Source organism: Micromonospora fluostatini (assembly GCF_050410825.1).
GTDB lineage: Bacteria > Actinomycetota > Actinomycetes > Mycobacteriales > Micromonosporaceae > Micromonospora > Micromonospora rosaria.
The window spans coordinates 2,523,563-2,581,233 of sequence record NZ_CP191251.1; the positions used below are offsets into that span (position 1 = coordinate 2,523,563).

37 protein-coding genes (2 of these 37 running past the window's edge) are annotated in these 57,671 nt (G+C 75.6%); 24 read left to right on the top strand and 13 right to left on the bottom strand.

The genetic code is table 11. From position 1 onward, the window contains the following. From ACQUFX_RS10845 to ACQUFX_RS10885, 9 genes are all read left to right on the top strand, one after another. On the top strand, positions 1-432 hold the 3' portion of the coding sequence (locus ACQUFX_RS10845; RefSeq protein ID WP_428965877.1) for a thiamine pyrophosphate-binding protein. Its footprint begins 75 nt before the window's first position; only the last 432 of its 507 coding nucleotides appear in the window; its start codon lies beyond the left edge, outside the window; its stop codon occupies positions 430-432. Next, entirely contained in the window at positions 432-1,016 is a 585-nt protein-coding gene (locus ACQUFX_RS10850; protein ID WP_428965878.1) for a thiamine pyrophosphate-dependent enzyme, read from the top strand. Before ACQUFX_RS10845 ends, ACQUFX_RS10850 begins: the two co-directional genes overlap by 1 nt. After that, positions 1,013-2,047, top strand: coding sequence for a type I phosphoribosyltransferase (locus tag ACQUFX_RS10855; protein ID WP_428965879.1), 1,035 nt, complete (start codon positions 1,013-1,015; stop codon positions 2,045-2,047). Before ACQUFX_RS10850 ends, ACQUFX_RS10855 begins: the two co-directional genes overlap by 4 nt. After that, positions 2,044-2,445, top strand: a complete 402-nt coding sequence (locus ACQUFX_RS10860; RefSeq protein ID WP_428965880.1) for an NUDIX hydrolase — start codon at positions 2,044-2,046, stop codon at positions 2,443-2,445. The genes ACQUFX_RS10855 and ACQUFX_RS10860 overlap by 4 nt, the downstream gene beginning before the upstream one ends. A gap of 58 nt (positions 2,446-2,503) precedes the next feature. After that, positions 2,504-3,055 carry a GTP cyclohydrolase I gene (gene folE, locus ACQUFX_RS10865; RefSeq protein WP_428965881.1) on the top strand — a complete coding sequence of 184 codons (552 nt, stop codon included), beginning with the start codon at positions 2,504-2,506 and terminating at the stop codon, positions 3,053-3,055. 90 nt (positions 3,056-3,145) lie between these two features. Continuing rightward, positions 3,146-5,032, top strand: coding sequence for an adenosylcobalamin-dependent ribonucleoside-diphosphate reductase (locus tag ACQUFX_RS10870; protein ID WP_428965882.1), 1,887 nt, complete (start codon positions 3,146-3,148; stop codon positions 5,030-5,032). 70 nt (positions 5,033-5,102) lie between these two features. Beyond that, on the top strand, positions 5,103-5,798 hold the full coding sequence (locus ACQUFX_RS10875; RefSeq protein ID WP_428965883.1) for a class I SAM-dependent methyltransferase: 696 nt from the start codon (positions 5,103-5,105) through the stop codon (positions 5,796-5,798). Continuing rightward, a complete protein-coding gene (locus ACQUFX_RS10880; RefSeq protein WP_428965884.1) occupies positions 5,795-6,382 on the top strand; it encodes a Maf family protein in 588 nt (195 codons plus the stop codon). The genes ACQUFX_RS10875 and ACQUFX_RS10880 overlap by 4 nt, the downstream gene beginning before the upstream one ends. A gap of 83 nt (positions 6,383-6,465) precedes the next feature. Next, entirely contained in the window at positions 6,466-7,464 is a 999-nt protein-coding gene (locus tag ACQUFX_RS10885; protein ID WP_428966929.1) for a carbohydrate kinase family protein, read from the top strand. 136 nt (positions 7,465-7,600) lie between these two features. Here ACQUFX_RS10885 and ACQUFX_RS10890 read toward each other — a convergent pair whose 3' ends face one another. Further along, positions 7,601-7,816 (bottom strand): hypothetical protein, encoded by a 216-nt coding sequence (locus tag ACQUFX_RS10890; protein WP_428965885.1) that lies wholly within the window; start codon positions 7,814-7,816, stop codon positions 7,601-7,603. A 79-nt stretch (positions 7,817-7,895) separates the two neighbouring features. Continuing rightward, a complete protein-coding gene (locus ACQUFX_RS10895) occupies positions 7,896-8,861 on the bottom strand; it encodes an NAD-dependent epimerase/dehydratase family protein (RefSeq protein WP_428965886.1) in 966 nt (321 codons plus the stop codon). Positions 8,862-8,971: 110 nt separating this feature from the next. On the opposite strand from ACQUFX_RS10895, the gene ACQUFX_RS10900 reads away from it, so the two are divergent. Then, positions 8,972-9,664: a TetR/AcrR family transcriptional regulator gene (locus tag ACQUFX_RS10900; protein ID WP_428965887.1), complete on the top strand. Its 693-nt coding sequence runs from the start codon at positions 8,972-8,974 to the stop codon at positions 9,662-9,664. A 171-nt stretch (positions 9,665-9,835) separates the two neighbouring features. On the opposite strand, the gene ACQUFX_RS10905 is transcribed toward ACQUFX_RS10900, so the two are convergent. The 3 genes from ACQUFX_RS10905 to ACQUFX_RS10915 form a co-directional block, all read right to left on the bottom strand. Beyond that, complete coding sequence (locus tag ACQUFX_RS10905) at positions 9,836-24,901, bottom strand: amino acid adenylation domain-containing protein (RefSeq protein WP_428965888.1); 15,066 nt, start codon at positions 24,899-24,901, stop codon at positions 9,836-9,838. A gap of 3 nt (positions 24,902-24,904) precedes the next feature. Then, entirely contained in the window at positions 24,905-26,227 is a 1,323-nt protein-coding gene (locus tag ACQUFX_RS10910) for an MFS transporter (protein ID WP_428965889.1), read from the bottom strand. A gap of 355 nt (positions 26,228-26,582) precedes the next feature. Then, positions 26,583-27,626 carry a helix-turn-helix transcriptional regulator gene (locus ACQUFX_RS10915; RefSeq protein WP_428965890.1) on the bottom strand — a complete coding sequence of 348 codons (1,044 nt, stop codon included), beginning with the start codon at positions 27,624-27,626 and terminating at the stop codon, positions 26,583-26,585. A gap of 96 nt (positions 27,627-27,722) precedes the next feature. Here ACQUFX_RS10915 and ACQUFX_RS10920 point away from each other — a divergent pair, with 96 nt between their 5' ends. The 9 genes from ACQUFX_RS10920 to ACQUFX_RS10960 all read left to right on the top strand — a co-directional run bounded on the left by ACQUFX_RS10920 (position 27,723) and on the right by ACQUFX_RS10960 (position 46,139). Then, on the top strand, positions 27,723-28,145 hold the full coding sequence (locus ACQUFX_RS10920) for a VOC family protein (RefSeq protein WP_428965891.1): 423 nt from the start codon (positions 27,723-27,725) through the stop codon (positions 28,143-28,145). Further along, a complete protein-coding gene (locus ACQUFX_RS10925; RefSeq protein WP_428965892.1) occupies positions 28,142-28,384 on the top strand; it encodes a hypothetical protein in 243 nt (80 codons plus the stop codon). Before ACQUFX_RS10920 ends, ACQUFX_RS10925 begins: the two co-directional genes overlap by 4 nt. Before the next feature lie 181 nt (positions 28,385-28,565). After that, complete coding sequence (locus ACQUFX_RS10930; RefSeq protein ID WP_428965893.1) at positions 28,566-30,299, top strand: trypsin-like serine protease; 1,734 nt, start codon at positions 28,566-28,568, stop codon at positions 30,297-30,299. A gap of 55 nt (positions 30,300-30,354) precedes the next feature. Continuing rightward, complete coding sequence (locus ACQUFX_RS10935; protein ID WP_428965894.1) at positions 30,355-30,837, top strand: hypothetical protein; 483 nt, start codon at positions 30,355-30,357, stop codon at positions 30,835-30,837. 94 nt (positions 30,838-30,931) lie between these two features. Then, positions 30,932-31,342, top strand: coding sequence for a peptidase inhibitor family I36 protein (locus tag ACQUFX_RS10940; protein WP_428965895.1), 411 nt, complete (start codon positions 30,932-30,934; stop codon positions 31,340-31,342). 79 nt (positions 31,343-31,421) lie between these two features. After that, positions 31,422-31,958 carry a dihydrofolate reductase family protein gene (locus ACQUFX_RS10945; protein ID WP_428965896.1) on the top strand — a complete coding sequence of 179 codons (537 nt, stop codon included), beginning with the start codon at positions 31,422-31,424 and terminating at the stop codon, positions 31,956-31,958. Positions 31,959-32,074: 116 nt separating this feature from the next. Continuing rightward, positions 32,075-44,821, top strand: a complete 12,747-nt coding sequence (locus ACQUFX_RS10950; RefSeq protein WP_428965897.1) for an amino acid adenylation domain-containing protein — start codon at positions 32,075-32,077, stop codon at positions 44,819-44,821. A 76-nt stretch (positions 44,822-44,897) separates the two neighbouring features. Continuing rightward, complete coding sequence (locus tag ACQUFX_RS10955) at positions 44,898-45,674, top strand: SIR2 family NAD-dependent protein deacylase (protein ID WP_428965898.1); 777 nt, start codon at positions 44,898-44,900, stop codon at positions 45,672-45,674. A gap of 75 nt (positions 45,675-45,749) precedes the next feature. Then, the gene (locus tag ACQUFX_RS10960) at positions 45,750-46,139 is read left to right on the top strand and encodes a MerR family transcriptional regulator (RefSeq protein ID WP_428965899.1); all 390 of its coding nucleotides are present in this window, start codon (positions 45,750-45,752) and stop codon (positions 46,137-46,139) included. 88 nt (positions 46,140-46,227) lie between these two features. Here the strand turns inward: ACQUFX_RS10960 and ACQUFX_RS10965 are convergent, their stop codons facing one another. Next, positions 46,228-46,662: an alkaline phosphatase D family protein gene (locus tag ACQUFX_RS10965; RefSeq protein WP_428965900.1), complete on the bottom strand. Its 435-nt coding sequence runs from the start codon at positions 46,660-46,662 to the stop codon at positions 46,228-46,230. Between the two features lie 737 nt (positions 46,663-47,399). Here ACQUFX_RS10965 and ACQUFX_RS10970 point away from each other — a divergent pair. Continuing rightward, entirely contained in the window at positions 47,400-48,068 is a 669-nt protein-coding gene (locus tag ACQUFX_RS10970; RefSeq protein ID WP_428965901.1) for a YceI family protein, read from the top strand. A gap of 126 nt (positions 48,069-48,194) precedes the next feature. On the opposite strand, the gene ACQUFX_RS10975 is transcribed toward ACQUFX_RS10970, so the two are convergent. After that, the gene (locus ACQUFX_RS10975; protein ID WP_428965902.1) at positions 48,195-49,556 is read right to left on the bottom strand and encodes a cellulase family glycosylhydrolase; all 1,362 of its coding nucleotides are present in this window, start codon (positions 49,554-49,556) and stop codon (positions 48,195-48,197) included. Positions 49,557-49,828: 272 nt separating this feature from the next. Here ACQUFX_RS10975 and ACQUFX_RS10980 point away from each other — a divergent pair, with 272 nt between their 5' ends. Both ACQUFX_RS10980 and ACQUFX_RS10985 read left to right on the top strand, forming a co-directional pair. Next, positions 49,829-50,866, top strand: coding sequence for a LacI family DNA-binding transcriptional regulator (locus ACQUFX_RS10980; RefSeq protein WP_428965903.1), 1,038 nt, complete (start codon positions 49,829-49,831; stop codon positions 50,864-50,866). Between the two features lie 70 nt (positions 50,867-50,936). Beyond that, complete coding sequence (locus ACQUFX_RS10985) at positions 50,937-52,427, top strand: family 43 glycosylhydrolase (protein ID WP_428965904.1); 1,491 nt, start codon at positions 50,937-50,939, stop codon at positions 52,425-52,427. A gap of 28 nt (positions 52,428-52,455) precedes the next feature. Here the strand turns inward: ACQUFX_RS10985 and ACQUFX_RS10990 are convergent, their stop codons facing one another. Both ACQUFX_RS10990 and ACQUFX_RS10995 read right to left on the bottom strand, forming a co-directional pair. Next, on the bottom strand, positions 52,456-52,842 hold the full coding sequence (locus ACQUFX_RS10990) for a VOC family protein (RefSeq protein WP_428966930.1): 387 nt from the start codon (positions 52,840-52,842) through the stop codon (positions 52,456-52,458). After that, positions 52,842-53,144: an ArsR/SmtB family transcription factor gene (locus tag ACQUFX_RS10995; protein ID WP_428965905.1), complete on the bottom strand. Its 303-nt coding sequence runs from the start codon at positions 53,142-53,144 to the stop codon at positions 52,842-52,844. Before ACQUFX_RS10995 ends, ACQUFX_RS10990 begins: the two co-directional genes overlap by 1 nt. Before the next feature lie 172 nt (positions 53,145-53,316). Here ACQUFX_RS10995 and ACQUFX_RS11000 point away from each other — a divergent pair, with 172 nt between their 5' ends. Continuing rightward, positions 53,317-54,375, top strand: coding sequence for a sodium:proton exchanger (locus tag ACQUFX_RS11000; RefSeq protein WP_428965906.1), 1,059 nt, complete (start codon positions 53,317-53,319; stop codon positions 54,373-54,375). Between the two features lie 93 nt (positions 54,376-54,468). Here the strand turns inward: ACQUFX_RS11000 and ACQUFX_RS11005 are convergent, their stop codons facing one another. From ACQUFX_RS11005 to ACQUFX_RS11015, 3 genes are all read right to left on the bottom strand, one after another. Further along, positions 54,469-54,906 carry a SitI3 family protein gene (locus ACQUFX_RS11005; protein WP_428965907.1) on the bottom strand — a complete coding sequence of 146 codons (438 nt, stop codon included), beginning with the start codon at positions 54,904-54,906 and terminating at the stop codon, positions 54,469-54,471. A gap of 14 nt (positions 54,907-54,920) precedes the next feature. Next, complete coding sequence (locus ACQUFX_RS11010; protein ID WP_428966931.1) at positions 54,921-55,343, bottom strand: CdiA C-terminal domain-containing protein; 423 nt, start codon at positions 55,341-55,343, stop codon at positions 54,921-54,923. A 149-nt stretch (positions 55,344-55,492) separates the two neighbouring features. Next, positions 55,493-56,020: a DUF6244 family protein gene (locus tag ACQUFX_RS11015; protein ID WP_428965908.1), complete on the bottom strand. Its 528-nt coding sequence runs from the start codon at positions 56,018-56,020 to the stop codon at positions 55,493-55,495. Positions 56,021-56,242: 222 nt separating this feature from the next. Here ACQUFX_RS11015 and ACQUFX_RS11020 point away from each other — a divergent pair, with 222 nt between their 5' ends. Further along, on the top strand, positions 56,243-56,704 hold the full coding sequence (locus tag ACQUFX_RS11020) for a PaaI family thioesterase (RefSeq protein WP_428965909.1): 462 nt from the start codon (positions 56,243-56,245) through the stop codon (positions 56,702-56,704). Here the strand turns inward: ACQUFX_RS11020 and ACQUFX_RS11025 are convergent. Beyond that, on the bottom strand, positions 56,683-57,671 hold the 3' portion of the coding sequence (locus ACQUFX_RS11025; protein ID WP_428965910.1) for a beta-ketoacyl [acyl carrier protein] synthase domain-containing protein. Its footprint extends 640 nt past the window's final position; the window shows 989 of its 1,629 coding nt (coding positions 641-1,629); its start codon lies beyond the right edge, outside the window — the gene reads right to left on this strand; its stop codon occupies positions 56,683-56,685. The two genes, ACQUFX_RS11020 and ACQUFX_RS11025, sit on opposite strands and share 22 nt — an antisense overlap.

Consider the following 57,671-nt stretch of genomic DNA (forward strand, 5'->3'; position numbering starts at 1 on the left):
CTGGCGCCCCTGCACCGGTACGCCGCCGCGCACGACGACGTGGAGTACCTCCAGGTCTGCGACGAGGCGACGGCGGTGGGGATCGCCGCCGGCGCCCGGCTGGCGGGTCGCCGGAGCCTGGTGCTGATGGAGAACTCCGGGCTGCGGCGGGCCTGCGAGACCCTGGCCCGCTTCGCGCTCGGCCACCGGCTGCACACCGTGCTGCTGCTGGCCCGCCGGGGCGCCTTCGGGGAGGCCAACTGGTGGGGCCTGCCGCACGAGGAGACCATGCACCCGCACCTGCGGATGCTGTCGGCGCCCACGGCGGAGGTCGACTCGGTGCGGGACCTCCCCGACCTGCTCCGGCGGGCGTACGCCACGCTCGACACCGGGCAGCGCACGGTCGCGCTGGTGGCGAACCCGCCGTTCGTCGCGGAACTGCGGAGCCGGTAGTGCGGACCGCCGACTTCCTCGCCGCCCTGCTCGACCGGCTGCCGCCGCCCACCCTGCTCGTCTCCGCCCTCGGGCGCACCAGCGAGGAGCTGTACCGGCTCGCGCCGGACCGGACGCTGGTCACCGACACCATGGGTGACGTGGCGGCGCTGTCCGTCGGGTTGGCCGTCGGCGCCCGCCCGCTGCCCGTCGCGGGCATCGACACCGACGGCAGCTTCCTGATGAACCTGTCGGTGCTGACCGCGCTGGGCACGCGACTGCCCACGCTCGACAACCACACGCTGGTGATCGTCGACAACGGGCGCTACGAGTCGGCCGGCGGGATGCCGAGCCGCCTCGTCGGGCTGGACTGGCACCACCTGTTCCGGGCGGTGGGCCTGACCGTGCTCGCCGTCCACACGCCGGCCGACCTGCCCCGGCGGCTGCCGCAGCCCGGTCTGGTCGTGCTCGGGCACGTCACCAACGACGACCCCGCACCGGACGCCACGAAGCCGGTCGACGGGGTGGAGTCGGCGTACCTCATCGAGAAGTACCTCGCCCGCCAGCGCGGGGTGGCGTACCGGCGGCCGGCGGTCAAGACATGAGACTCCTGCACGCCGCCGACGACGGCGCCCTGTACGAGCGTCCCCACCCGGGTCCGGCGCGTGTGCTGCTCTGTTCGACCGCACCGTCCCGACGGCTGCTGACGGATCCCGTGGTCACCGGAGGCGCGTACCGCCGCCTGACCCGGTCGGCGGTGACGGCGGCGCTCAGGCTGTTCCGCGCCGACCCCGCCGGGGAGCGGGTGCTCTCCGCCGACCGGGTGTCGGTGGTCACCATCCTCCGGGGCGGGCTCAGCTTCGCTGTCGAGGAGGCCGTCGAGAGCGTCGGCGCGGCGGCCGCCGACGTCAGCTTCGTGGGCACCGAACGGTCCCCGGACGCGCCCGTCACGCTCGCGTACGAGCGCTGGGAACTCGGCGGCGGCCCGGTGCTCGCCGGCGACATCCTGGCCACCGGCGGCACGGTGACGGCGGTGCTGGACCGCCTCCGCAGGGCCGCTGGGCCGGGTCGGCAGCCCCGTGCCGTCGTGCTGGTGGTGATCGGCTCGGCGGCCGGCGTCGACGCCGTGCAGCGGTACCTCGCCGACCTGGACCCCGCCGAGCGACCGCGGGTCACGATCGTCGCGCTCGAAGCCCTGTTCGCGCTGCCGGCGCCCGACGCCACCGCGCCCTTCCCCCGGTTCTCCTTCGACCTGCTCCGGTCGGTGGCCGGCGCCACGCCGGAGTACGAGGCGGCCCGCCTGGCCTGCCTCGGCAGCCTCTTCGAGCGCTGCGCCGTGTACGACGGCGGGGTGCGGGCGTTCACCCCCGGCGCCCACCTGGACGAACGGTCCGCCTGGTGGGCGACGGTGCTGCGCCGGGACGTCCCGCTGGCGGTGCTCGCCGTGCAGACGGCCGGCCTGTCGGAGTACGCGCATCCGCCGTCGCGGTGGCGTCGGCACCTACCCTGGGCCTCGCAATCCGGCGTGGACCTGGACCTCGTCCACGACCTCGGCGCCCGCGCGTTGCGCTACGCCGAGACGACCCCCACCGCCGACTACGTGCACGACCGGCTCGCCAGAGGACACCCACCATGACGACGCACCTGATCGACAAGATCGCCTGGATCCACCTCGCCGACGGACGGGTGCTCTCCACCCGGTCGCACGGCCGCGAACGCTACTACCTGCCCGGCGGCAAGCGGGAGGCGGGCGAGAGCGACCTCGACACGCTGGTCCGGGAGGCGAAGGAGGAACTGACCGTCGACCTCGACCCGTTCACCGCCACCTTCCTCGGCGAGTTCCGCGCCCAGGCCGACGCGCACCCGGACGGGATCGAGGTGCGGATGCGCTGCTACGAGTCCGCCTACCAGGGCCGCATCCAGGCCTCGGCCGAGATCGCCGAGGTGGTCTGGCTGACCTACGCCGACCGGCACCTGACCTCACCCGTCGACCAGATCATCTTCGACCACCTGCACGACCAGGGACGCCTCTAGACCCGCACCGCCGCGAGCCCGGCCCCCGGGCTCGCGGCCCACCCCGCCGGAGGTAGACGTGACCATCGCCGATTGGCTCGAGCAGAACATCACCACCGACAAGCGCGCCCTCGACTGGTACACCGGGCCCGAGTGCGAGCCCCGGATCGTGCGCGCGTACAAGGAACTGCTCAGCGGCTACGACATCGACACCTCCAAGATCCTCAAAACGACCTGTGTGGTGGAGGAGGAGCACACCGGCACGGTCGAGATCCACGACATCAACTACTTCTCGATCTGCGCGCACCACTTCCTGCCGTTCTTCGGCAAGGTGGACATCACCTACGTCCCCGGCCAGCGGATCCTCGGGCTGGGCAAGTTCCCCCGGTTGGTGCAGGCGTTCAGCAAGCGGTTCCAGATCCAGGAGTACCTGGTCAAGGACGTCGCACTGGAGATCATGAGCAGCGGTGGCGCGCGGGCCGTCCGGGTCAGCTCGACCGGTCGGCACATGTGCATGTGCAGTCGCGGCCCGGCGGACCAGACGGTGCTCACCGACACCACCTTCGTCGCCGGCGACGCCACCCTGCTGGCCGAGTACGGCGCGCCGCGCCCGGTCGTCCGACGCGGCTGAGCGGCCCCGCTCCCCCGCCGCCCCACCCGCGCCCCGCCGTCGCGGGCCGTGACCGCGAACCCCGTGCCGCCGCTTCCGGGAGGCCAGAGCATGCCTGTCCAGACGTCCAGACTCTTCGCATCAGCGCTGCACGAACTCCGTTCCACCCGGACCCCGCAGGCGGCGTTCAGCCCGAACGCCCACCTGCTGCTGCGGGAGCGGTACCTGACCCGGGACGCCGACGGGCAGGTCACCGAGACCCCGGAGGCGATGCTGCGGCGGGTGGCGGGGGCCCTGGCCCGCGCCGAGCAGCCCGACGCCGCCGAACCCTGGGCGTCGGCGTTCTACGAGGTGATGGCCCGCCTGGAGTTCCACCCGGGCAGCCGGACCCTGGCCAACGCCGGCACCGACCAGCCGCAACTGGCCAACTGTTTCGTCCTGCCGGTGGAGGACTCGCAGGCCAGCGTGCTGCGGACCTTCGCCGAGTCGTCGATGGTGAAGAGCTACGGCGGCGGCTGCGGGTTCAACTACTCCAACGTCCGCCCGCGCGGGGACGACGTCCGGGGCACCTCCGGGCTCGCCGTCGGCCCGGTCGCCCTGCTCAAGCTCTTCGACGACGCCACCAAGCTGTTCCGGCAGCGCGGCCGGTACGAGAGCGGCAACATGGCCATCCTCGACGTCGACCACCCGGACGTGCTGGAGTTCGTGGCGGCCAAGCGGGTGGACGGCTGGCTGAGCATGACGAACATCTCGCTGGGGGTGACCGACGCCTTCATGCGGGCCGTCGAGGCCGACGCCGGGTGGACCCTGGTCAATCCCCGGACCGGCGCCGCCGCGCGGACCCTGCCGGCCCGGGAACTCTTCACCGCCGCGTGCGAGCTGGCCTGCGAGACGGGTGACCCCGGGCTGATCTTCCTCGACAACATGAACCGGACCAACCCGCTGCGCGACAGCATGGGCGACATCGTCGCCACCAACCCCTGCGGCGAGATCGGGCTCTACCCCTACGAGGCCTGCAACCTCGGGTACGTGAACCTGCCCCGGCTGCTCCTGCCGGCGGACCGCCGGGACGGCTCGCGCCTGTTCGACCTGGACCGGCTGCGGGTGGTGATGGCCGCCGGGGTACGGATGATCGACAACGCCATCTCCGCGTCGTGGTTCCCGGTCCCGGAGATCCGCGAGGCGGTCCGTGGCAACCGGCGGATCGGTATCGGGGTCACCGGCTGGGCGGAGAGCCTGGCGCTGGCCGGCGTCCCGTACGACTCGGAGGAGGCGCTCGGGCACGCCACGGTGCTGGCCCGGTCGATGCGGGAGTTCGCGTACGACGCCTCGGTCGCGCTGGCCGGGGAGCGGGGTCCGTTCCCCAACGTGCACCGGTCGGTGTGGAAGGACGCCGAGGAGCAGCCCCGCAACGTGGCGCTGCTCGCCATGCCGCCGAGCGGGAACAACGCCGTCATCTTCGACACCAGCTTCAGCATCGAGCCGTTCTTCGCGATGTCCTACACCCAGCGGGTGTTCGGCGGCCGGCAGATCAGCTCCGTCAACCGGCTGCTGCTGCGGGAACTCGCCGCGTACGGGGTCGACGAGGCGGCCCTGCTGTCGGAGATCGCCGACAACGGCGGCGGCGTGCAGGGGCTGTCCCGGGTGCCGGCGCAGATCCAGCGGGTCTACAAGACCGCGCACGACATCGCCCCGACGTGGCACGTCCGGATGCAGGCGGCCTTCCAGGAACACGTGGACAACGCCGTCACCAAGACGGTGAACCTCCCGCACACCGCGACGGCCGAGCAGGTCGCCGCCCTGTACCGGCAGGCGTGGCGGCTGGGCTGCAAGGGGATCACCGTCTACCGGGACACCTCCCGGGCGGACCAGGCGATCGAGGCGACCCGCCCCGCGCCGGCGACCACGGCCCCGGCAACGGTTACAGCCCCGCCGGCGGCCACGACCCACGGGGTGAGCTGTGACCCGGCGGACGGCACCTGCGCCGTCTGCGAGTGACCGCACCGAGGCCGTCACCGGGCGCAGCGCGCCCGGTGCGTCCGACCCCTGCCACGGAAACGGAGTTTCAGTGAGTCGCGATCTCTGGGAACGGGAGTACGTCACCCACTCCATCTCGTCGTCGACGAACACCAGGCCGTCGCACGGCGCGGACTTCCTGCGCCGGCACCTGCCGAGCATCGCGCGGGTCGTCGGGCCGCCGCGCCTGCTCGACCTGGGCTGCGGCGGTGGCCGCAACGCCGCCGTGCTCGCCGAGACCGGGTTGGCCATCGTCGGCATGGACTTCGCCCACCGGCCGCTGCTGGCGGCCCGGACCCGACTCGGCCCCGGGCCGGCCCGGCTGGTCCAGGCGTCGATGAAGGCTCCGCTGCCGTTCCGGACCGGCGCGTTCAGCCTGGTGACGGCCTTCACCAGCCTGGAGAACGTGACCGAGGACGACCGGCTCCGGGCGCTGGGCCGCGAGGTGCGGCGGGTGCTGTGCCCCGGCGGGCTGTTCCTCGCGTACTTCCTCACCCCGGAGGACGGCTACTACCTGCCCCTGATCGACCGCGACCGGGACGGCCGTAACCTCACCTTCGACCCGGTCACCGACCTGCGCCAGCGGGTGTACCAGGTGGCGGAACTCTCCGCGCTCTTCGCGCCCTCCTTCACGCTGGTGGCCTCCGACCGGTTCGACTTCCCCGACGTCCGCTCCGGCGACATGCACCAGCGGCGGCTGGCGACCGCGCTCTGGCAGCGCCGCCCCGGGGCGGACGGACCGGCATGACGACGGTGGTGCTCGGCTCCGGCTCGCCGTCGCGGCTCGGCCTGCTGCGCCGGGCGGGTCTGGACCCGGTGGTGCGTGCCAGCGGCGTGGACGAGACACCCCTGCTGGGCGAGACACCCGTGCGGTTGACCCGGCGGCTGGCCCACGCGAAGGCCAGCACCGTCGCGGCCGGCGTCGAGGACGCCCTCGTCATCGGCTGCGACTCGGTGCTGGAGTTCGAGGGCGTCGCGTACGGCAAGCCGCACCGGCCGGACGTGGCGCTGGACCTGTGGCGGCGGATCTCGGGACGGACGGCGGTCTTCCACACCGGGCACTGCGTCGTCGACACCCGGACCGGGCGTACCGTCGCCGAGGTCTGCTCCACCGAGGTCCGCTTCGCCCGGGTGACCGAGGAGGACGTGGTGGCCTACGTCGCCACCGGCGAGCCGCTGCACATGGCCGGCGCGTTCGCCATCGCGGGCCGGGGCGGCTGGTTCGTGGACCACGTGGCGGGCCACCCGTCGAACCTGGAGGGACTGTCCTTGCCCGTCCTCTGGCGTCTCCTGCACCGGCTGGACGTCCGCGCGGTCCGGCTCTGGCGGTGACCGCGCGGACCGGGGGCGACGGGTCGGCGGCCCGCACGTCCCGTGGATCCGGTGCCGGCGGCGCGGCGGCACCGTCCCGGCTCGTGGTGGTCGGCGACGTGACCACCGACGTCGTCGCCGTCCTGGCAGCTCCGCTGGCCTTCGGCTCGGACACGCCCGGCACCATCCGGACGCTGCCCGGCGGGCAGGGCGCGAACACCGCCGCCTGGCTGGCCTGGCTCGGCCGGCGGGTCACCCTCGTCGGCGCCGTCGGCGACGACGACGCGGGGCGGGACCGGTTGCGGGAACTGACGGCGGCCGGGGTGGACTGCGCCGTGCGCCGCTGCCCCGGCGTGCCCACCGGCGTCGTGCTCGTGCTGTCCCAGGCGCGCGACCGGACGATGGTGTCGCAGCGGGGCGCCAACCTGTGCCTCGACGGTGACGACGTCGTCGACGTCCTCACCACGACCACCGACGCGGGCCACCTGCACCTGTCCGGATACCCGCTGCTGGACGCCCCGTCCCGGGCGGGCGGGTTGCGGGCCCTCGACGAGGCCCGCCGACGGGGCCTGACCACCAGCGTGGACGCCGCCTCCGCCCACCCGCTGCGGGGGGCCGGGCCGGAGCGCTTCCTGACCTGGGTCGCGGGGGTCGACGTCCTGCTGGCCAACGCCGACGAGGCGGCGGTCCTCACCGGTACGGCGGATCCCGGCGAGGCGGTCCGGCACCTGACCCGGATCGCCCGGCACGCCGTGGTGAAGCTCGGCCGCGACGGCGCGCTCTGGTGCGAGGTCGGCGGGCGGCTGCACCACGCCGACGCCCCCACGGTGCCCGTCGTGGACAGCACCGGGGCCGGTGACGCCTTCGCGGCCGGGCTCCTCGCCGCCTGGGTCGACGGTGCCCCGCCGCTGGCGGCGGTACGCCACGGCTGTGCCCTCGGCTCCCGGGCCGTCACCACGGTCGGCGGCCGGCCGACGCCGCCCGTCCCGGGCACGGGGCCGGGGCCGGGTGACGCGGAGCGGGCCGGTACCGGCGGCCCACGGTCGACCGGTCGTGCCGCTGTGCCGGTCGTCGTCGACCACGGGGCCGACCCGTCACCGTGACGGGTCCGGGGCGTTCGTCGCGTCCCCGTCCGCACCGGACGGACCCGGCGGCGGCGCGGCTCGCGCCGGTGGACCCGGCAGCAGGGGACTCGCGCCGGTGCGGGTCACGCCGGTGCCGGTCAGCGGCGCGGACCGGTCAGCGGCTTTCGCCGTCGCCGGCCGGCGGGGCACCGTCCGGCGTGCCGCGCCACCACAGCCACACCCCGGCCAGGGCGCAGAGCGCGCCCCCGACCGTGACCGCCGACTCCGCCAGCTCCGACAGGTCGTCGAGGAACGGAAAGGTGTTCGACAGGGCCAGCGCCCCGAACGCGATCAGCAGCAGCACGACGGCGAGAACGCGTTGTCGGGTCATGGCTGCCATTGGACCACATCGTTCCGACCGTCCTCAGAGGACTCACGGGCCCGACGGCGGGCGGACGCGGCGGGGCGGGTCAGGCGGCGGCCGGGTGCGGGTCCGACGCCCCGGCGGGGCGGCCCGGAACGCCACCGAGCAGCACGGCCGCCTCGCGCAGCGCGTCGTCGAGCGGCTGGGGACGCAGGCCGAAGGTGGTGGTGGCCGCCGTGGAGTCCATCACGAACGGCCGCCTGAGCTGGTACGCCGTGGTCTGCAACTCGCGCAGCATCGGGGAGAACAGGCCGGTGGCGCGGACGACCGGGGCGGGGAGGGTGGCGAGCGTCGGCGCGGGCGCCCCCACCGCCCGGGTGAAGCGGGTGGCGAGTTCCCGGATCGTCAGCGGCGCCTCGCTGGGCACGTGCCAGGCGCGGTTCCACGCCCGCCGGTCGGTGGCGGCGGTGACCAGCATCGCCGCCATGTCGTTGACCGAGGTCCAGGTGTGCGGCACGTCGAGCGGGGCGGGGACGACGGCCCGGCGTCCCGCGAGCAACGGCTTCCCCAGCACGAAGCTGAAGATCGACTGCGCCTGGAGGTAGTCGCTGCCGCGCACCTCGGTGACGGCGTGGACGCGGCCGGCGCGCTGGGCGGCGAGGGCGTCGCGCCACATGTCGGCACGCATCCGCAGCTTGGGGTGGGTGGCGGCGAGCGGGGTCCGCTCGGTCATCGGGCCGGTGACCGCGCCGTACCCGTAGAGGCAGCCGGCGATCACCAGCGGGGCGCCGGAGCGCTCGGCGGCGGCGAGCAGCGCGGCGGCCATCGGCGGCCAGTCGGTGAGCCAGCGGTGGTAGGCCGGGTTGAGGCAGTTGTAGATGGCGGTGGCGTCGGTGGCGAGGTCGCCGAGCCGGGCGGCGTCGGTGGCGTCGGCGACGACGTGCTCGACCCGGGGGTGGTGCGGGCCCCGGCCGGAGCGGCTGACGATGCGGACCCGCTCGCCCCGCTCGGCGAGCTGGCGCGCGGTGGTCGAGCCGACCAGGCCAGCGCCGACGATCAGGTGAACACCCACGGGGACTCCTCTTGACGACGAGAGCGGTGCTCTCTTACGAGAACCATGCTCGCTCACTGGCCGGCGAACGTCAAGAGCAGTGCTCTCGTTTGTGTGCAAGACTCTCGGACATGCCTGCCGCCAACATCCGGGCCCGGGCCCGGGCCGAGATGGTCACCGAGATCAAGACGATCGCCCGCCGCCACCTGGCGGCCGAGGGGGCGAACCTGTCACTGCGCGCCGTCGCAAGGGACATGGGGATGGTCTCCTCGGCGATCTACCGCTACTTCCCCAGCCGCGACGAACTGCTCACCGCGCTGATCGTCGACGGCTACCAGGCCCTCGGCGACGCCGCCGAGGGCGCGGACGCGGCGGTCACCGACCGGGCCGACCTGCGCGGCCGATGGCTCGCCGTCTGCCACGCGGTACGTCGCTGGGCGCTGGCCCACCCGGCCGAGTACGCGCTGCTCTTCGGCAGCCCGGTGCCCGGCTACGCCGCCCCGCAGGAGACCACCGTGCAGGCGGCCCGCACCCCGGTCGCCCTGATCGGGATCCTCCTCGACGGCTTCACCACCGGCGTCCTGCCCGACCCCGGCCCCGGCGACCTCCCCGACCCGGTCCGGGCCGACCTCGCCGTCCTCCGCGACACCCTCTCCACCGGGCTCCCCGAGGCCCTGCTGGCCCGGGGCGCCACCGGCTGGATCCACTGCTTCGGCGTTGTCAGCTTCGAGATCTTCGGCCAGCTCAACGGTGTGATCGAGGCGCGGGAGGAGTACTTCGACCACCAGATGCGCCGGCTGTCCGACCAGATCGGCCTGCCCTGAGCGGACGCCCCCGCCGGGACCGGCCGAGGTCCGGGCCGCCCACCGGAATCCCCGTCGGTTCGGCGACCGGTGTACCGCCGCGCGTGAACACGCGCCGCCGGGCGGTCGACACCCGCGCCGCCCGGCACCCGCACCCGCCGGCCGGTGGCCGCGCCGGCGGGTCCGGCCCGTTCACCCCTGGTCGGGCTCGTCGACGGCGGACGCCGGACCGTCGAGCACCGAACCGGCGGGGTCGGCCACCGCGCGCCGCAGCCGGCGCTGGTAGTCGGCCACCCAGCCGGTGACCGTGTCGGCGTCGAACAGCGCCGTGGCGTACTCCACCACCAGTGACATGCCCCCGTCGGGCGTGGACGTCACCTGCCACGTCTGGTCGGCGCGGGCCCCGGCCAGCAGGACGTCCTCGGCCGGAGCCGGCTCCAGGCCGGGCAGGCGCAGCAGCGGCGTCGCCAGGTCGAGCACGGCGAGGTACACCCGGGACGGGCTGCCGGTGAACTCGCCGCCCAGCGCCTCGCTGAGCACCGGCAGCGGCACCGACTGCATCGCCAGCATCTGCCAGGTCGCGGCGGCCGTCCGGTCGACCAGGTCGTCGAAGGACGCCGCGCCACGGACCGAAACGACCAGCCAGTGCACGTGCGCCACCCCACCGACGAGGTCGGCGAAGCGCGGATCGGCACGGTTGGCCACCGGCACGGTCAGCGTGACGCTCGGCTGACCGGTCAGGTCGTGCAGGAACGCCGCGAACGCGGCGGCGAAGACGACGAACGGCGTCACGCCCCGCCGGAGCGCGTAGTCGTTCGCGGCGGCGAGCAGGTCGGCGGCGATCGACACGGTGACGAACGCCCCGGCGGTGAGGGTGGCCGACGGGCGGGGACGGTCGGTGGGCAGCCGGATCGGCGCGGCCTCGGCCCGGACCTGGTCCGCCCAGCGCCGGATCAGGTCACCGGTGCGCGGATCGGCGAGGAAGGACTGCTCCCACCGGCTGAAGTCGACGAAGTCCGCCGCCAGGACCGGCAGGTCGGCCGGCTGCCCGGTGACCACGGCGGCGTACAGCGCGCCCAGGTCACGCACGAGCACGTCGATGCCCCAGCCGTCGATGACGCCGTGGTGCATCGCCAGCGCCAGGTCGTGGCGCTCCCCCGGCCCCGCCGGGTCGGCCACCCGCACCAGCAGGGCCCGGAACGAGGGTTCGCGCTCCAGGTCGAACGGCTCCGCCGCCCACCCCTCGATCGTCGCGTCGAGCCGCTCCGGGCTCACCTCGCGTACCGGCAGGGCCACCGGGCGGGGGGCGAGCACCTCCTGCAGGACCACGTCGTCACGGACGGCGTACCGGGTGCGCAGCACGGCCTGCCGGTCGACCAGGTCGGTCAGGGCCCGGCGCAACGCCGCCTCGTCCAGGCGCCCGCGCAGCGCGAACCGGATCGCCACGGTGAGGGTCTGCGGCTCGTCGCTGCGCACCGTCATGCGGAACTGCCGTGCCTGGCCGACGCTCGCCGGGGCGGTCCGCACCACCTCGCCGCTCGACTCGCCCCCGGTTCCGTCCCGGTCAGCGGCAGGCCCGGCACCGGCGGGCTCGGCGACCTCGGCCACGGGGGCGTCGGGGTCGGCGGCCTCGGGGTCGGCGAGTCGGCGGGCCAGCGCCCGTACCGTCGGGTCGCGGAGGAAGTCGACGACCTCCACCGTCCGGCCCAGGGCGGTGGTGATCCGGTTCAGCAGCCGCAGCGCCGTCAGCGAGGTGCCGCCGAGCTGGAAGAAGGTCGCCTCGACGCTGAACTCGTCGACGCCCAGCTCGGCCCGCCACAGGTCGTGCAGCCGCCGTTCCAGCTCGGTCGCCGGCGCCACCCGGGTCCCGGACGCCGTACGGGCGCTGCGGTCCGGTTCGGGCAGGCCCTCCCGGTCCAGCTTGCCGCTGTCGCGCAGCGGCAGCTCCGGGAGCAGGACGCAGACCGTGGGCACCAGGTGCTCCGGCAGCCGGCCGGCCAGCTCCCGCAGCAACCGGTCGGCGTCCACCTCCGGGTGGGCGGGCACCACGTACCCGGCGAGGTACGCCTCGTCGTGCTCGTCGCGCCAGGCCCGGACGGCGGCCTCCCGGACGCCGTCGAGCTGCCGCAGGTGGTGTTCCGCCTCGGCCGGCTCCACCCGGAAGCCCCGGATCTGCACCTGGGCGTCGGTGCGGTGCAGGAACTCCAACCGCCCGTCCGACCGCCACCGGACCACGTCGCCGGTGCGGAACGTCGGCCCGTCCTCGGCGTGCCGCCCGAAGCGCCGCGCCGTCTCCGCCGGCTCCCCCAGGTAGCCGAGCCCCACCTGGGCCCCGCCGAGGTGCAGCTCGCCCGGCACGCCCACCGGCACCGGCCGGCCGGCCGCGTCGAGCACCCGGACCCAGGTCCCCGGCACCGGGCGACCGATGGGCGGCACGGCCCCGTCCGCCGGGGTCAGGTGCGCCCAGGTGGAGGCGACGGCCGCCTCGGTCGGGCCGTAGAGGTTCGTCACCTGGAAGGGCAGCTCCGGCCGGGCCTGCCGGCGGAGCCGGTCGCCGCCGACGACCAGGTGCCGCAGCGCGCACCGCCCGTCGGTCGGCCAGTCCAGGTCGATCAGCAGCTCCCCCATCGGGGTCGGCAGCATCGCCACGGTCACCCCGGTCCCGATCAGCCAGTCCCGCAGCCGCGCCGGGTCGTACCGCGCCTCCTCCGGCACCACGCAGAGCGTCGCCCCGGCCGACAGCGCCGGCCAGACCTCGACGCAGGACGCGTCGAAGCCGGGGCTGCAGAACCAGCTCAGCCGGTCGTCGGCGGTGATGCCCAGCTCCCGGACGTACCAGGCGACGGTGTTCGCGATCGCCCGGTGCGGGATCACACACCCCTTCGGCCGGCCGGTCGAGCCGGAGGTGAACAGGACGTACGCCACGTCGTCGAGGGCCGGCCGGGCATCCGGGACGCCGTCCGGGTCCGCCGGCTCCAGCCGGTCCACCAGCACGGTCGGCACGGACCCCGACAGCGCCGCCTGCGCCGAGGTCGACACCACGGCGGCGACCTGCGCCTGGCGGAGGATCGCGGTCAGCCGGGCCGTCGGCTGGTCCGGCGCCAGCGGCACGTACCCGGCACCGGCGAGCAGCACGCCGAGCATCCCCACCACGGCGTCGGCACCGCGCGGCAGGTGGACCGCCACGAGCTGGCCGGGGCCGACCCCGGCCGCGCGCAGCGCCGCGGCCACAGTCCCGGCCCGGCGGCGCAGTTGCGCCCCCGCCAGCCGGCCGTCGTGGTCCAGCACCGCCGCCCGGTCCAGGGACGGGACCGCCGAGAGCGGACGGTCCGCGCCGGCCGCCGCCGGGCCGCCGTCCTGCCAGCCGGCGATCCGCTCCCGCTCGTCGTCGGTGAGCCGGGGCAGCGCGGCCACCGGCAGGTCCGGCTGGTCGGTCCCGGCCCGCAGCAGCAGCGTCAGCCGGTCCAGGACCCGCGCCGCCGAGGCCGGGTCGAACAGGTCCCGGGCGAAGTTGAGCTGGCAGTCGACCGTCTCGGCCCGGCTGGTGAGGAACAGCGTGAGGTCGAACGGCGCCCGCTCCACGGCCGCGTCCAGCAGCTCGACGCGGACCCCGGGAAGGTCCATCTCGAAGACCGCGCCGTTGTCGAACTCGATGACCACGTCGAAGATCGGGTGCCGCCCGGCGTCGGGCTGGCCGCCCAGGGCCTGGACGATCCGGGGCAACGGGACGTCGCGGTGCTCCTGCGCGTCCAGCAGCATCGTCCGGACCCCGCGCACCAGCTCGCCGAAGCCGCGCTCCGGTGCCACGTCGACGCGCAACGGCAGGGTGTTGACGTACATCCCGACCGCCTCCTCGGTGCCGCGCGGCCGGTGCGCGACCGGGGTGCCGAGCACCACCTCGCGCCGGCCGGCCAGGTCGCTGAGCACCACGGCGAACGCGGCCAGCAGCACCATGAACGGCGTGGCCCGGTGCGCGCGGGCGAACTGGCGCACCCGCCGGGTCAGGTCGGCGTCCAGCTCCCCGGCGGCGACCCCGCCGGCCCCGCTGGGCAGGTCCGGCCGGGGCCGGTCGGTCGGCAGGTCCAGCCGGGGCGGGAGCGGGTCGAGCTGCCCGGTCCAGTACGCCAGGTGCGCGCGGACCGCGTCGTCGTCGGCCTCGGTGACCACCGGCGGCCAGGCCGGCGCCGGCGGCAGCCCGGCGGGCCGGCCCTCGACCGCCGCCCGGTAGCCGGCGGCGATCTCGCGGCTGATCAGGTGCGCCGAGACGGTGTCGATGACCAGGTGGTGCATCCGCAGCACGAGCAGGTGCCGGTCGGCGGAGACCCGGACCAGCCGGGGCGCGAACAGCGGCCCGGCGGCCAGGTCGAAGCGGTGCGCGTTCTCCTCCCGCAGCACCGCGGCCACCGCCTCGTCGAGGTCGGCGTCGGTGGCGCTCACCGGCAGGTCCAGTACGGCGGGCGGGCACGCCACCTGGCGTGGTTCGCCGTCGACCTCGCGGACGACCGAGCGCAGCGCCGGATGCCGGTGCACGACCAGTTCGAGGGCGGCCCGCAGCGCCGCCACGTCGAGCGGCCCGGTCAGCCGGACCACCTTCGTCTCGGTGTACGTCGGCCGACCCGGTAGCATCCGCTCGACGAACCAGACCTCCCGCTGCGACGCCGACAGCGGCGCCTCCGTGGGGACTGCCGTCGACGGCGGCGGCGGGACTGCCGCCGACGGGGGTGTCGCCGACGGGGGTGTCGCCGAAGCGGCGGCGGGGGCGACGGCCGGGCGCAGCAACGCGCCCAGCTCTTCGATGCCCGGCAGGCCGGCCAGCATCCGCTGCGGTGGCAGGCCGAAGTCGACGAAGCAGCCGACCTCGTCCACGCCGAGGGCGGTGACCCGCTCCACCACGGACAGGGCGTCCGCCGGGCTGCCGATCAGGGCCCGGTCGGCGGTGTAGCGGGCGTAGGCCCGGCGCAGCAGGAACTCGACGTCCTCCTCGGCGGTGTGCTCCAGGTCGATGGTCACCCCGAGACTGTTGGTCACCTGGCCGAACAGGGCCAGCGACGAGCGCAGGTAGTCGCAGAACGGCCCGAACGCCTCCGCACGGGCCCGCTCGGTGTCGTCGCCGAGGTAGGTGTGCAGGAGCAGGACGACCCGCCCCGCCGCCGGGTCGAGGCCGTGCGCGGCGCGGGTGGCCCGGTACAGGGCGATGTTCTCGCCGAGCTGCTCGACGCTCTGGGACATCAGATTGGTGACGATCCCCAGGTCGGCGGCGGCGGCCCGCCGGTAGCTGTCCGGGTTGCCGACCACCGCGACGAACATCGGCGGTACCGGCTGCACCGGGCGGGGGAAGAGCCGGATCTCGACCGGGTCGCCGTTGCCGGCGGTACGGGTGAGCGCCCCGCCCTGCCACAGCGTCCGGATCTGGTCGACCGCCTCGTACATCGTCTCCCGGTGTCGGCCGTACACCTGCGGGGCGAGCACGAAGTCCCGGGCGTGCCAGCCGGAGGCGCAGCCGATCCCGACCCGCCCGCCGGACAGGTTGTCCACCACCGACCACTCCTCGGCGACCCGGATCGGGTCGTGCAGCGGCAGCACCGCGCAGCCGGCGTGGATGCGTACCCGACTGGTCCGGGCCGCCACGGCGGCGGCGAGCACGGACGGGTTGGGGAAGATCCCGCCGAACGAGTCGAAGTGCCGCTCCGGCAGCCACACCGCGTGCAGCCCCCGGCTGTCGGCGAAGGACGCCGCCGCCAGCACCGCCGCGTACCGGTCCTCGACCCGCTCCTGCGGGTAGTCGCCGAAGAAGTACAGGCTGAGATCCGGGACGGCCACCGAGCGCGCCCCGGCGGGGGGCGACACGACGGCGGGGACGGCCGGGGCGGACGCGGGCGGGGCAGGGGCCGGGGCGGTGGCCGGGGCGGGGGCCGGCGGGGCGGCGCTCCCCGTGCCGGCGGCCTCCGCCCCGGTGGCCGGGGCGCCGACGGGCTCGGGGCGGGGCGCCGGCCGGAGCGGGGACGGCGCCGGTGGCGGCGACTGCCCGCCGGGGAAGAAGCCGCCCCGGCGCAGGTCGTACAGCGACTCGCGGACGGCGTCGACCACCAGGTCCACGTCGGCGTCGGTGTGCGCGTCGGAGAGGAAGAAGTTGCGCCACTCCCAGACGTGCACGCCGGCCAGCAGCAGGTGGTTGAAGAGCAGGTTCAGGTCGGTCGGGGAGGCGAACCGGAACAGCGAGCCGAAGTGGTTCACCCGGACCGGGAAGTCCTCCGCGACGCAGAAGGCGTTGACCGTGTCGGCCAGCCGGGTGGTGGCGCGGTTGAGCCCCTCCTGCATCGCGGGCCCGCGTCGGCGCAGCTCGGTCAGGACCGCCCGGGCCGCGACCATGGAGACCGGGTGCTGGATGTAGGTGCCACCGAAGAAGGTGGTGTCCTGCGGGGGGACGCTGTCGTCGCCGTACCGCCAGAAGCCGCCGTCGACCCAGTCCATGATGTCGGCCCGGCCGGCGACCGCCCCGATCGGGAAGCCACCCCCGATCACCTTGCCGTACGTCGCCAGGTCGGCGCGGACCCCGAAGACGCCCTGCGCGCCCTGCGGGTGCGGGCGGAACCCGGTGAGCATCTCGTCGAAGAGCAGCACCATGCCGTACTGGTCGCAGAGTCGGCGCAGCTCGTGGACGAACTCGACGGGCTGGCGGTCGGGGTGGCGGCTCTGCACGGGTTCCACCACCACGGCGGCGATCCGGTCGGCGTGCTCCCGGATGACGTCCAGGCTCTGCGCGACGCCGTACGGCAGCACCCGGATGTCGGCCACCGCCGAGGCGGGCACCCCGGCGGAGACCGGGGTGGTGCGCCAGGTTCCGCCCTCCCGCACGCCCCGGCCCAGGACCGGGTCGAAGTGCCCGTGGTAGGAGCCGTCGAAGGTGACGACGAGATCCCGCCCGGTGTACGCGCGGGCCAGCCGGAAGGCCGCCGAGTTGGCCTCCGTACCGGTGGTGGAGAAGGCGGCGCGGTCCATCCCGGTCAGCTCGCACAGCAGCCGCGCGGCGTCCCCGGCCTCCTCGCCGCGCGGCCCCAGCCGCAGCCCGTCGGCGAGGTGCGCGGCGATGGCGGAGGTGAGGAACTCCGGCTCGTGGCCGAAGAGCAGCGCGCCGAAGCCCATCGTGATGTCCACGTAGGTGTTGCCGTCGACGTCCTCCAGGTGGGCGCCCCGGGCCCGACGCGCGGTCAGCGGGTAGAGCATCTCCTTGGTCGCCCGGCGGAAGCCGACCACCGCGCGGCTGTCGGCCAGCCAGGGCCGGTGGTGCTGGGTCAGTTCCTTGGACCGTCGCGTCCGCTCGCCGTACCGTCGGACGAGGTCGTCGAAGTGGGCCCGCTGGCGGTCGTCCAGCTTGCCGCCGCCGGCACCGCCGCTGACCCGCAGTGGTCGGGGGCCGAGCTGCGCGGGCCCGCCGTCCGCCGGGCTCGCGCCGTTCGCGGGCACCGCCACCGGGACCGGCACGTCCGCGTGCGCCGCCGCCGGCCCGGTCCCGGCGGGCACCATCCCGGCGGGCACGGCCCCAGCCGGCACGGCCCCGGCCGGTGCGGAGGGGACCGGAGCCGGCGACCCGTTGGGTACCGGGCCGGCGGGGATCGGCCCGGCGGGCGCCGGACGGCCGCCCGGTGCGGGTGCGGCCGGGGCCGACGGCGCGGCGGGCGCGGGTCCGGCGGAGAGCGCGGTGAGCTGGTGGTTCATCAGGTCGGCGAACCGGCCCATCAGGTCGAGCTGGGCGCGGATCACCTCGGCGGCGGGTTGCCCCGCCCCGGTCGTGACGGGCCCCGGCGCGGGGGCGACGGCGGCGACGTCCGACGCGCCGCCCGCCGTCGCCGGCGCCAGCGGCGGCGGGACGGCCCCGGCGGGCGGCCCCGCCAGGGTGGACGGGTACGAGCCGTTGCCGATCGGCGCGCCGCCCGACCCGACCACCGCTGCCGGGTGGGCCACCGCTGCCGGCCAGCCGACGAGGGACCGGTCGACGCCGGAGCCGTCGACGCCGGGCCGGTCGGTGACGGGCCGGTCGGTGACGGGCCGGTCGGTGACCGACCCGTCGACGCCGTGCCCGTCGACGACGGTGCGGTCGGTGGCGGGCCCGGCGGGCCCCGGTGGGGTGACGCCCTGCTCGGCGGCGCCCGGCGGGGACGCGGCGGGCTCCGGAGCCGCGACCGCCGTCAGGGCGGCGAGCCGTTCCGGCTTCATCCGCTCCACCACCGCCACGCTGAGCTGCTGCGGCGTGTCGAACTCCTCGAAGAGTTCGCGCATCGTCACCCGGATCTCGTACGTCGTCTCCAGCTCGCGCAGCAGGTTGATCATCAGCAGCGAGTCGGCCCCGAGGTCGAAGAAGGCGGCGTCGGGCGCGACCCGTTCCGGCTGCTCGTCGAGGTGGCGGGCGGTGAGTTCACGGACCTGGCGCAACACGATGTCGGCGGCGGCGTTCGCCGGGGCGGCCGGGGACATCCTGGGCGTACCTCCGGGGTCAGGGGTGTGGGGTGACCGGCCCGCCGCCGGGGGTGGCGGGGTGGCCCAGTGCCGGGTGGGCTGGAACGGATAGGTGGGCAGCGGGATCCGGCGGCCGGTCGGCGCGAGCGCGGCCCAGTCCACCGGCACGCCCCGGGTGTACAGGGTGGCCAGCGCCGCCAGCACGGCCTCGGCCCGGTCACCACGGGCCCGCTGGGTCGGCACCCAGGTGGTACCCGGCCACTGCCGGCCCAGCGCGGTCAGCGTGGCGTCCGGTCCGATCTCGACGAAGGTCGTGCAGCCGTCGGCGACGAGCCCCTCGACGCCGGCGTGGTAGTCGGCCCGGTGCCGGGTCTGCCGGCGGACGTGGTCGGCGCCGGGCAGCGTCCCCGGGGCCAGGCGTGCGCCGGCCAGGCTGCTGACCAGCGAGGTCCGCAACGGGTGCCACCCCAGCGTCGCGGCCTGCGCGCCGAGTTCGTCCAGCACCGGCTCCATCAGGGCGGAGTGGAACGCCCGCTGCACCGCCAGCGGGCGGTGGTCGATCCCGGCCGCCCGCAACGCCTGCCCGGCCCGCCGGACCGCGTCCGGGGTGCCGGCCAGCACGTACCGGCGCGGCCCGTTGCGGACCACCACCTCGACCTCGGGCACCCGGTCCAGCACCGGTGCCAGGGCCGACTCGTCGGCGAGCACCGCCAGGGCCGCCCCCTCGGGGGTACGGCGCTGCATGAGCTGCCCGCGCACCGCCGCGAGGTGCAGACCGTCGTCGACCGGGAGCGCGCCGGCCAGGCAGAGCGCCGCGTACTCGCCGGCACTGTGGCCGATGACCACGTCCGGCCGGACCCCGACCGACTCGAGGAGCCGGCCGAGCGCCACCTGCACCGCGTAGAGCGCCGGCTGGACGGTGCCGGTCGTCCACTCGTGCGGCTCGCCGCGCAGCGCGGCGAGCAGGTCGACCCCCCACGTCCGCCGGTACTGCCCCGCGCACCGTTCCAGCACCTCGCGCGCGGGTTCGTAGGCCAGCAGGCCGGCGGCGGCGCCGGTCAGGTCGCTGCCCTGTCCGGAGCAGGCGAGGACGACCGGTCCGGGGCCGGCGCTCGGCACGGTCCCGGTCACCGCGCCGGGGCCCGGGGTCACCGCCGCCCGGCGCAGCGCGTCCGCCGCCCCGGCCGGCGAGTCCGCCCAGACCACCAGCCGGTGCCGCAGCGCCCGCCGCCCCGCGCCGAGGGTGACCAGCACGTCGTCGGCCCGGGGCGGGGTGGCCGAGGCCAGCCGGTCGGCGACCCGGTCGGCCAGTTGGCGCAGCGCGGTCGGGTGCTGCGCGGAGAGCGGCACGACGGTCGGCCCGGCCGGTGGCCGGGGGCGGTCGGTCGCCGGTGCCGGTGGCTCCTCCACCAGGACGTGGGCGTTGGTCCCGCCGACGCCGAGCGAGGAGACACCGGCCCGCCGGGGGCCGGGCTGCGTCCAGTCCCGCGCGGCGGTCGGCAGGGTGAACGGCCCCTCGTCGAGGCGCAGGTCGGCGTTGGGGCGGCGCAGCCCGGCCACCGGCGGGATCCGGCCGTCCCGTACCACCAGGAGCGCCTTGATCAGGCCGGCCATCCCGGCGCAGGTGTCGAGGTGGCCGATGTTCGCCTTGACCGCGCCGAGCGGCAGTGGCCGGTCCCGCCCGCCGAAGACGGTCCGCAGCGCCTCGACCTCGATCGGGTCGCCGATCCGGGTGCCGGTGCCGTGCGTCTCGACGTACCCGATCGAGCCGGCGTCGACCCCGGCCTGGGCCAGGGCGGCGCGGATGACGTCGGCGTGCCCGGTGACGCTCGGCGCCGTGTAGCCGGTCTTGGTGGCGCCGTCGTTGTTGACCGCCGAGCCGATGATCACGCCGTACACCGGGTCGCCGTCGGCGATCGCGTCGTCGAGGCGTTTGAGCAGCACCGCCGCGACCCCGTTGCCCCCGACGGTGCCGTCGGCCCCCTCGTCGAAGGCCCGGCAGACCCCGGTGCGGGACAGGATCGAGCCCTCCTCGTACCGGTAGCCGGCCGCCCGGGGCACGTGCACCGCCGCCGCGCCGGCCAGCGCCAGGTCGGTCTCCCCGGCCAGCAGCGCCCGGACCGCCAGGTGCACCGCGACGAGCGAGGTGGAGCAGGCGGTCTGCACGCTGATCGCGGGCCCGGTCAGCCCGAGCCGGTACGCCACCCGGGTGGCCAGGAAGTCGGGCTGGTTGCCGATGGTCACCTGCAGGGCCGTCACCTGGTCGGCGGGGTCGGTGCCGACGAGCCGGTCCAGCAGGTAGCTGCGCAGCGAGTAGAGGTGCATGCCGGCGCCGGCGTACACGCCCACCCGCCGGTCGGTGCCCGCGTACCCGCCGTCCTCCAGCGCCTCCAGGCAGATCTGGAGGAAGAGCCGTTGCTGCGGGTCGATCAGCGCCGCCTCCCGGGCGCTCACGCCGAACAGTTCGGCGTCGAAGCCCTCGATGTCGTCGAGCGCGCCGCTGACCGGTACGAACGCGGGGTCGTCCACGAGTGCTTCGGGCAGCCCGGCGGCGAGCAGTTCGTCCCGGGTGAACCGGCGGACGTCGACCCGGCCGGCGAGCAGGTTCCGCCAGTACCGGTCGATCGTGTCGGCCCCGGGCAGCCGGGCCGCCAGGCCGATCACGGCGATCCGCTGCCCACCCGGTACCCCGGTCACCCCGGTCGCCGGCCCGGCCCCGGCGGACGCGGCGAACCGCTCGCCGAGGTGTCGCGCGAGGGCGGCGGGGGTGCCGTGGGTGAAGAGCGTGGTCTGCGGGAACTCCCGGCCGAGCGCCTGTTGGAGCAGGGTGTGCAGACGCAGCAGGCGCACCGAGTCCAGGCCGGCGTCGTGGAAGGCGGTGTGCTCGTCCACCCCGCCGGGGACGGTCTGTCGCAGCGCCTGCCGGACGGCGTGGGCGACACCGACCGGGTCCAGGCCGGCGCCGGCCGGCGCGGCCGGGGTCGCCCCGGTGGGCCGCCGGGCGCGGGCCGCCGCCCCGCCCGTACCGTCGTCGGCCGCGCCGCCACCGTCCGGGGTGGCCGGTCCGGGGTCGGCGACGACCGGCACCGGCGTGCCGAAGGCGTCGGTGAACGCCGCCCCGCCCGTGGAGGCAGCCCCGCCGGTGGGCGGTCGGACGCCCTCCAACGCCCACACCGGCCGCACCAGGTGCCGCACCCGGACGGCGTTCGGGTCGACGCCGACCAGCAGGTGGCCGGCGGGCTGGCCCAGCGCCAGCCGGGTCAGCGCCCGCCCCTCCGCCGCCGGGAAGCTGCGCATGTGCCGCCGGGTGGCCGCCTCGACGCCGCCCTGCTCGCTGAGGCCCACCCCCCGCCACATCCCGTAGCTCAGGCAGTGCGCGTCGCCCAGGTGCCCGCAGAGGGCTTCGAGGAACCGGTTGCCGGCCGCGTAGACGCCCGTGCCGACCACCGGGGTCAGCGACAGCAGCGAGGAGGCCGCCACCAGCCGGCTGCCCGGTCGCCGCCGCAGCACCCGCGCCACCTCGACGGAGCCCGCCACCTTCGGGTCGGTCTCCGGTCGCCACCGCCCGGTCCCGGGCGCGGTCAGGGACGCCGTCTCGTACCGGCCGGCGAGGTGCAGCGCGCCGTCGAGCGGCGCGCCCCAGTCGTGTTCGGCGGCGGCGACCGCCGCCTCCAGCGCGGCACCGTCGGTGACGTCCACCCGGGCGTACCGCACCCGGCCGTGGCCCGCGTCGGCCGCCCCGGTCAGCTCGTCGACGGCCGGACCGGGCTCGGTGCGGCCCACGACGAGCACCCGGAGATCCCGTTCGGCGACCAGGTCACCGAGGATCACCCGGCCGACCCCGCCGAGCCCACCGGTGACCAGCCACCGGGAGCCCGGCCGCAGCACGGACGCGCCGGTCGCCGGCTCGACCCGCTCGACCGCGCGGACCAGGGGCCCGTCGCGCCAGACGACGAGCGGTTCCCGGTGCGACCACCCGCAGGCCGCGACGACGGTGGCCGCGTCCTCGGCGACGTCGTCGCCGGGCAGGTCGAGGTGCCAGGCGCGGACGTCCGGGTGCTCGACGCCGAGCGTCTCGCCGGCCGCGGCGGTGAACGCCGCGGGGTAGCAGCCCGCCTCGTCGCCCCGGATCCGGAACAGGCCACGGCTGAGGGTGAGCAGCGTGCCGGTCCACTCCTGCGCCGCCAGCGCGCGCAGCAGTCCGAGCACACCGGTGGTGCAGACCCCGACGGCGTGCCGGGTGGCCGCCGCGTCGTCGAGGTCGGGGGTGGGCAGGTAGCTGGCCGCGACCACGACCAGTGCCGGGGTCCGTTCCCGCGCCGCCAGGGACCGCAGCAGCTCGACCCAGCGGGCCGTGTCGTCCGGCTCCCCCGCCTCCGGGCCGGAGCCACCGTCGGCCGGACCGGAACCACCGTCGGCCGGGCCGGAGCCACCGTCGGCACCGTCGGCCGGGCCGGTGGTGTCGTCGGGCGCCCGGGCCGTCAGGTCGACGACGTCGGCGTCGGGCAGGTCCCGGCGCAGGCGCGCGGCCAGCCCCGACCCGTCGTCGACCACGAGCACCGGCCCGCGCGGCGGCGCCTGCGGGAAGCGGCGGGGGGTCCAGGTCGGCCGGTAGACGCAGTCGGTGACCGTGGTCGGGCCGCCGTCGAGCAGGTCGACCCGGCGCAGCGCCGCCTCGTACCCGCCGGCCAGCAGCCGGGTCCGCATGCTCGTCCGCTGGATCTTGCCGCTGGTGGTCTTCTCGAACTGGTCCCGGGCGACGGGGACCAGGTGGGCCGAGCCGATCTGGAGCCGTTCCGCGAGCGTTCGCCGGACCCGGGTCAGCAGGGCCACGTCCACCGCCGCGTCGGCGCAGAAGAGCACCACGATGCGTTCGGTGCCGTCCGGTCCCGGGGCCCCGAACGCGGCCACGAAGCTGGGGGCCACCCCGTCCACCGCCCCGACCACGTCCTCGATCTCGTGGCAGAAGTAGTGGACGCCGTTGACGATGATGACCTCCTTGCCCCGGCCGGTGATGGTGATCCGGCCGTCGTGGAGGTACGCGAGGTCGCCGGTGTCGAACCACTCCCCGTCGGGGAACGCGGCCCGGTTCGCCTCGTCGTGGTTGAGGTAGCCGGGGGTGACCCGGTCCGAGCGGACCTGGAGCCGGCCGATCCACCGCTCCGGCAGGGCCGTGCGGCCGTCCGGGGCGGCGATCCGGAACCGGGTGCCGGGAGCCGGGCCGCCCATGCTGAGGAAGGTGGTCGTGCCGGGGGCGCTCGCCGGGGCCAGTTGCACCTGGCTGCCGTCGGCGTGCAGCCGGGCGTGCTGCACCGCGTCCGGCCCGAACGTCTGGTAGCTGATCGCGGTGCAGGTCTCCGCCATCCCCCAGGCCAGGACCAGCGCGGACGGGTCGAGCCCGCTGTCGGCCAGGGCCGCCCGGAAGCCGCTCATCACCGGCTCGGTGCACTGTTCGCCCGCGTTGACCAGGGTCCGCAGCCCGCTGAGGTCCCAGCGCCGGTCCGGTCGGCCCCGTACCGCCTCGGTGACCAGCTTGTAGCCGAAGTTCGGCGACCAGCTGTGCTGCACCCGGTACCGCTGCAGCAGGTCCAGCCACAGTGGCGGGTCGGCGAGGACGAGCGCCGTGCCGACGTGCACGTTGGCGCAGCCGAGGACGACCGGGCCGAGGTGCATCATCACCAGGCCCGCCACGTGGTCCAGCGGCAGCCAGTTGAGCATGACGTCACCGGGGCGTACCCGGGCGACCTGACAGGCGTCCCGGGCGTACCGGACGATGCCCCGGTGGGTCAGCGGGATGACCTTGGACTTGCTGGTGCTGCCCGACGAGAGCTGCAACATGGCCACGTCGTCCGGGGCGGGGCGGGGCAGGTCCCCGGCCGGCTCGTGGGCGCGGCAGTCGGCGAGGTCGACGACCCGCAGCCCGGCCCACCCCGCCCCCTCGGCGTACGCCCGCAGTTTCGCCGGGACGGCGCCGCTGGAGACGACGACCGGGCGGTGCAGGCTCTGCCAGGCGTGTTCGAGCTTGTCGAGGGTGGCGTTGCGGGCCTGGTACCCGGGCGCCTGCGCGACGGCCACCGGGCGCAGCCCGCCGAGCAGGCAGGCCCAGAGCGCGACGAAGTGGTCGGCCAGCGACGGCAGGTGCAGGATCACCGGGTCCCCGGTGGCCAGCCCGGCCGCGCGCAGACCGGCCAGCGCCCGCAGCGCGGCGTCGAGCAGTTCCGGGTAGCGCAGCGTCCGGGTGCCGTCCGCCTCGACCAGGTCCAGCCCGCGCTCGGGCCAGCGTCGCGCGGCCCGCCGCAGCGCCTCGGGCAGCGTCGTCGGGTCGTCCGCGTCGGCTACGGGGGCGACGCCCACCGCCTCGGCCGGCACCCCGTCGACCTGCGGCGCGGCCGGGGTGTCACCGGTCGCCGGGCCAGAGGACGGCGCGGCGAGGTCCGATCCCCAGCGCGGCGGCAGGTCCAGCAGGTCGGCCAGGTGCGTCCGGGCCGGTTCCCGGTCGGGAACCCGGACGAGGGTCCCGCCGGCGGTCGCGGCGACCGGCACCGCCCGTAACGCCGCCTCGTCGGGTACGCCGTCGGCGTCGCGCGGGATGCCCGACACCACGGCGACCGGGACCGGCGTACCGGGGTCACCGGCCGCCGCCACCGCCGCGCCCGCCGCGCGTCGCGCCTCGGCCGTGGTGCTGGTCGGGGCCGGCACGACGTACGCCACCCGGCGCGGGACCCCGTCGCCGCCGGTCCGCTCGACGACCGCCGCGTCGATCAGTTCGGCGCGTCGGGCGAGCGCCTCGCTCAGCTCGTCCACAGGTCATCTCCTGCTCTCCTGCGGCTGCGCCGCCGGGTCCGGTCGCTCGACGGAGGGGGTGGTGGTCCGACGGCGGATCAGCGTGGCGCCGGCGGCGACCACGAGGGCCAGGAGGATGACCGCGCCGTGCATGACGCCGGCCACGGCCAGGGGTCGCCACACCTCCAGCAGCGCGGCGGCCAGCAGCATGCCGAGCCCCAGGCCGCCGTTCTCGGCCACCGCCGTGAGCCCGAAGAAGTAGCCCCGCCGGGGATCGGGCTCGGCCTGCACGCGGGTGGTGTACGTGATCTCGGTGAAGCCGTCCGCCATGCCGGCGACCACCGCCACCACGAGCACCCACGGCTGGGGTACGCCGGCGAAGGCCACCACGAAGGCCGCCGACATCAGGCAGGTGCCGACGATGAACGCCCCTTCGCTGCGGCGCGGGTCGTCGAGGCTGCTGCTGCGTCGCCGCAGCCAGGTGATGATCCGGTGCGAGGCGAACAGGCCCACCGCCCAGACCGCGAAGAAGTGGCCGACGAACGCGGCCGGGTCGGCGGGCTGGATCTGGGTGGCGTAGACCGGCATGCCGACGTTGTGCGAGGCGGAGCCCAACGCGTCGACCGCCCGGACGACCAGGATGACCGCCACCATCGGCGCGGCGGCGAAGGCCGCCACGACCGCCTGTCTGCGGTACCGCCGGCCCGGACGGCGGGCGTCGTCGGCCGGTGGACCGGGGTCGGCGGGACCGGAGCGCCGGGGCTGGGGAAACCGCAGTGGCAGGACGCTCAGCATCGTCGCCGAGAAGGCGTAGGCCCCGGCGGTGACCAGGAACACCGGCCCGTAGCCGAGCCAGCCGACGAGCACCCCACCGGCGGCGAACCCCAGCGCGGTCGCGACCGCCCGCCCCGTCACCAGCAGGCCGTTCGCGCCGATCCGTTCCTCGCTGCCGACCAGGTCGGGGACGCTGCTGCGCAGCAGCACCGAGGAGGTGGTGCCGAGCAGGCCGGTCACCACGGCGACGATCGGCAGGAGGTCGATCCGGGCCTGCTGCCCGGCCAGTGCCAGCGCCACCAACGTCGCGGCCTGGGTCAGGTCGCACAGGACCAGCACCGGCCGGCGGGGCAGCCGGCCCGCCACGAGCCCGCCGACCATGCCCGCGACCACGCCGGCGCCGAGCCGCAGCGCCATGAAGACGCCGGTCTGCCACGCGCTCCCGGTCGCCTGGTAGACGAAGAGGTTCAGCGCGACCATGTTGAGGTAGCTGCCGAACGTCGCGGCGGACGTACCCACGACCAGTGCCCGGAAGAGGAGCATCTGTCGGGGCACGGGGATGCCCCGGGTCACCCCGGCACTCCGGTCCGCCGTGCCGTAGCCGTCGTCACCAGCGCCAAGCGGACGCCTCTCCCCACCGGTTCACCTCGTCATGCGCAGGCGTGATCTGATCGTCGCCGGTAAATGTCAGGCCGTCGACAGTCTGCCCGACACCGGGCGGCCTGGCTAGGGCGCGACGGGGCCGGCGCGGGGGGACCGCGGGCCGTCATCCGCCCGTACCGGAGTCGACCTGCGTCGACGGCGATCGGAGCGGACGACCGCCCGGTGGTCGCCTGGTTCCCGCCCGCCGGAGCGTGCTGCGGAACTGTCGTTTTCCTCCGCCGTCACGGTCGACGCCGTAAAAGCGGCGTTCCCCCGGGCGTCGTCACTATTGCCCGGGCACGCCCGGGGCCGGGTGGCCGGGCGGGGACGCCTCGACCCGACGGGGCGGCCCCGGCTCGGCGGCGGCCCGGGCGTAGCGGCGGGCCAGGTGCCCGAAGGCGGTCCTGAGTTCGGGCGGCCCGACGACCTCGATGTCGGCGTCGAACCTGCCGATGGCGGCGGCCAGCCCCGGCCACGACCAGGAGCCGAGGGTGAGCCGGCAGCGGTGCGGGCCGAGTTCCTCGACCACGCCGTCCGGGGTGAACACCGACACCTCGGCGGCGGGCCGGTCGAGGATCACCTGTCCCCGGCAGGGCCAGTCGCCGGTGCCGTCGGCACCACGGAACCTGCTGGTGACGAAGTCGGCCACGGTGCCGCCGGGCAGCTCGCGCGGGGCGAAGCGGGGTCCGGTCGGGACACGCGGCGCGATCCGGTCGGCGCGGAAGACCCGCCAGTCGTCGCGGTCGAGGTCCCAGGCGACGAGGTACCAGCGGCCGTGCCGGGCGACGAGGTGGTGGGGTTCCACCCGGCGTGGTGGGGCCGGCGGGCCGGGCTCCCGCCTCGGCCGGGCCTCGGCCGGATAGTCGAAGCGCAGCACCTCGCGGGCGTGCACGGCGGCGCTCAGGGCGACCAGCACGCCGCTGTCGACCCGGGGCGTCGCCGGGGGTTCGACCGCGCTGACGGTGAGGGTGTCGACGCGGTGGCGCAGGCGGGCGGGCATGACCTGCCGGACGGTGTGCAGCGCCCGGGCGGCGGCCTCCTCGATGCCGGCGCCGGTGGTGGTGGCGGTCCGCAGGGCGACGGCGAGGGCCACCGCCTGGTCGTCGTCGAACAGCAACGGGGGCAGGCGGGTGCCGGCGTCGAGCCGGTACCCGCCGTCCGGCCCCCGGGTGGCCGCGATCGGGTAGCCGAGGTCGCGCAGCCGGTCGACGTCGCGGCGCACCGTCCGGGGGCTGACCGCCAGCCGCTCGGCCAGCAGCGGCCCCGGCCAGTCCCGGCGGGCCTGCAGCAGCGACAGCAGGGCCAGCAGCCGCGCGGAGGTGGTGGGCATGGGCCGGATTCTGCCCGAGGAAGCGGACACATCCTGGCCGCTTCCCCTGCGACCGTGGCCTCCGTCAGAGATCCTTCCGCGAACGAGGAGCCGATCGTGTCCGTCACGACCACGACCCATGTCAACTTCCGCGGCGACGCCCGCGCGGCGCTGGAGTTCTACCACCGGGTGTTCGGCGGCCACCTCGCCGTCGTCACCTACCGGGACGCGGGGACCGTCCCCGAGGAGTCCACGGCCGACCAGGTGATGTGGGGCCAGGTCCGCGCCGGGAACGGCTTCCACGTCATGGCGTACGACGTGCCCGCCGGGCTGGCCCACGACCGGGGCGAGAACTCGTTCTTCCTCTCGCTGCGGGGCGAGACGGTGCCGGAGGTCACCGGCTACTGGGACGCGCTCGCCGAGGGGGCGACGGTCGTGGTCCCGCTGGGCCCGGCGGGCTGGGCGCCCGCGTACGGGATGCTCCGGGACCGGTTCGGTGTCGTCTGGGTCGTCGACGTGGTGGGCGAAGCCCAGGGATGACGCCGCACGCCGTCCGCCCGGCCGGTGACCCCGGGCGGGAGGCGGCCCCGGTCGACGGCTACTTCGTCGACACCCTGGTCGGGGAGGACGATGCCCTGGTGGCGGCGCGGGAGTCCGGCCGGTCGACCACGATGCCACGGGCGGAGGTCGCCCCGAACCAGGGCAAGCTGCTGGCCGGGATGGTGGGCGCCGGCCGCGTGCTGGAGTTCGGCACCCTCGACGGGCCTCGATCGCGCTGAGCCACCCGGGAACGGTGATCGTCATCGACAACGTCGTGCGGGACGGCGCGGTCGTCGACCCCGACTCCGGGGACGACGGCGGCGACGGAAACCCGACAGGACACCGCCACCGCAGCCGTCACACGGTTCTCATTGTCACGCCCCGGGCCGCCGCCCGGCGGCGGTGACGAGGAGGCCTGGAGTGCGAAAGATCGCGGTGGGTTGGCTGGGCGCGGTGAGCGTCGCGGGCGCGATGCTGGTGAGCACACCGGCGGCGGCCCAGCCGACACCGGACGGCGCCGCGCTGGAGCGGACCAAGATCCGGTTGGACCAGGCCACGACGGTGCCGGCCGGCGTGACCGGCTGGCACACCGACGCCGACGGGCGCACAATGGTGCTCCAGACGCTGCCGGGCAGGGCCGGGGCGGCCCGGCAGTTCGCCCGGGACAACGGGGTGCCGTCGGAGGCGGTACGCGTCGACGAGATCGCCGGACAGCCCCTGCAGCACTCGGAGCGGCTGGCCGCCGGCCGGGGATACCAGATCGTCGGGGCCACCCAGACCGCCTCCTGCTCGGCCGGCTTCGCCGTGACCGAGACGGCCACCGGGGACGCCGGCTTCGTCACCGCCGGGCACTGCCGCGCCCTGCCGCAGCCCGGTCCCCTCGTCGCCGACGGCCGGCCGCTGGGCACCTGGGGCGGCCACGTCTTCCCGGACAACGACATGGCCTGGGTCCGCACGAACGCCACCTGGCGGCCGACCGCCGAGGTGATCGGCCTCGGCCCGGTCAACGGTGACGAGCCGGCCACCGAGGACACCACGGTCTGCCGCAGCGGCATCACCACCGGCGTCCAGTGCGGAACCGTGCTGGCCACGGACGTCACGGTCGTGTACCGCAGCCGGACCGGCGGCCCGGACAGCCGGGTCGTCGGCCTGACGATGACCGACGCCTGCTCCCAGCCCGGTGACTCCGGCGGCCCGTTCGTCGCGGGCGACCAGGCCCAGGGCGTGGTCTCCGGCGGCACCGACGCCACCTGCGACCAGCCCGGCTTCCGGTCGTACTTCCAGCCGGTCCGGCCGATCCTGGAACGCTTCGGGCTCACCCTGCGCCGCTCCTGGCAGGGCTGGACCGAGGTGCCCGGCGGGCAGCTGATCACCTCCAGCCCGGCGGTGACCACCTTCGCCGGCAGCGAGTACGTCTTCGCCCGCCGGGCCGACGGCCAGATCGTCCACAACGCCCGCACCGGCACCCACTGGTCGGGCTGGTCCCCGGTGCCCGGTGGCCGCACCACCCCCGACGCGCCGGCGGTCACCGTCCACAACAACATGCTGTACCTCTTCGTCCGGGACGACGCCGGCCACGTCCACGTCCAGACGGCCACCCGGACGACGTGGTCCGGGTGGAGCGTGCTGCCCGGCGGCACCACCCCGAGCGCCCCCACCGCCGCCGTCGTCGACGGCAAGCTGCACCTGATCGTGCGGGCCGGCAACGACAAGCTCGTCGAGAACGTCCACGGCGCCACCGGCTGGTCAGGCTGGAGCGTGCTGCCCGGCACCGGCACCACCCCCGACGCGCCCACGGTGACCGAGGACAACGGCACGCTGCGGCTGGCCGTCCGCGCCGAAAACGGGCGCATCTACCTGAACACGTACGCCAGTGGGGCCTGGGCCGGCTGGATCCCGGTCACCGGCAACGGGTGGACCGCCAGCCCGCTCGGCCTCGCCAGCTACGACGGTCTGCTCCGGCTGTTCGCCAGGGGTGGCAACGACCACCTGTTCACCGCCACCTTCAACGGCACCACCTTCAGCCGCTGGGTCGCGCTGTCCGGCAACGGGGCCACCCCGAGCGCCCCGGCCGCCAACGTCTACGACGGCGTGCTGCACCTGTACGCCCGAGGGCTGAACGACAGGGTCTACGTCAACACCGCCCGGGCCTGACCCCCGCCCGGCCGGGACCGGACCATCCGGTTCCCGGCCGGGTACGGTCCGAGGCATGGTGGAGCGGGTGTCCTTCTTCGACGCGGTGCACGGGATCGGCCTGCGGGTCGCCGCCGGAAGCGGCCGGAGCTGGCTGGAGCAGCCCGCCGGTGATCCCCGGCACGCGCACTGCCAGGTCGACGTACCCGGCGACACTCTTTTGCCCGTGCCGGAGCCCGGCCCGCGCCCGACCTCCGGCACCCACTTCCTCGCCTGGGACGACCTGCTGCGCTTCGCCGACCGGCTCGCCGCCCTCGCCGCCCCGGGGCGGGTCGGCGCGGCCCGGCTGGACGACACCGGCGGCCTGCTCACTGTCCGCCTGCGGCGGGACGGTCGGCTGCGCGCCGAGACGACGTTCACCCAGGGGCACCACGTCACCCTGACCGTGCGCTGCCAGACGGCGTGGGACCGGCACTTCGGCACCCGCGCGGACCTGCCCGGCCTCGCCGGGCAGGTCCGCGCGGCGGTGGCCCGGACCCGTCCTCCGCACCCGCCGTAGCCCGGCCCGCGCCGGCCGGCCCGCCCTGCGCAACGAATCGATGGCTGCTAATCTCCACCTGTCCGCTCGTCGACCGACGGTACGGGGGTTCGAGATGTCGATGCGCAGCCGGATGACGTACGGCCTCGCCGTGGTGGCGCTCACCGCCACGACTGTGCTCACGTCCGCCACACCCGGCGCGGCCACCCCCGCGACGACCACGCCCCGGGCCGGTTACGCCGCGTCGGCCGTGGTCGGCTGCCCGACCGGCGCCCTGTGCCTGTTCGACCAGACCGGTTACGTCGGCACCCGGCTCACCGTCGCCTCGGCGGTGCCCGGCGGCACCTGCGTCAGCCTGGTCGACCACGGCTTCGCCGGGCGGGCCCGCTCGGCGTTCAACACGCACGCCTCCGCCGCCGCCCTGTTCGCCAACGACGACTGCGTCGGCGGCCCCTACCAGGTGCCCGGCAACGGTGGCGTCACCGACCTCGGCTCGTTCCGGGCGGCCAGCGTCTGGGTGCCGTAGCCGGCCGGCCCGCGCCCGTCCCGGCAGGATCGGCGACACGCGACCGATCAGTTCCGCCGGCCGGTACCGTCTACCTGCCATGACCACGATTCTGTACTCGGCGACCATGTCGCTCGACGGCTTCATCGCCGGCCCCGGCGGTGACATGTCCTGGCTGGCCCCGCACCTCGGGCCCAACCCGGTGGCCGACGACCTGCTCCCCCGGGTCGGCGCGCTGCTGGTCGGCGCCCGCACCTTCTACGGCGACGACCCGAACCGGGGCACCGACCGGGAGGGCGCGTTCAGCGGCGGGTGGGAGGGCCCGCAGGTCGTGCTCACCCACCGGCCGCCCGCCACCGCCGTCCCCGGCGTCACCGTCGCCACCGACCTGGACAGCGCCCTGGCCGCGGCCCGGGCGGCGGCCGGCGACCGGTACGTGAACGTCCTCGGCGCGGACGTCGCCGCGCAGTGCCTGGCCGCCGGGCAGCTCGACGAGGTCCTGGTGTTCGTCGCCCCGGTGCTGCTCGGCGACGGGGTACGGCTGTTCCACCGGCCCGGCGGCGCCGACGTCCGGCTGGAGCAGATCCATGCCGCCACCACGCCGGTGCCGACCCTCTGGTACCGGGTCCGGCGGTAGGGGCGCGACAGCCTCCGTCGAGGCCGGAACCGGCCCGGCCAGGGGCGCTGCCGCCGGTCGGCGACCCGCCCCGGCCGGCCGCCCGGGTACTCGATCATGACCGATAGCATCGTCGCGTGCGGACAGTGCGCGGACCCGGCGGTCAACGGACGCTGCTCGACGTCCTGCTCGACGCCGCCGACCGGGCACCCGACCAACTCGTCGTGCACGTCCGCGAGGACGGCACCGAACGGCCGGTCGCCGTCCGCGAGCTACGGGACGAGTCGCTGCGGGTGGCCGGCGGCTACCGCGCGGCCGGGGTGGCCCCGGGCACGCCCGCGATCCTGCTCGCCGACGCCGGGGACGACTTCCAGCCGATGTTCTGGGGAGCGCTCGCCGCCGGCCTGGTCCCGGTCCCGTTGCCGCCCGAGCCGGCCCGGGTGCGGGCGGTCCGGGACCTGCTCACCGACGCGGTGACGGTGACCGACGACGCCACCGCCGCCACCGCCGACGGGCTGCCCGGCCCGGTGCTGCGGCTGGCCGGCCTGCGCGCCGGGACCCCGCCGGACGACCTGCCCACGCCCGCCCCGGACGAGGTGGCCTTCCTCCAGTTCTCCTCCGGCAGCACCGGCGCGCCGCGCGGGGTGGCGCTGACCCACGCCAACGTGCTGGCCAACCTGGAGCAGGCCCGGCTGGCCAGCGGCGCCCGACCGGACGACGTCCTGGTCACCTGGATGCCGTACTTCCACGACATGGGGCTCATCGGCACCCACCTGACCCCGCTCGCCGTCGGCTGCACCCAGGTCCGCATCCCGCCGCTGGCGTTCGCCAAGCGCCCGGCGCTGTGGTTCACCACCGCCCACCGGCACCGCGCGACCCTGCTGTCGGCGGCGAACTTCGCCCTGGCCCTGGCGGTCCGGCGGGTTCCGGCGCAGACCCTCGCGGCGCTCGACCTGAGCCACGTCCGGTGCGTCGCGGTGGGCGCGGAACCGATCTCGGCGGCGGTGTGGCGGGACTTCCTGGCGCACACCCGCCCGGCCGGGCTCGACCCCGCCGCGCTCCGACCGGTGTACGGGCTGGCGGAGGCGACCCTCGCGGTGACCTTCCCGCCCCCCGGGGAGGTCGCGGTCCCGCTGCTGGTGGACCGGGCCGCGCTGAGCCGGGGACGGGCGGTGCCGACGCACCCGGGCGGGCACGCGGTGGAGTTGATGGACCTGGGCCACCCGGTGCCCGGCTGCACGGTCCGTGTCGTCGACGACCGGTACCGGCCGGTGCCCGACGACCGGGTGGGCCTGATCGAGGTCCGGGGCCCGAACGTGGCGCCGGGCTACCACGGCGCGCCGCAGGCCAGCCGGGAGACCTTCGTGGACGGCTGGCTGCGCACCGGCGACCTGGGCTTCCTGCGCGACGGGCGGCTCTGCGTCACCGGCCGCGCCAAGGACGTGGTCTTCGTCAACGGGCGGACGTTCCACGCCGCCGACCTGGAGGCGGTGGCCGTCGCCACCCCCGGCCTGCCGCCCGGGGCGGCCGTGGTGCTCGGCTGCACCGACCCGGACTCCGGCGGGGAACGGATCGTGGTGCTGGTGTCGTGGGCCCGCCCGTCGGCCGGCGCGGCCGGGGTGCTCGACACGGTACGGGCCCGGGTGGCGGAGGCGGCCGGGCACGACGACGTCCGGGTGGTGCCGCTGCCGCCCGGGGCGTTCGCCCGGACCACCAGCGGCAAGCTCCGGCGGCGGCGGATGCGCGACCGGTACCTGGCCGGCGACTTCGCCGACCGGGAACGCCGCTGGCACCCCCCGCCCCCGACCCCCACCGGCACGCCCGACCACGCAGCCGCCGGCACGACTGACGGCCCGCCCGGGGGCAGGTCGGACAGCGCAGCCCTCGGCACGTCGGACAGAACTACCGCCGGCACGTCGGTGCGGGCACCGGTCGGGGACGCCGCGCGGCTGCCGCGCCGGGAGGTCGAGCGGGTCGTCCGCTCGGTCTGGGCCCGCGTGCTGGACCGGCCGGCCGACACGATCGGGCCGCACGACCGGTTCCTGGCCATCGGCGGGTCGTCGCTGCGGGCGATGGAGGTGCTCGCCGGGCTGGAGGACGCCCTGGGCAGCACGTTCGACCCGGCGGACCTGCGGGACTGCCCCACCGTCAGCGCGCTGACCGACCGGATCCTCGCCGGGCCGGGCACCACACCGACCCGACCGCCGGCGCCACCGCCCGCGGAGCGGGCCGACCCGGGCACGGAAACGACACCGGCCGCGGAAACGATCCCGGCCGCGGAGGAGACGCCGGCCGCGCAAACGACGTTGAGCGGGGGGAACCCGCCGGCGGTGGGGGCCCCGCCGGCGGCGGTGATCGGGATGGCCTGCCGGTTCCCGGGCGCGGACGACCCCGACGAGTTCTGGCAGCGCCTGGTCGACGGCGTCGACGCGGTCCGACCGGTTCCGGCGCACCGGTGGACCCCGCAGGACGGACGCCCCCGCTGGGGCGCCTTCCTCGACGAGCCGCTGCACGTCGACGCCGGTTTCTTCGGGCTCACCGACGAGGAGGCCCGGCTCACCGACCCGCACGCCCGGCTGTTCCTCGAGATCGGGTACGAGGCGTTGGAACGCGCCGGGTACGCCGGTCCCCGCCGCCACGGCCGGCGGATCGGTGTCTTCGCCGCGGTCGGCGAGAGCGCGTACCCCGAACTGCTGGCCGCCGCCGGGCCGGTCACCGCGCCGGCGGCGCTGGTCGGGAACCTGCGCAACCTCGTCCCGGCCCGGTTGGCGCAGGTCCTCGACCTCACCGGCCCGGCGCTCGCCGTCGACACCGCCTGCTCGTCGGCGCTCGTCGCGCTGCACCTCGCCGCGCGCAGCCTCGCCACCGGCGAGTGTGACCTGGCGGTGGTCGGCGGGGTCACCCTCACCCTCACCGAGACCGCCCACCGGCTGCTCGACGGCGCCGAGGCGCTCTCCCCCACCGGACGCTGCCGCGCCTTCGACGCCGACGCCGACGGCTTCGTCCCCGGCGAGGGGGGCGCGGCGCTGGTCCTGTGCCGCCCCGCCGACGCCCACGCCGCCGGGGACCCGGTGCTCGCCCTGGTCACCGGCACCGCGGTCGGCAACGACGGCCGGTCCCTGAGCCTGCTCGCCCCGAACCCGCACCGGCAGTGGGAGGTCATCGCGCGGGCGTACGCCGACGCCGGGCTCGACCCGGCCGACGTCTCCTACGTCGAGGCCCACGGCACCGGCACCGGGCTCGGCGACCCGGTCGAGGCGCGTTCGCTGGCCGCCGCGTTCCCGCCCCGCCCCGACGGGACACCCCGCTGGCTGGGCTCGGTCAAGACCAACCTGGGACACCTGCTCAACACGGCCGGAATGCCCGCGCTGCTGAAGGTGGTCCTCGCCCTGCGGCACCGACGCCTACCGCCGTCGCTGCACCACACCCGGCCGTCCACCCGGTACGACCTCGACGCGGCCGGGTTCGCGGTGGTCACCGAGGCCCGCCCGTGGACCGCGCCGGGGCCGCTGGTGGCCGGGGTCAACGCGTTCGGCTTCGGCGGCACCAACGCCCACGCCGTCCTGTCCGAGGCGCCGCCCGACCCGCCCGCGCCGGTACCGGTCGACGGCGACGTCGGCGGTCACCTGGTGACGCTCACCGCGCACTCCGCGTCCGCGCTGCGCCGCAGCGCCCGCGACCTCGCCCGGCACCTGCGCGCCCACCCCGACCTCGCCGCCGCCGACGTCGTCGCCAGCGCCGGCACGGCCCGCGACGACGCCCCGTACCGGTTGGCGGTCGTCGCCGGCGGTGACCTGGCCGACCGGCTGGAGGCCGTGGCGGGCACCCTCGGGGACGAGCCGGTCGGCCGTCGCCCCCGGACCGTCTTCGTCTTCCCCGGTGCCGGCCCGGTGCCCGCCCCGGTCGTCCGGGACCTGCACGACCGGCTGCCGGTCTTCCGGTCCCTGCTGGTCGATGCCTGCGCCGCCGCCGGACCGGTGGCCGGGCGGCCCCTGCTGTCCTGGTGCCTGGCCGGGCACCCTCCGGCGGAGGCGGACCGGCCCGACCAGCGGGTCACCGCGACGGTGGGCGTGGTGGTGGCGCTGGCGCTGGCCGGGCAGCTCACCGCGTGGGGGGTACGGCCCGACGCGGTCCTCGGGGACGGGGTGGGCGAACTCGCGGCGGCTGCCGCCGCCGGTGCGCTGGGCGTCGCCGAGGCGGTCCGCAGCGCCGTCGCGCTCGCCGGGTCCGACCCCGCCGCTGCCGCCGGTGGCAGCGGCACCGGTGGCGGGGCCGGTGACCGGTGGCCGGCCGACGCCGGGGCGGTGACCCCGCCGGTGCCGCTGTTCAGCCCGACGGCCGGGCGGTGGGACCCGCCGGACCCGACCCGGTCCGCGACCGCCACGACGGACGGCCCGACGCTGCGGGCGGCGCTGCGCCGGTTGCACGACGACGGGTACGACACGGTCGTCGAGCTGGGTACCGCCGGGGCGGCCGGTGAGGTCGCCCGTACCCTCGGCGCTCCGGGCGTCGAACCGGTCCGGGTGGTCACGGTGCTGGACCCGCCCGCGCACCCGGCCACCCCGGCGGTGGGCGCCGGTACCGCGTCGCTGCTGGCGGCGGTGGGACTGCTCTGGGCCCGGGGCGGCCCGCTCGACCGGCCCGCGCTGTACGCCGGCCGACGGCGGGTACCCGTGCCGACCTATCCGTTCGAGCGCCGCGCCCACCCGCCACCGGCCGCCCCGAACCCGGCCGTCCCGGAACCGGCCGTCCCGGAACCGGCCGTGCCGGAACCGGCCGTGCCGCTGCACCTGGTCGCCTGGCGGGAGGCGCCGCCGGTGGCGGGCACCCTGCCGGCGCGGGTCCGGCTGCGTGGCCCGGGGGTCGACGGCCCGTTCGCCGCCGCGCTGGCCACGGCGCTCACCGCCGACGGGATCGAGGTGACCGCCGGATTCGACGTGAACGGTGGAATCGACGTGACCGCCGGAAGCGACGTGAGCACCGATCCGGCCGGTGGCACGGCGACGCCCACCGGTACCGTGCCGGGCGCGTCGGCCCGACCCGCGCCGGCCGAGGGCCCGTCGGCACCGGCGGTGACCGTGCTGCTCGCCGGGGCGGCGGTCGACCCGCCGGACATGGCCGCCCTCGACGCCGCCGTGGCCGACCAGGTCGACGCCGTCCGGGCCCTGCTCGACACGGGGGTCGAGGGGCGGCTGCTCGTGGTCACCGAGGACGTGCACGTCACCGGGGCGGCGGCGGAACGGCCCCGTCCGGTGCAGGCCGTGCTGGCCGGGCTGGCCGCCGCCCTCGCCGACGAGCGTCCGGGACCGCTGGTCCGCACCGTGGACCTGTCCAGCCTCGACGATGCGACGGCCCGGGTCGACGCCGTCCGCCGGGAGCTGTCCGGGCTCACCGCCGACGCCACCCCGGCCGACCCGTCCGACCAGTCCGACCCGGACGGACCGTCCGGACCGGACGGACCGGACGGTGGTGCCGGGCAGGCCCCACCCGACCGGGTCGCGGCGACCGGGGTGGCCTGGCGGGACGGGCGGCGTCTCGCCCGGTTCCTCGTCGCGGCACCGACGCCCCCGGACCGCTCCCCCGACCCCGGCGGCGTACCAAACGGCACCGGGGAGGACCGGCTCCGGGCTGGCGACGTCCACCTGATCGTCGGCGGCACGGGTGGGGTGGGTGCGGCGCTGGCCCGTACCCTCGCCCGCGCCGGCCGGCCCACCCTGCTGCTCGCCGGCCGGGCGGAGCGGGCCCCGGCCGAACTGCTGGCCGAGCTGACCACGCTGGGCGCGACGGTGACGTACCACCGCTGCGACGTGACCGTGGCAGCCGACGTGGAGGCGCTGCTGGCCGGGGTGCACCGGCTGGACACCGTGTTCCACGCCGCCGGCACGGTCCGGGTCGGCACGCTGCGGGCGAAGTCCACCCGGGACGTGCTCGCCGTGCTGGCTCCGAAGGTACGGGGCAGCCACCTGCTCGCCGAGGCGCTGCGCCGGCACGGCCACGACCGGACGGCGCTGGTCGGGTTCTCGTCGGTCAGCGCGATCCTGCCCGGCCTGGCCGGGGCGATCGGGGACTACGCCGCCGCGAACGCCTTCCTCGACGCGTTCGCCGCAGCGCACCGGGCCGCCGGCCGTCCCGTCCAGGCCGTCGGCTTCGCCGCGATCACCGACACCGGCATGGCGGCCCGCACCGCCCCCGGCCCCGCAAGCCGTTCCGGTCCGGCAACCCAGCCCGGCCCGGCACGCCAGTCCGCCCCGGTGACCGGGCCCGGCCCGGCAACCCGGTCCAGCACGGCCACCGGGTCGCGCGCGGTGACCGGGCCCGGGGCACCGGTCGGCGCGGACGGCGTCTCCGCTGTCGGCGGTGCGCGCCGCGCCGGCCGGGTCAGCGTCGGAGCGCTGCCCGTCCACGACGCGCTGCGCGCGCTGGCGGTCGCCCGCCGGCTCGACGCCGCCCACCTCGTCGTCGCGGACCTGCGGCCGCACCGGTCCGGTCCCCCCGCCGAGGCCACCGCCACCGGCCACACCGCCACCGGCCGCAGCAGCACCGCCGGCCCCTCCCCACGGCGGGACGCCCCGCCGGGCGACGGGCCGACCCGGGACGAGGTGGCGGGGCTGCTGCGGCGGCTCCTCGCCGAGCCGCTGCACCGCCGGCCCGAGGAGATCGCCGACGACACGTCGTTCCTCGCCCTCGGGCTGGACTCACTGGCGGCGGTGGACCTGGTCAAGCGGCTGGAGGAGGACCTCGGCCGCGACCTGCCGGTCACCCTCTTCTTCGAGTACACCACCGTCGCCGACCTGGCCACCCACCTCACCGCGACCACCGGCACCACACCGACGCCGCCACCCGTGGAGCCGGTGCCGGCCGAACACGGTTCCGGGCCGCGACCGGCGGCGGCCGAGCCCTTCCCGCTGACCGCCGTGCAGCGGGCGTTCCACATCAACGAACGGCTCCACCCGACCGTCGCCAGCTACGCCTTCGTCCGGCAGACCGTCACCGGGCCCCTGGACGCGGCCCTGCTCGGGCAGGCCCTGGCCCACCTGGAGAGCCGCCACCCGATGCTGCGGGTCCGGTTCGTGCCCGGTGCCGCAGCCGGCACGCCGCGCCAGGTGATTCCGCCCCCGGCGGCCCACCCGGACCCGGTACCGGCCTGGTACGAGGTGCAGCCGCTCACCGGCACGCTCGCCGCCCTCCAGGAACGGCTGTGCAACACCCCGGTCGACCTCACCCGGCAGCCGCCGCTGCGGGCGGTCCTCGTCCGGGAGACCTCCGACCGGGCGCACCTGCTGCTGGTGCTGCACCACGCCGCCGGGGACGGGGTCAGCCTGAACCTGCTCAGCGAGCAACTGTGGGCCGGCTACACCGCGCTGGCCCACGGGCGGGCACCGGCACCACCCCCGCCCGACCCCGGCTTCGACACGTACGCCCGCCAGGTCGGCCCACCCACCCCGGCGGACCTGTCGTACTGGCGGGACCTGCTCACCGGCGACGGTTGGACGCTGCGGCTGCCGGTCGACGGCGACCCCGCCGGAGCACCCGCACCGCCGTACGTGACCCACCAGGGCGAGCTGGACGCGGACCTGGTGGCGGCGTTGCGCGATCGGGCCGCCGCCGCTGGCGTCTCCCTGTTCCACCTGCTCCTCGCCGGGTACGTCCGCTGCCTGGCCCGGTGGAGCGGGCAGCGACGGGTGCCGGTGACCGTGGCCCGGGCCGGCCGGGACGCCCGGCTGCCCGGCATCGGGCGGATCGTCGGCCCGTTCGCCGACACCCTGCCGCTGCGGGTCGCCGTGGACCCCGACGAGCCGGCCGGGCAGCTCGCCGACCGGCTGCGGGTGGCCTGGTCGGCCGCCGAGCGGCACGGCTCGGTCGCCAGCCTCGACCTGGCCCGACTGCTCGGCCGGACCGGGGACGGCCCGCGCACCGCGAGCCCGGCCGGGTTCAGCTTCGCCCGGTTCCCGGTCGCCCGGGACCCCGGCTGCCCCGTCACCGTCGCCCCGACGGCGGCCGGCTCCGCGTCCGCCGCCACCCGTCTCGGCCTGCTCTGCTGGGAATCCGGCACCGGCCTCGGCCTGTCCTGGAACTTCCCGCTGCGCCTGTTCGGCCGCGCGACCGTGGCCCGGCTCGCCGCCGAACACCGACAGGAACTCGTCGACCTCACCGCCGGCACCGGGCCGGCGCTCGTCGCCCCTGTCGCCGGCTTCGGGCCGGCACCCGTCGACCTCACCGTCGGGGACCGGGTCGGCCGCCCGGCGGCCACGGCCCACCCCGGCACCGGACAGCGGTGTCACCCCGGCGGACCACCCGGACCGGCCGGTGACGGGGGCGACGTCACCGCCCGGATCCGGGCGGTCTGCCGGCGTACCCCGGAGGCGGTGGCGGTGGACACCGGCGACGGGACGGTGACCTACCGGGCGCTGGACCTGGCCGCCGACCGGGTCGCCGGGCTGCTCACCCGGCACGGGGTACGCCCCGGTGACCGGGTCGGCCTGCTCACCGCGCCCGGACCGCAGACGGTCGTCGGGGTGGTCGGGATCCTGCGGGCCGGCGCCGCCTGGGTACCGCTGGACGCCGCCCACCCGCCGGCCCGCCTCACCGACCACCTGGTCCGCGCGGGCGCTGAGCTGCTGCTGCACGACGACGACTGCGCCGACAGCGCGGCCCGGCTCGGCGGGGCGACCCGGCCGGTCCGGCTCGCCCCGACCACGCCCGGCCCGGCGGCCGACGCGCCCACGGACACCGGCACCACGCACCACGGGACCGATCCGACACCGCCCGCGCCGAGCCCGGACCGACCGGCGTACGTGATCTTCACGTCGGGGTCGACGGGACGGCCGAAGGGCGTACCCGTCAGCCACCGGTCGATGCTGACCTACCTCGACTGGGCCATCGCCACCTTCGGTTACCGGCCCGGCGACCGGCTCGCCCAGACCTCGTCGAGCTGCTTCGACGCCTCCGTCCGGCAGATCCTGGCGCCCCTGCTCGTCGGCGCCACCGTTGTCACCTTCAGCCGGTCCCTGCTCCGCGACCCGGCGGCGCTGCTGTCCCGGATCGAGCGGGACCGGATCACCGTGTGGAGCTCGGTCCCCACCCTGTGGGAGCGGATCCTGCGCGCCGCCGAGGACCACGTGGCCCGGCACGGCGTCCCGCCGGACCTCACCGCACTGCGCTGGGTGCACGTCGGCGGGGAGGAGTTGTCGCCGGTACCGGTCCGGCACTGGTTCGACCTGTTCGGTGCCGACTGCCGGATCACCAACCTGTACGGCCCGACCGAGGCGACGATCAACGCGACCTGGCACCTGATCGACCGTCGCCCGGACGACGCGGTACGCCGGCTGCCGATCGGCCGCCCGGTCGGCGGGACGGTGGTGCGCGTCGTCGACCCCGCCGGGCGGCCCTGCCCACCCGGCGTGGCCGGTGAGCTGTACCTGGGCGGCGTCGGCCTCACCGCCGGATACCTCGGTGAGCCGGAGCTGACCGACGCGGCTTTCGTGATCCGTGACGGCCAGCGGTTCTACCGCAGCGGCGACCGGGGCCGCGTCGCGCCGGACGGCACACTGGAGTTCCTGGGCCGGCTCGACGACCAGGTGAAGATCCACGGGTACCGGGTGGAGCCGGGCGAGATCGAGGCGGTGCTGCGGACCCACCCGGAGGTCACCTCCGCCGTCGTGCTGCACCGGGCCGACCCGTACCCCCGGCTGCACGCGTTCGTCCTGCCCACGCCGCCGGCCACCCCGACCGTGGCCGCCCTGCGCGGCCACCTCGCCGCCCGCCTGCCGGAGCACATGGTCCCGGCCCGCATCCACCTGCTGGACAGCCTGCCGCTGACCGCCACCGGCAAGATCGACCGCGCCGGGCTGCTGGCCCGGACCACGGCCCCGCCGGCCACCGGCCCACAAGCCACCCCACCCGCCACCACCACCGCCACCGGCACCGGCACCGGCACCGGCACCGGCACCGGCACCGGCACCGAGGCGAGCCTGGCCCGCATCTGGGCCGACCTGCTCGACGTGCCGGCGGTCGGTCCGGACGACGACTTCTTCGCCCTCGGCGGCGACTCCATCCTGGTCCTGGAGGTCTTCGCCCAGCTCCGGGAGCGGTTCCCCACCGCGCCCAGCCCGACCGTCATCTACCAGCACCGGACCCTGGCCGCACTCGCCGCCGCGATCGACGCGACCGGCCCCAGGGCGGCCGACGCTGAGGCGGCCGACACCACCGCCACCGACACCACCGCCACCGGCACCGGCGGGACCGGCACCGACGCTGCCACCGCTGCCACCCACACCCCCACCGGCACCGGCACCGGCACCGGTCCGGGCCGACGCACCGGCGGCAGCAGCACCGGCGAGGCCACCGGGCCGTTCCCGGTGACCGCGACCCAGCGCGGCTTCCTGTTCGCCGACGCGATCGCGCCCGGCGCCGGTACCGCCTGGCTCGCCCGTCTCCGGCTGCGCGGGCGGCTGCGCCGCGACGTCTTCCAACGCGCCGTCGACCTGCTGGTCGCCCGGCACCCGATGCTGCGGACCGTCTTCCCGGCCGGTGCCCGGCCACCGGTCCAGCAGGAGTTGCCCGACTCGATGCGGCTGCCGGTCGAGCACGAGACGCTCCGCCACCCCGCCGAGCTGGCCGCCCGGGTGACCGAGGAACGCCGCCGACGCTTCGAGCCGTGGGCGTGGCCCCTGCTCCGGCTGCGCCTGCTGACGGTCGCCCCGGACGACCACGTCCTGCTGGTGCACGCCCACCACCTGATCGGTGACGGTTACAGCGCCGCCCTGCTGGGCCACGAACTGCTGGCCGCCTATTACGGACTGGGCGACGGGGCGGCCGACCCGCTCCCCCCGCTGCGTACCAGCTTCCGGGACTACGTGACGCTGCTGGAGCGCCGTGCCGCCAACGCGCCGGACCCGACCGCGTACGCCTGGTGGGCCGGACGGTTCCGGTCGCCGTACCGGCCGCCGGTCCTGGCCGCCGGGGCCGACCGCGCGCCCGGCGTCGGCCACCCCGACGACGCCGGCACGTCAGAGGGGGCCAGCCGACCGGCGCCGGTACGCGGCTTCACGCTCGACACCACGGTCGTCGCCGGGCTGCGCCGGCTCGCCGCCGGCGCGGCGACCACGCTGCACGCCCCCGTGCTGGCCGCGTACCACCGGGCGCTGGCCCACCACACCGGCCAGGACGACCTGGTCGTCGGGCTGGCAGTCACCGGACGCGACCACCCGCTGCCGGACCTGCACCGGGTCTTCGGCCCCTGCGCGGCGATGCTGCCACTGCGCCTGACCGGCACCGGCGCCTTCCCCACCGACCTCGCCCGGGTCGCGGCCGAGGTCGCCGCCGCCCGGCAGCACGCCGACCCGCCGGCCATCGCGGCGGCCGTGCCCACCGGACGGCCCGACGGCACACCGGCCGGGGCCCAGTTCTTCTTCAGCTTCCTGGACTTCGCCTCGCTCGGCCCGGCAGCCGATCCGGTGCCCATGGACGCCGACTCCCCCGGGGCGGCCCGGCTCAGCCTGTCGTGGGACGAGGACAGCGAACTCGCCCCACCACCGATCGGCACCGACCTGTTCCTGACCGCCCGGCCCGGACCCGACGGGCTCCGGGTCACCCTGCGCGGCTCCCCCGACGCGGTCACGGCCGCCGACCTGGACCGCCTCGCGGACCGGCTCCGCACCGACCTCAGCACGGCGGCGGCGGCCGACCAGCCGGGCCGTCGCACGGCGGCCCGGCCGGGCCCGGCCCCCGTCGCCGCGCCCACGCCGGTGCCGTCGGCCAGGCTGACCGCGGCCATCGTCGGCTACCTGCCGCCACCCGCGCAGCTCGCCGCGCTGGCCGGTCTGCCCGCCGGCAGCCTGCCCCGCGACCAGCTCCGCGCGCTGCTCTTCCCCACCGGCCGGCCCCGGCTGCTGGAGGAGCTGACCACCCCGCTGGGCACCTCCGGTTTCGTCTGCCTGCCCCGGTTCTCCGACGAGTTGGCCGGGGCCGGGGAGCCCCTCGCCGCCGAGGCCGCCGCCGGCGTCGACCTCGCCGCCGGCCTCGGCGCGGCCTGCGTCTCGCTCGCCGGCCTGGTCCCCGCCCACACCGGGTACGGCGTCGGCGTGCTCCGGCGGACCCGCACCGCCACGGCGGTCACCACCGGTCACGCGGTCACCGTCGTCTCCGTGGTCCTGACGGTGGAGGCGGCGCTGACGGCGACCGGGCGGAGCCTGGCCGGCCGTACCCTCGCCGTGGTCGGCCTCGGCTCGATCGGCTTCTCCTCGCTACGGCTGCTGCTGGCCCGCGCGTCCCGGCCGCCGGCCCGGCTCGTGCTCTGCGACGTCCCCTCGGCCGCGCCCCGCCTGACCGGCCAGGCCGCCCGGCTGCGGGCCGACGGTTTCACCGGCGCCGTCGAGGTCTGCGCGGCGACCCCGGCGGTGCCCACCCCGGTGTACGACGCCGATCTGATCGTCGGGGCGACGAGCGCGGCGACCGAGCCCCTCGACGTCGACCGGCTCCGGCCCGGCACCGTCGTCGTCGACGACTCCTTTCCGCACGCCCTGGATCCCGTGCGGGCCCTGGCCCGGATGCGACGCGACCGGGACGTCCTTGTCGTCGGCGGTGGTCTGCTCCACGTCGGAGGCGCGCGTCGGACCGTACCGGTGGACCTGCCGCCGGCCGCGATCACCGCCCACGCGGCGGGCCTCGGCCTCCCCGGCGCGGTCGCCTCCTGCCAACTCGAGGCGCTGCTCTGGGCGGCCACCCCGACCCTGCCGCTGGTGCACGGCCTGGTGGACGACCCGACGGCGGCGGCGTACGCGCGGGCCCTCACCACGGCGGGGATCACCGCCGCGCCGCTGCACCTGCTCCACCATGCCGTCGAGCCGGACCTGCCGGCGGCGCTGCCGGGCCGCCGGCCGTAACGGGGTGGCGGCGCGTCCCGCGGCCTGTGAGACTCGTCGGCGCACCGGCAGCACCCGCGTCCGCAGGAGGCACCGCATGGGACACGTCGTACCGCCCGAGGCGGCGGCGCTGCTGGAGCGGGCGCGCCGGATCGTCGTCGTCACCGGCGCGGGCATCTCGGCCGAGAGCGGCGTGCCGACGTTCCGGGACGCCCTGACCGGGCTGTGGCAGCGGTTCGACGCCCAGGCGCTCGCCACCCCGCAGGCGTTCGAGGACGACCCCGATCTGGTGTGGGGCTGGTACGAGTGGCGGCGCAGCGCCGTCCGGCGGGCCCGGCCGAACGCGGGGCACGCCGCCGTGGCCGCGATCGAGGCCCGCGTCCCCGGCACCGTGGTCGTCACCCAGAACGTCGACGACCTGCACGAGCGGGCCGGCTCGACGGACCCGGTCCACCTGCACGGCAGTCTCTTCGCGCCGCGTTGTTCGGGTTGTTCCCGGCCCGCGTCGCTGCCCGACGTCGCCGACGAGCCGGCCGGGGGGCGTCGCGTCCCGCCGCCCCGGTGCGCCGCGTGTGCCGCCCCGGTGCGGCCGGGGGTGGTGTGGTTCGGTGAGGCGCTGCCGCAGGCGGCGCTGGACAGGGCGGTCGAGGCGGCGGCCTCCTGTGACCTGCTGGTGACGGTCGGCACCTCCGGCCTGGTGTACCCCGCCGCCGAGATCCCCCAGGTGGCCGCCCGGCTCGGGGCCACGGTGATCCAGGTCAACCCGGACGAGACGCCCCTGGACGCGGTCGCCGAGGTGAACCTGCGCGGGCCGGCGGCCCGGGTCCTGCCGGCCCTCGTCGCCGCCGCCTGGGGCGACACCATGCCGACGTGACCACACGTCATCCCGCCCGGCCCCGCCGTACCGCACGGAACGCGACAGTGCGCCGTGCCCGGCTACCCTTTGCCGATGGCAGCAGTTGACACCGGTGTGAGGGACCGGACCGGTGCGGCGCTGAGCATCGGTCAGCTCGCCACCGCCAGCGGGGTCAGCAGCCGCTCGCTGCGGTACTACGAGGAACAGGGCCTGATCGTCGCCCACCGCACCGAGTCCGGTCACCGCCGCTACGACCCGGCGTGCGTCGACCGGGTGGTCCTCATCCAGCGCATGTTCGCCGCCGGCCTGTCCAGCGCCGCGATCGCGCCGATCCTGCCGTGCATGCTGGACGAGTCCAAGCGCACCGCCTTTCTCGTCGGCGAGCTGCGCCGGCACCGCGACCGGCTGGCCGCCGAGGTCCGGCGTCAGCAGGAGACGGTCCGCATCCTCGACGAGGTCATCGACGAGTACGACAACCCCTGAGCCGGCGCCGCGTCCCACGGCCGGGCCGGGCCGGGCCGCCACGAGCATGCCGGGCATGGTCGTGGCGGCCGGTGTGGGGGACGCGCGGCTACGGCGTGGTACGGCCCGGTCCACCCACCAGGTACGGGTCGCGGCGCCCGTCGGCATCCTCGATCCGGAACCAGTACGCCGTGTCGGGTGCCAGCCCCTCGACGGTCACGGTGCCGAAGCGGTCCGGGCCGGAGACCGCCTGGGCCACCGGGTTCTGCCACTGCGCGGCGTCCTGCGCGCTGGCGTAGAAGCTCACGGTGAGCGGCAGCTCGTAGCCGCAGGGCGGGCTGAGCATGACCGAGTACCGGATCGACACGCTCGTGGCGGTGCTCCCCGACACGCTGGCCGCGACCGGCAGCACCGGCGGGCAGGCCATCGTCGGCGCGGGTGCCGGCGACGCGGTGGGGGACGTCGGGGCGGCGGTCGCCACTCCCGCCCAGCCGGCCAGGGTCACGGTCGCGGCGACCAGCACCGCGCCATACGTACGACGCATTCGTACCTCCTCGTGGAGAACACACCGATCGCCGGGACGGGCGGTCGGTGCCGGATTCGGGACTCCCCCGGTGACCGCGCGACGACGGGGCCGGACGGCTGGCGTCATGGCTGGTCGACGGCGGGTCAGCAGGGTGGACTGCCGCAGGGACTGCCCCGCACGCGGGCGGCGGACCCGCCCCGCGCGTCCCCTCGGCTCCGGTCGGACGATTCGCCCCGGCTCCCGGCCGCGACCAACCATCAGCCTGGCATTCGACATGTCTCGATGCAATGGGTGCCCGGCCGGCACCGCTCCGGCCGGCGCACGGGCGGCCGCGGACGACACGGCCACGGCCACCCCGAGCCGCAACCGGCGACCGTCGCGCCCCGGCCGGACCACCCCACCCCGCCCGGACGAATGTCGAGAATGTACGGCGACATTCACTGCCGCACGGTCACCGACCCGGCACCCCCTTTGGCGTCGGAATCCCGATTAGCTGCCCCGGCCGGATCTGCCCCCATTCGACGCCTCCGGAGGCCCGGAATTGCGCGCAGCGTGACCGCTCGGGGACGGGACAAATAGTCCGGCCACCACCCCGGGGTGATTATCCTCACGACTTCTGCTCCTGCTGCGGACAACCGTTGCCCTGGTCTCCCTATGCTGGGCGGCGGAATGCTCCTCCGGCCGTCTGCGACCGCCCGACCAGGGCGGGGTGGGCGACGCGGCCGTGAGCGTGTCGGGGAAGGAAGGCACGAGCGATGACCGGTTCCACCCGGGTCTGGGACGGCATGACCATCCCCGCCGCCGGCAGCTATCAACTCGACGCCGGGCACAAGCGAATCGGTTTTCTCGCCCGACACATGATGGTGAGTCCCGTCCGGGGCGAATTCCGCGACGCGACCGCACACATCCTCGTCAAGGACGATCCGTTCGAGTCGTCGGTGACGGCGACCATTCAGGCGGGCAGCCTCGACACGGCGAACGCCGACCGGGACGCCCATCTCCGCAGCGCGGACTTTCTCGACACCCAACGGTTCCCGACCCTGGAATACCGCAGCACCGGGATCACCTCGCTGGAGCGCAACGACCCGATCTTCTACTGGGCCAAGCTGAAGAGTCACCGGCTCGGCCGCCGGGCGGCGCTGGACGCGCCGGCGGCCCCGGCGGCGAACCCGGCGACCGGGCGGTTCGTGCTCTCCGGTGAGCTGACGGTCAAGGGCATCACCCGCCCGGTCGACCTCCAGGTCGAGTTCGGCGGTGCCCGGCGCGACCCGTACGGCCAGGACATCTTCGGGTTCAGCGCGACGGCGGAGATCGACCGCGAGGAGTACGACCTGCTCTGGAACGTGGCCCTGGAGGCCGGCGGGGTGCTGGTCGGCCGGACCGTCCGCATCGAGATCGCTGGCGAGGCGATCCGGCAGGGCTGACGCCGCCCCGCGACGGCACAGGGCCGTGACGGCACAGGGCCGTGACCCACCTGCCGGAGTGGGTCACGGCCGCTGCGGCCAGCGTCCGGGGGTGTACCCCGGAGGTTCTTCGCGTGGCGCGGTCGGTCAGCTCGCGCTGCAGGTCAGGGTGGGGCTGCCGTTGGTGCCGTTCCAGGAGCCGAGGAACCCGAAGCTGGTGCTGGCCCCGGCGCCGAGGCTGCCGTTGTAGCTCACGTTGCGGGCGGTGACCGCCGACCCGGTGGCGGTGACCGTCGCGTTCCAGGCGTTGGTGACGGTCTGGCCGTTGGCGAACGTCCAGGTGACGGTCCAGTTGCGGATCGCCGCGGTGCCGGCGGTCACCCGCACCTCACCCTGGAAGCCACCCTGCCACTGGTTGAGCACCGTGTACGTGGCGCTGCACGCACCGCCGGTCGGCGGCGTGGTGGGCGGCGTGGTGGGCGGCGTCGTCGGCGGCGTGGTCGGCGGGGTCGTCGGCGGCGTGGTCGGGGTGGTCCCGCCGAAGATGCTGGCCTCCACCGAGGTCGCCCGGATGCCGTTGGCCCCGTTGATCACCCGCTCGCCCCAGGTGGTGCGCCGGTCGGGGTCGAAGTTGAGCACCATGTCCAGGATCGGGTCGGTGTTGCCGCTCCACGACCAGGCGAGGTACCCGAGGTCGCGGGCCTCGGCCTCGGCCAGCAGGGTCTCGTGGTCGACCTCACCGCTGGCGAACTGCCAGCCGAACTCGCCGATCACCAGCGGCCAGCCGTTGCGCTCGAAGTGGTCGAGGTAGCTGATGATGCTGGCGGCGGTGTTGTAGACGGCGTACATGTGGATCGAGAGCACGGTGTTGTCGCGGGAGTCGGCGTCCAGGATCGTCTGGGCGTTGGCCCGCATGATGTTCTGCCAGTCCTGGCCCCAGTTCGGGCCGTCGACCATGAGCAGGTGCTCGAAGCCGTTCTGCCGCATCCGCTGGATCGCGGCGGTGGTCGCCCCGGTCCACTGGGCGGCGTTGACGTTGCCGATCGGCTCGTTGCCGATGTTGATGACGACGTAGTTCTCCTGGCCGACCAGGGCGGCCTTCTGGCTGACCCAGTAGTCGACCGCCTCGTCGAGGGAGGCGGCGGCGCCCTCCTCGCCGTACCCGGTGGTGTCGTGCACCTCCAGGACGCAGATCAGCTTGTTCTGCTTGCACAGGTTGATCACCTGGGGCACGTCGGTGGAGGGGCCCCACCGCTTGCCGGTGCCGAGCACCACCCGCACGGTGTTGGCGCCGGTCGCCTTGATGTCGGCGAACGAGTCGGTCTCGCCGGTGAACCAGACGTGCGGGTGGTTGACCCCACGCATGACGAAGGGCCGTCCGTTGGCCTCGACGATGGTGCCGTCGCTGATGTGCAGGCCCACGGCCGCGTGGGCCGGCGGCACGAACATCAGGAGGGAGCCGACGAGCGCGCCGAGCGCCACGCCGAGCATGGTGAGTCGTCTTCTCATGACCTGCCTCAGAAAGGAAGGCCCCGCAGCGGGGGGCCACAGCCGACGCCACGGGCATCGGACCCCGACGATCGCTGCCCAGGCGGTCGCGGATCGGCCCAGCCCATCGACGTTGTTACGTTTGTAATCCGGCTCGTGAAGGAAGATACTCGTCGAACACCGTCGATGCAACGCGCCAACTCCGAAATAATTGCCGTCGTCGCGGGTCGGTCCCCGCGACGACGGCACCCGCACGGTCCGCCGTGCCGGGCCTCGGGAGAGGAGCAGCAACGGTGGACGAGCAGCCGGGCCACCGCGTCGGCATGCGGGACGTGGCGCGGGTGGCGGGGGTGTCGGTCTCCACCGTCGCCAACGTCCTGAGTCGCCCCGGTATCGTCGCGCCGCCGACCCGCCAGCGGGTCGAGCAGGCGATCCGCCGGGTCGGCTACGTCCCCAACGGCCCCGCCCGGCAGTTACGCGGACGGCCCAGCCCCATCGTCGGGGGCGTCATCGTGGATCTGGCCAACCCCTTCTTCGCCGAACTCAACCGGGGCATCGAGGACCGGCTCGCCGAGGCCGGCTGCCTCGTCCTGGCGTGCAGCACCGACCTGCAACCGGCCAAGGAGGCCCGGATCCTCGACGTCCTGCGGGAACAGGCGGTCCGGGGCATCATCGTCTCCCCGATCGGGCCGGACCTCACGGCCGTCCTGGAGACGAGCCGGCGCGGCACCCCGGTGGTCCTGGTCGAACAGCCCCGGGGCCCGCTCGACCTGTGCGCCGTGTCGGTCGACGACGCGCTCGGCGGCCGGGTCGCCGCCGAGCACCTGGTCACGCTGGGCCACCGGCACATCGCCTACCTCGGCGCGACCGTCGAGCCCGGCACCGTGCCACGCCGACGCACCGGCGTGCGACAGGCCCTGGCCGACGCCGGCCTCGACCCGGACCGGGCCCTGCTCGACCTGCGCATGCCGATCCACCCGCCGCCGCTGGCCGACGCCGCCGCGGCGGCGGCGGACCGGATCCTGGCCGTCCGGCCCACCCCGACGGCGGTGATCTGCTTCAACGACACCGCCGCCGTCGGCGTGCTCCAGGGCCTGACCGCCCGGGGCCTGCGGGTGCCCGAGGACATGTCCATCGTCGGCTACGACGACCTCCGCTTCGCGGCGCGGATCGCGCCCGCGCTGACCACGGTGCGGCAGTCGCCGTACCAGCTCGGTCACACCGCCGCCGACCTGCTGTTGGACGAGTCGCGCCCGGGACACACCCACCACGACGTGCGGTACCGCCCGACCCTGGTGGTCCGCTCCTCGACGGGGCCGCCAGCACCTTGACAGTCATCGATGTTAACGCGAACCTGGGGACGCGACACAGGCCGGCCCACCGCCACCGCGTGGAGGACAGATGCTGCCACCCCACCGTCTGACCGGCTCCCGGCGCGCCGCCCCCGGCACCCGGCGGCACCGGCTGTCGCGGCTCGTCGCGGCGCTGGTCGTGCTCGCCGTGGCCGCCGGCCTGCCGGTGGCCGGGCCCGCGCACGCCGCGCCCGCGGTCAACTACACCAACCCGCTGGTCAACCAGCGGGCCGACCCGCACATCGTCAGGCACACCGACGGCTACTACTACCTGACCGCGACCGTGCCCCAGTACGACCGGATCGTGCTGCGGCGCGCGACCACCCTGGCCGGGCTGGCGACCGCGCCGGAGACCACGATCTGGCAGCGCCACGCCAGCGGCGAGATGGGCGCCCACATCTGGGCCCCGGAGATCCACTTCATCAACAACCGGTGGTACGTCTACTTCGCGGCGGGCCGCAGCGACGACGTCTGGCGGATCCGGATGTACGTGCTGGAGAACGCGGCGGCGAACCCGCTGACCGGCTCGTGGACCGAACGGGGCCGGATCACCACGCCGTGGGACACCTTCAGTCTGGACGCCTCCACGTTCGTGGCCAACGGGGTGCGCTACCTGACCTGGGCGCAGCAGGAGCCCGGCATCGCCACCAACTCCAACGTCTACCTGGCCCGGATGGGCGCCAACCCGTGGCAGATCACCGGCCCGGTGGCCCGACTGGTCGTGCCCAGCTACGACTGGGAGACCCGGGGCCACCGGGTGGCCGAGGGGCCGGCGGTCATCCAGCGCAACGGGCGGATCTTCCTGACCTACTCGGCCAGTGCCACCGACGCCAACTACTGCCTCGGCCTGCTGAGCGCCCCCGCGACCGCGAACCTGCTCGACCCCGCCGCCTGGACCAGGAGCCCCACCCCGGTCTTCGCCAGCAACGCCGCCACCGGCCAGTACGGCCCCGGGCACAACTCGTTCACCGTCTCCGAGGACGGCCAGAGCGACATCCTGGTCTACCACGACCGCAACTACCGCGACATCAACGGCGATCCGCTCAACGACCCGAACCGCCGCACCAGGATCCAGAAGCTGTACTGGAACGCCGACGGCACCCCGAACTTCGGCATCCCGGTGCCCGACGGCCCCACCCCGGTCCGGCTGCGCGCCCACGACCTGACCACCAGCTACGTCCGGCACTACGAGCACCGGGCGCGCGTGGAGCCGAACGTGACCAACCTGGCCGACTCGCAGTTCCGCGTCGTCACCGGCCTCGCCGGGTCCGGCACGGTGTCGCTGGAGTCGACCAACTTCCCCGGCTACTACCTGCGCCACCGGGGCTACGCCGGCTACGTCGAGCGCAACGACGGCTCGACCCTCTTCGCCGGTGACGCGAGTTTCCACCGCCGCCCCGGCCTGGCCGCCAGCGCCGGGATCTCGCTGGAGTCGCAGAACTTCCCCGGCCGGTACCTGCGTCACCGCGACGGCCTGCTCCAACTGGAACCCGTCGCGTCGGCCGCCGAACTGGCCTCGGCCACCTTCCACCTGGAGTAGACCGCCGCCGCCCCGGCGGGACGGGCGACTACTTCAGGGTGGCGATCTGGATCAGGTTGCCGCAGGTGTCGTCGAGGACGGCGGTGACCACCGGCCCCAGGTCGGTCGCCTCCTGGGTGAACTCGACGCCCAGCGCCGTGAGCCGCTCGACCTCGGCGTACACGTCGTCGACGGCGAACTGGGTGAACGGGATGCCGTCGGCGACCAGGGCCTGCTTGAACGGACCCGCCGCCGGATGGCCGTCCGGCTCCAGCAGCAACTCGACGCCGTCCGGGTCGGCCGGGGAGACCACGGTGAGCCAGCGGGCGCCGCCGGCGGGCACGTCGGTCTTCTTGATGAACCCCAGCTTCTCGGTGTAGAAGGCGAGCGCCTTGGCCTGGTCGTCGACGAGCACGCTGGTGACGTTGATGCGGATCACGGGTTCGGTACCTCTCCGTCGATGGGCCACCGGTCGACGATCGAGCGCAGCGGGCTCGTGTCGAGGTGGTGGAACTTGAACCGGCCCTGTCGCCGGGTGCGCACCAGACCGGCCTGTTCGAGCACCGCGAGGTGCTGCGAGATGGCCTGGCGCGAGGAGGCCAGGCCGTGCTTCATGGTCAACCGGCCGCAGATCTCGAACAGCGTCTGCCCGTCCCTGTCGGTCAGCTCGTCCAGGATGACACGTCGCGTCGCGTCACTGATCGCCTTGTACAGGTCGGGCTCCGCGTCCACAGGCACCTTTATAGGCAAGCGCACACTTGCCTGTCAAGCCGACACCGGGCCGCGTCGGTCCGCCCACGTGGCCCTGCGCACAGTGGTGGCGAAAACCGCCCTCCGGCATAGTGTGATCACGAAAAACCGGGCGCTCGACGTACGACGCCGACGCCGACGCCGTGACATCGGACGCGTCGTGGACCTGCTGCTGTGGTGCGCGACCGCCGTCGCCGCGGTGCTCGCCGCTTTCGCCCACTACGGCGACGCCTCGCCGGTCCTGCGGTTCCTCGGCACGCTGGGTGCCATCACGCTCGCCTCCGCGGTGCTCGGCCGGGCCCTCGACCAGCTCGGGGGTCGGATGCGCCCGGCCGCCATCGGCACCTTCCAGGCGGTCGTCGGCAACCTGCCCGAACTCATCATCTGCATCTTCGCGCTGCGCGCCGGACTCGTCACCGTGGTCCAGGCCGCGCTGATCGGGTCGGTGCTCAACCTGCTGCTGCTCGGCAACGGCCTGGCGTACCTCACCGGCGGGCTGCGCAACGGCACGATGACCATCGACGGCCGGCACGCCAAGGTCACCCGGGTCATGCTCGTGCTGCTGATGGCCACGCTCATCACCCCGGCCATCGCGGTCAACCTCGGCACCCCCGCCGCGGAGCACACCACCGCCGTCTCGTACGTCGTGGCGATCGCCCTGCTCACCGTCTTCGTGGTGTCGCTGCCGTTCCGCCTCGGCAAGAACGCCGACGCGCCGCCGCCGGTGCACAACGGCACCGGCGAGGCCAAGGTCGGCACCTGGCCGCTGCCCCGGGTCCTCGTCCTGGTCGCCGTGGCCGGTCTGCTCATCGCCTTCGAGGCGGACTGGCTCACCAGTTCCCTGGGACCGGCCACCGAGGCGATGAACCTCGACCCCGCCTTCGTCGGCCTCTTCCTGGTGGCCACCGTCGGCAACCTGTCGCAGCTCGCCCCGGCGGTGCAGCTCAGCCTGCGCGGCGACGCCGACACCGCCACGGCGATCACCATGGAGGGCGCGCTGCAGGTCGCGCTGATGCTCGCCCCCGTCCTGACCCTCATCGCCCCGCTGCTCGGCGCCGGGGAGTTCACGCTGATCTTCCCGCCGTTGCAGATCGTCGCCGTCATCGTCGCCGCCCTGCTGGTCGTCTTCGTCACCATCGACGGCACGGTGAACCACCTCGAAGGGCTGGCGTTGGTCGCCCTCTACACCGTCCTCGGCTCCCTGTTCTGGTGGGGCTGAGGCCCGGCCACCGCCCCGACGGGTCACCTGCCACCGGTCCGGATGCCGGCCCGCCGTCACGGTGACGCCTGCCCGCGGCGGGGCCGCAACTCGTCAGAGCGGCAGGTCGTGGTGCTGCCACCAGCTCTGTCGATGTTTCCGCACCGCTCCGCCGACCCGGGTCAACAGCAGCCAGTTCGCGTTCAGCACCAGGGCCGCGTCCTCGGGCCGATGGTCGAGGACGGCGGAGACACTTCGGAGCATGGCGGGGATGCCCCGCCCGGCCAGCGCATCCTTGCCCATCGCGAAGTCGACCTGGAGGTAACTGTCCGGTTCCCAGACCCACAGGGACCCGTCCTCGTCCTCGGCGTCGTAGTAGCCGTGGTGCCCAGCGATGATGTCGATGCCGTACCCGAGCGCGTCGTCGAACCCCGAACTGAGCATCGGGCTGCCGGAAGCTGTCCGGCCCTCGGCGGCCCCCGGCGCGACGATCTCGGCGATCTCGCGCGCAGGGAGGTCACCTGTGAGGATCAGTCGGAACTCGATAGCCACCTCAACCGCCTTCATCAGTCCCGTCGGACGATCTGAATGATCTCACCGTCGCGTCGCACCGCCACAAGTTCCTTCAGGTCCGGCAAGGGCCAGTCGTCGAACTGCTTCTGGAGGGCACGAACGTCTCCACGCCAGTCCTCCAGGTTCAGCACCACGCGCTGGGTCTGCCCCTTGTCGACCTTCTGCCGGGCCTCATCCCAGACACCGCGTACCGACTTCGGTGGGGTCGGCGCGTAGCAGTCGAAGACGTGTCCTTCCACCAGGTAGTCCGGTGCCCTCTCCGGATCTCCCTTGTCGCCGGTGTCGCGCCGGGCCTCCGCGATCTCCGGCCTGGTCGGATTCTGATGGACCCGGTACCCCTTGTCGGCGATCGTGTCGGCACACTCGTTCTCCAGTTGCAGGGACCGCCGTACCTCGTCGTCCTCGCCGGGGGAGATCGTCGTGCGGCGGCCGGTGGGGCGACCGCCCCGGGTGCCCGTCGGACGCCTGGTCCAGGCGGGCGGGAACGCGGGGTCGGCGGGCGCACCGTCGGCGGGGCGGGGCGGGTCGACGCCGGGGCTGGTCGGTGGGGTGCCGCCAGCCCCGGTCAGTTTCCCGAGGAGCCGAGCTGACGGGCCCGGTCGACGGTGCCCTCGACGGCCTGCCGCGCGCTCTGGGTGCGCTGCACCAGCAGCACCAGGACCTGCTTCACGCTGTCCAGGGTCTGCAGCAACGGGCCGGGCTGGCCGCCCTGCAGCACGGCGCCGACGAGTTGCCGGGCCTCGTCGACGTGGCTGATGGTGGCGACGCAGGCTTCCCGGGCGGCGGTGACGCCCTGCTGTACGGGGGCGAGCGCGGCGATCGTCTCCTGCGGGGTGGCCCCCCGGGGTACCGTCGTGCTGGCCTTCACCGCCTCGCCGGCGCTCGTCGCCAGCGCGGTGAGCCCGGCCTGGACGGTGGCGAGGGCGGTACGGACCCGGGTGATGCCGGCGGCGACCGCGGTGAAGCCGGTGCCGGCGGCCCGGACGGCGGCCTCCTGGGCCTGGTTGTCGGCGGCAGCGGTCAGGCCCTGGGCCCGTTCGACCCCGGCCAGCAGGGCGTGCAGTTCGCCGGTGATCTCCTCGACAGTGGACATGGCTGGGACCTCACACGGTAGCGGGATCAGGGGTCCGAAACCTACCTGGTTCCGGCGGTGGCGGCGGCGTCGGGTGGTGACGGGCGTGCCGCCCGGACGGCCCGTCACCCGGGGGCCGAGGGGCGGGGGCCGCCGGGCGGTGGTGTCGGGTTGACGACCGACCGGCGGGACGCGGCGCCCGGCCGGCCTGTCGGACAGTGACGGACACCTATAGTGAGCGTCATGCGCGCACACCCGGTGATGTCGATGGACGAGGCGCGGGCGTGGCTCGCCGAGGTCCTGCCCGACACCGACGCCCGGTTGCGGGTCGAGAGCGTCGACGGCAACCGGGTGGTCTGCGCCGCCGGCCCGGACGGCCTCGAACGTCGGCGGGACGGCCCGCTGTCCGGGCCGGCCATGTTCTGGGCCGCCGACCTGGCCGGCTTCGTCGCGGTCAACGTCCTGCTCGGCCCGACGCCCTCGATGGTGCTCGCCACCAGCAGCATCAGCTTCCTGGAGCCGGCCGAGCCCGGGGCGCTGCGCGTCGCCGCCGAGGTGGTCAAGATCGCCAGCCGTTCGGCCGTGGTGGACGCGCGGGTCACCGACCACCGTGGCCACCTGGTCGCCATGGCCACGCTGCACTTCGCGTTGCCGTCGCGGGCCGGCCGGGTGGCGCTGGCCGCTCAGGCCGGGGCCGCGACGTAGGTGCCGCGCTGCCACGGGTAGCCGGGCAGCGTGACGACCGTCCGGCCGGGCTCCGCCGGCACCGGCTCGTCCGGGGCGAGGGTCCGCACGGCCGGGTGCGCCGTACCGCCGGCCAGCGCGGCCAGCGCCGTCGCCGCCTCGACCGCGTCGGCGGCCCGGACCCACACCGCGTGCCGGAGCCGGGTACGCCCACCGGTGGCGGTGTCGGCGAACGCCGGGTACGCCGCGTCGGGCAGGGACGCCAGATGGTCGGCGTACCGGCGGGCCAGCGCGGCGAGCGCCGCCGGGGTGGCCGCCGAGACCAGCAGCCCGGCCACCGCGCGCCCGGCCACCGCCGGGCCGGTCACGGCCGGCTCGGGCGGCGGCGCGGGGGACAGCAGCGCGTACGCGTTGGTGCCGCTCATGCCGTACGAACTCGTCGACGCGCAGCCGCCGAGCCGCCCCTCCCACGGCACCGGTGCCACCGGTATCTCGATCCCGGTGCCGGTCAGGTCGATGCGCGGGTTCAGCGTGGCGTAGTTGGCCTGCGGCGCGATGATCCGGTGGTGCAGGCACAGCACCGCCTTGACCAGCCCGAGCACCCCGGCCGCCGCCTCGGTGTGGCCGACGTTGCCCTTGACCGAGCCGACGTACAGCGGCCGGCCGTCGCGGCGGCCCAGCCCGGCGACGATCGCCGCCACCTCGGCGGGGTCGCCCAGCGGGGTCCCGGTGCCGTGCGCCTCGTGGAACCCGACCTCCCCGGCCGGCACCCCCGCCGCCGCGAGGACCGACTCGATGAGGGCCGCCTGCGCCGACACGTTCGGGGTGGTGAACGTCGCGGTCCGCCCGTCGTGGTTGATCCCGGTCCCGCTGATCACGGCGAGGACGCGGTCCCGGTCCCGGCGGGCGTCCGCGAGCCGCTTCAGCACCAGCACGCCGCAGCCCTCCCCCCGCACGAAGCCGTTCGCGGCGGCGTCGAACGGCCGGG

Bases quoted from the DNA above. Each gene is read 5' to 3' on its own strand.
- ACQUFX_RS10855 (WP_428965879.1), top strand. From the start codon at position 1,013: ATGAGACTCCTGCACGCCGCCGACGACGGCGCCCTGTACGAGCGTCCC.
- ACQUFX_RS10860 (WP_428965880.1), top strand. From the start codon at position 2,044: ATGACGACGCACCTGATCGACAAGATCGCCTGGATCCACCTCGCCGAC.
- ACQUFX_RS10870 (WP_428965882.1), top strand. From the start codon at position 3,146: ATGCCTGTCCAGACGTCCAGACTCTTCGCATCAGCGCTGCACGAACTC.
- ACQUFX_RS10880 (WP_428965884.1), top strand. From the start codon at position 5,795: ATGACGACGGTGGTGCTCGGCTCCGGCTCGCCGTCGCGGCTCGGCCTG.
- ACQUFX_RS10890 (WP_428965885.1), bottom strand. From the start codon at position 7,816: ATGACCCGACAACGCGTTCTCGCCGTCGTGCTGCTGCTGATCGCGTTC.
- ACQUFX_RS10900 (WP_428965887.1), top strand. From the start codon at position 8,972: ATGCCTGCCGCCAACATCCGGGCCCGGGCCCGGGCCGAGATGGTCACC.
- ACQUFX_RS10915 (WP_428965890.1), bottom strand. From the start codon at position 27,626: ATGCCCACCACCTCCGCGCGGCTGCTGGCCCTGCTGTCGCTGCTGCAG.
- ACQUFX_RS10925 (WP_428965892.1), top strand. From the start codon at position 28,142: ATGACGCCGCACGCCGTCCGCCCGGCCGGTGACCCCGGGCGGGAGGCG.
- ACQUFX_RS10935 (WP_428965894.1), top strand. From the start codon at position 30,355: ATGGTGGAGCGGGTGTCCTTCTTCGACGCGGTGCACGGGATCGGCCTG.
- ACQUFX_RS10940 (WP_428965895.1), top strand. From the start codon at position 30,932: ATGTCGATGCGCAGCCGGATGACGTACGGCCTCGCCGTGGTGGCGCTC.
- ACQUFX_RS10945 (WP_428965896.1), top strand. From the start codon at position 31,422: ATGACCACGATTCTGTACTCGGCGACCATGTCGCTCGACGGCTTCATC.
- ACQUFX_RS10955 (WP_428965898.1), top strand. From the start codon at position 44,898: ATGGGACACGTCGTACCGCCCGAGGCGGCGGCGCTGCTGGAGCGGGCG.
- ACQUFX_RS10960 (WP_428965899.1), top strand. From the start codon at position 45,750: ATGGCAGCAGTTGACACCGGTGTGAGGGACCGGACCGGTGCGGCGCTG.
- ACQUFX_RS10965 (WP_428965900.1), bottom strand. From the start codon at position 46,662: ATGCGTCGTACGTATGGCGCGGTGCTGGTCGCCGCGACCGTGACCCTG.
- ACQUFX_RS10970 (WP_428965901.1), top strand. From the start codon at position 47,400: ATGACCGGTTCCACCCGGGTCTGGGACGGCATGACCATCCCCGCCGCC.
- ACQUFX_RS10975 (WP_428965902.1), bottom strand. From the start codon at position 49,556: ATGAGAAGACGACTCACCATGCTCGGCGTGGCGCTCGGCGCGCTCGTC.
- ACQUFX_RS10985 (WP_428965904.1), top strand. From the start codon at position 50,937: ATGCTGCCACCCCACCGTCTGACCGGCTCCCGGCGCGCCGCCCCCGGC.
- ACQUFX_RS11015 (WP_428965908.1), bottom strand. From the start codon at position 56,020: ATGTCCACTGTCGAGGAGATCACCGGCGAACTGCACGCCCTGCTGGCC.
- ACQUFX_RS11020 (WP_428965909.1), top strand. From the start codon at position 56,243: ATGCGCGCACACCCGGTGATGTCGATGGACGAGGCGCGGGCGTGGCTC.